The sequence below is a fragment of the Streptomyces scabiei 87.22 genome, assembly GCF_000091305.1.
Taxonomy (GTDB): Bacteria; Actinomycetota; Actinomycetes; order Streptomycetales; family Streptomycetaceae; genus Streptomyces; species Streptomyces scabiei.
In genome coordinates this window covers 3,339,684-3,395,912 of sequence record NC_013929.1, presented here as the reverse complement: position 1 = coordinate 3,395,912, position 56,229 = coordinate 3,339,684, and the positions used below count along the sequence as shown (strand labels likewise).

The window sequence follows — 56,229 nt, the reverse complement described above, 5'->3', positions numbered from 1 at the left end:
CTCTGCCGGGCGGATCCCGACTCCGTCGCCCCCGTCGCCCAACTGCTCCGCGAGCGCATGCTGCTGACCCCGGCCGGATCCGAGTGGACCGCGCTCGTGCCGGAGGGAAAGCCCTGGCTGCAGGGCGGCGAACCCGTCGATCGCGTCCTCGGCGGCTGGGCGAGTGCCCTGGCCGTCGGCGTCCCCTGGCCCGTGCTGGCGCTGTGGTGGGACGCGGACCGCAGCGGCTACACCCTCGCCGCGGGCTTCCGCCGCACCGTCGGCTACGAGTGGCTCGCGAACGGGACCCCGGTCGGCGAGGACGAGGCGATGCGTACGTTCGCCGCCCGCCTGGGCCTGGACCCGGTCCTCGACGCGCAGTCCCTGGAGGACCTCACACGCGGTGACCCGGCGGCCGACGCCCGTTCCCGGCTGCGCGGACTGCTCGCCGTCCTCGCCCGCGCGGGCGTGACGCTCCCCGCCGGTCTCGGGCCGGGCGAGCCCGCCGACCGGCTCCGTGAGGTCGCCCGTGTCCAGCCCGGCGTCCAGCGCATCGAGTGGACGGGTTGGCGTGGGGCGGTCCGTTCGGAGCTGGACGCCCTCGAAAGGGGCCGCCTCGGCCCCTGGCTCCCCTGGGCCGGCACCCCCAGGGCCCGTGCCCTGGCCGCCGCCCAGCTCCTCGCGGGGCTCCCGCTCACGGCCTGGGGCCTGCACCGCCGGAGCCCCGGCTGGCTGACCGCGGGCGGTCTCCTTCTCGCCCACGGCACGGTGGGCCTGCTCTACGACCTGGCCCACCCGCGCGACTGATCGTTCCCCCCGCCGCCGAGGGGACGGCTACTCGTCCTCGTCCTCGTCGTCCAGCCGCGCCAGCCACGTGGCCAGCCGCTCCACCGGAACCTCGAAGTCCGGGTTCAGATCGACGAACGTCCGCAGCTGCTCGGCCAGCCACTCGAAGGTGACCTCCTCCTCGCCGCGCCGCTTCTCCAGTTCCTCGATGCCACGGTCCGTGAAGTACATGGGTCAAGGATAAGTGCGGGAAAACGGCCGGGCCGCACCCCCTGGAGAGGGGGTGCGGCCCGGCCGCGTGCCTTCGTCGAGCGCGGTTACGCGTCGAACACCTCACGCACCAGCTGCTCCTGCTCGGCCTGGTGCCGCTTCGCCGAACCCACCGCCGGCGACGAGCCGTGCGGGCGCGAGATGCGCCGCAGCCGCTCGCCGTGGGGGACGTCCGCGCCGACCGCGAGGTCGAGGTGGTCGATCAGGTTGAGGGCGATGAACGGCCAGGCGCCCTGGTTCGCGGGCTCCTCCTGGGTCCAGAGGTACTTCTCGGCGTTCGGGTACTTGTTGACCTCCGCCTGGACCTCGGCACCCGGCAGCGGGTAGAGGCGCTCGATGCGGATGATCGCCGTGTCCGTGATGCCGCGCTTCTGACGCTCGGCCTCCAGGTCGTAGTAGACCTTGCCGGCGCAGAAGACGACCTTCTTGACCGCGTTCGGGTCGACCGAGCTGTCGCCGATGACCGGGCGGAACTCGCCGCTCGTGAACTCCTCCGCCTTCGACGCGGCGGCCTTGAGGCGCAGCATCGACTTCGGGGTGAAGACGACCAGCGGCTTGTGGTGCGGGTTGTGCACCTGCCACCGCAGGAGGTGGAAGTAGTTCGACGGGGAGGTCGGCATGGCGACCGTCATGTTGTTCTGCGCGCACATCTGGAGGAACCGCTCCGGGCGGGCGGACGAGTGGTCCGGGCCCTGGCCCTCGTAGCCGTGCGGGAGGAGCAGGGTGACGCCGGAGGTCTGGCTCCACTTCTGCTCCGCCGACGAGATGAACTCGTCCACGACCGTCTGGGCGCCGTTGACGAAGTCGCCGAACTGGGCCTCCCACAGCACCAGGGACTCGGGACGGGCCAGCGAGTAGCCGTACTCGAAGCCCATCGCCGCGTACTCGGAGAGCAGGGAGTTGTAGACGTTCAGCCGCGCCTGGTCCTCGGAGAGGTACATCAGCGGCGTGAACTCCTCGCCCGTCTCACGGTCGATGATCACCGCGTGACGCTGGCCGAAGGTGCCGCGCTGCGAGTCCTGACCGGCGAGGCGGACCGGGGTGCCCTCCAGCAGCAGGGAGCCGATGGCGAGGGTCTCGCCCATGCCCCAGTCGATCGTGCCGTCCTCGACCATGCCCGCACGGCGCTGCAGCTGCGGCAGCAGACGCGGGTGGGCGGTGATGTGGTCCGGGACGTTGACCTGGGACTCGGCGATGCGCTTGACGGTCTCCGCGGTGATCGCGGTGTTCACCGAGACCGGGAAGCCGTCCTGCGGGGCGTCGGCGGCGGCGGACGCCGCCGGCTGCGCGATGGCCTCGCGGACCTCCGTGAAGACCTTCTCCAGCTGGCCCTGGAAGTCCTGCAGCGCCTGCTCGGCCTCTTCCAGGGTGATGTCGCCGCGACCGATGAGGGACTCGGTGTAGAGCTTGCGCACCGAGCGCTTCTTGTCGATCAGGTCGTACATCAGCGGCTGGGTGAAGGCCGGGTTGTCCGACTCGTTGTGACCGCGGCGGCGGTAGCAGATGAGGTCGATCACCACGTCCTTGTTGAACGCCTGACGGAACTCGAAGGCCAGCCGCGCGACGCGGACCACGGCCTCCGGGTCGTCGCCGTTCACGTGGAAGATCGGGGCCTCGATCATGCGGGCCACGTCGGTGGCGTACATCGAGGAACGCGACGACTCGGGAGCCGCGGTGAAGCCGACCTGGTTGTTGATGACGATGTGGACCGTGCCGCCGGTGCGGTAACCCCGCAGCTGCGACATGTTCAGGGTCTCGGCCACCACGCCCTGGCCCGCGAAGGCCGCGTCGCCGTGCAGGGCCACCGGCAGGACGGTGAAGTCCGTGCCGCCCTTGTTGATGATGTCCTGCTTGGCGCGCGCGACGCCCTCCAGGACCGGGTCCACGGCCTCCAGGTGCGAGGGGTTCGCGACCAGGCTGACCTTGATCTGCTCGCCGTCGAGGCCCGTGAAGGTGCCCTCGGCGCCCAGGTGGTACTTCACGTCGCCGGAGCCGTGCATCGACTTCGGGTCGAGGTTGCCCTCGAACTCGCGGAAGATCTGCGCGTACGACTTGCCGACGATGTTCGCCAGGACGTTCAGCCGGCCGCGGTGGGCCATGCCGATGACGACCTCGTCGAGACGGGACTCCGCCGCCGAGTCGATGACCGCGTCCAGCAGCGGGATGACGGACTCGCCGCCCTCCAGGCTGAAGCGCTTCTGGCCGACGTACTTCGTCTGCAGGAAGGTCTCGAAGGCCTCCGCCGCGTTCAGCCGGCGCAGGATGCGCAGCTGCTCCTCGCGCTCCGGCTTGGAGTGCGGGCGCTCGATGCGGTCCTGGATCCAGCGGCGCTGCTTCGGGTCCTGGATGTGCATGAACTCGACGCCGGTGGTGCGGCAGTACGAGTCGCGCAGCACGCCGAGGATGTCGCGCAGCTTCATCAGGGACTTGCCCGAGAAGCCGCCGACCGCGAACTCGCGCTCCAGGTCCCACAGGGTGAGCCCGTGCTCGGTGATGTCCAGGTCGGGGTGCTTGCGCTGGCGGTACTCCAGCGGGTCGGTGTCGGCCATGACGTGGCCGCGGACCCGGTAGGAGTGGATCAGCTCGAAGACCCGGGCGGCCTTGGTGACGTCGTCGTCGTGGCTGGCGTCGATGTCCTTGAGCCAGCGGACCGGCTCGTAGGGGATGCGCAGGGCCTCGAAGATGTCGTCGTAGAACCCGCCCTCGCCGAGCAGGTAGTTGGCGACGATGCGCAGGAACTCGCCGGAGGCGGCGCCCTGGATGACCCGGTGGTCGTACGTCGAGGTCAGGGTCATGACCTTCGAGATGCCCAGCTTGTTCAGGGTGTCCTGCGAGGTGCCCTGGAACTCGGCCGGGTAGTCCATGGATCCGACGCCCATGATGACCGACTGACCGGGCATCAGACGCGGGACCGAGTGGACGGTGCCGAGGCCGCCGGGGTTGGTCAGGGAGACCGTGACACCGGTGAAGTCGTCCATCGTCAGCTTGCCGTCACGGGCGCGGCGGACGATGTCCTCGTAGGCCTGCCAGAACTCGAAGAAGTTCAGCGTCTCGGCCTTCTTGATGCCCGCGACGACCAGCTGGCGGTCGCCGTTGGGCTTCACCAGGTCGATGGCGAGGCCGAAGTTGACGTGCGGCGGCTTGACGAGGGTGGGCTTCCCGTCCTTCTCCGCGTAGTGCCAGTTCATCGACGGCATCGTCTTGATGGCCTGCACCATCGCGTAGCCGATCAGGTGCGTGAAGGAGATCTTCCCGCCCCGGGCGCGCTTGAGGTGGTTGTTGATGACGATGCGGTTGTCGAACAGCAGCTTCACCGAGACCGCGCGCACGGACGTGGCCGTGGGCAGCTCCAGGGAGGCGTTCATGTTCTTCGCGACCGCGGCGGCGGGGCCGCGCAGCGTGATCAGCTCCGGGCCCTCGGCGGGCGCGGCCTGCTTCGCGGGGGCCGCGGCGGCCGGCTTGGCCGGTGCGGGCGCGGCGGCCGCGGGCTTCGCGACGGCGGGTGCCGGAACGGCGGCGGGCTTCGGGGCCGCCGGTGCGGGCGCGGCCGGAGCCGCGGGAGCGGCCTGGGCCGGCGCGGCGGGTGCCGCGGCCGCGGTGCTCACCGGAGCCGAGGCGGCAGGTGCGCCCGGCTTGTAGTCGGCGAAGAAGTCCCACCAGGCTCGGTCCACCGAGTTCGGGTCCTGGAGGTACTGCTGATAGATCTCGTCGACGAGCCACTCGTTCGGACCGAAGGCCGCAGCGGGGTTCTTACCCGCTTGGTCTGCGTCGGTCGAGATGCTCGAGTTACTGGGGGACTGTGGCGACACGGCGGCAACCGCCCTCTTCCGCTTCACAAGGTGATGGACAGCGGGAATCAAGGCTACGCCCCCGTGGCCGTGAAGGTCAGGCCGAGTCCGCTCTTCGTCGCGTAAGTCACATCGGAAAGCGTGTTTCGGGGGTGGAAATGGCGGGAAACAAGCGTGGTTCCGGTCCGGAATCGGGCTGGAGGGTGCACGCCGGGCATGCGTCGGGCGGGGCCTGCGGATATGTGCACGCGGCCCTCGGTCTGAACGCACCTGATCACACGTGTCCGGCTGCGCGGAACCGCCGTGGATCTTGTCGCTCCGCTTCGAACTTTACGTCAACTTGGGGGAGATGTAAGCACCGGGAGGATGAGCGATATTCGGCAATGGTGAGGGGATTCAGCCATGCGTGATGTGGGTATCAGCGGATTTTTCGCCCTCCGCCACCCCTGCCCCGCTCATCCGTTTCCTCCCGGCAGGAGCACCCGGATACGGCAGCCCTTCGGGGACTCGGCCACGCCGATACGGCCGCCGTGCAGGTCCACGGCCCAGCGGGCGATGGCGAGACCCAGTCCGGTGCCGCCGTCGCTGCCGGGGCCGTGCGGGGAGCTGACGGCGCCGCGGTTGAAACGCTCGAAGACGCGGTGCCACTCGGATTCGGGGATGCCGGGGCCCTCGTCGAGGACTTCGAGGTCCAGGGAGTCGGTGGTGGGACCGCGGCGGGCCTTCACTGTGACGCGGCCGTGCGCCGGGCTGTGCTTCACCGCGTTGTCGATGAGGTTGGCGACGACCTGGTGGATCCGCTCCGGGTCGGCGTTCGCGGTCAGCTCCGGCGGATGGACGTCCAGGTGCAGATGGACGTCCGTGCGGGTGTGGTTGCCGGAGCCGGAGGTGATCCCCCCGCGGGCCGAGGAGACCATCTGGGCCTCCTTGAGGACGCCCGAGAGGTACGGCCAGACCTCGAAGCGGCGGCGGCGCAGCGGGACCACGCCGTTGTCCAGGCGCGAGAGGTCGAGCAGCGTCTCCACCAGCCGCCCCAGGCGTTCGGTCTGCTTCAGGGCCGTCCGCATCGTCTCGGGGTCGGCCTGGGTGACCCCGTCCACGATGTTCTCCAGGACCGCCCGGAGGCCCGCGATGGGGGTGCGCAGCTCGTGGGAGACGTTCGCCACCAGCTCCTTGCGCTGACGGTCCTGCGCCTCCAGCTCGTCGGCCATGAGATTGATCGTGTGGGCGAGGTCGCCCAGCTCGTCCCGGCGGTTCTCGCTGACCCGGCGGGTGTAGTCGCCGCGGGAGATGGACCGGGCGACCGCGTTCATCTCGTCCAGGGGGGCGGTGAGCGAATGCGCGACGAACTGCGTGATCAGAAGTGTGGCGATCATCGAGAACACCGTGATGAAGCGCAGCTCCGTCTTGGTGTGCACGGCGATCATCGACAGACCGGTCGTGATCAGGACCGAGATGACGACGAGCGCGCCGAGCTTCGTCTTGATCGAGAAGGGACGCAGACCGCTCAGCGGTCCCGCGCCCTTGCGCGACCCCGGGTCACCGACTCCGCTCATGACGCCACCAGCCCTCTGTCCCTGTGTGCCTGGGTATGCCCGCGCACGCGGTGCGCCGGCACGGGATCAGGGAGTCGGGGTCTCCAGGGCGTACCCCACGCCGTGCACCGTGCGGATCCGCTCCGCGCCGATCTTCCGTCGCAGCGCCTTGATGTGGCTGTCCACGGTCCGCGTCCCGGACGCGTCCGCCCAGTCCCACACCTCGGCGAGCAACTGTTCGCGCGAGAGTACGGCACGCGGGGTGTTCGCGAGACACACGAGGAGGTCGAACTCGGTGGGCGTGAGGTGCACGTCCTCGCTGCGCACCCGGACTCGGCGCTGCGCGTGGTCGATCTCCAGCTCGCCGAGGCGCAGGATGCCCGAGCGCGGCGTGGTGGCGGCCAGCGCGGCCCGCTCCACCCGGCGCAGCAGGACGTGCACGCGGGCGGCCAGTTCCCGCATGGAGAACGGCTTGGTCATGTAGTCGTCGGCGCCGACGCCGAGCCCGACCAGCATGTCCGTCTCGTCGTCCCGGGCGGTGAGCATCAGCACGGGGACGGGCCGCTGGGCCTGGACGCGCCTGCACACCTCCAGGCCGTCGAAGCCGGGCAGCATGATGTCGAGGATCAGCAGGTCGGGCTGCCACGCCTCCGCGGTGTCGACCGCGGCGGGCCCGTCGGTCGCGGTCTGCACGACGAAACCCTCGGCGCGCAGGCGGGCCGCGATGGCGTCGACGATCGTCGGGTCGTCCTCGACCACGAGCACCCGGCGCTGTGCGCCCGGGGTCGCCGTGGTGCCGCTGTGGGTGGTGTGTGTCTGCTCCATCGCCCGCCCCTGTGTTGCTTTCCGGAATCCGTGGGGTGATCCCTTGACTACGCATGGCTGCGCATGACTGCGATTGACGCTTGAATGATCGGCGTCAGGCAAGCAGGGTACGGGCAGTCACCGCACCGCGGCTATCCAGGTCGGACCGCGAGGTGCACCACGTCCGGAACTCCCCGGGCAACCTCGATCTCTTCGGTACGCACCTGCTGGAACCCGGCATTCCGCAAGGTTTCCTCGAATTCCGGAGAAGGCTGCGCCGACCACACGGCCAGTACCCCGCCCGGCCTCAACACCCTTGCGCAGCTTGCCAATCCAGCAGGTGAATACAGGTTTTCGTTGCTCTCCGAGACGGTCCAGTCGGGCCCGTTGTCGATGTCCAGACAGAGCGCGTCGAACGTGTCGGATGTCTCATTGACGTACGCCACGAGATCGGCTTCCACGATGGTCGTGCGCGCGTCCCGCAGCGCCCGCGCGGACACCTCGGACAATGGGCCCGCCCGGTGCCACTCGATCACGGAGGGTTCGCGTTCGACGACCGTGATCGTCCCCCAGCGGGGGTCCGCGGCCGCGTGTGCGAGCGAGAAGCCGACGCCCAGGCCGCCGATCAGCACACTCGGCCGGGAGCGGCCGTCCAGCGCGTCGAGGGCGGCGTCGACCAGCAGCCGCTCCGAGCGGCCGTCCGAGGTGTCCATCAGGAAACAGCCGTTGGCGATGATCTGCAGCAGCTCCCCGTGCCTGCGGAGCACGACCTCCCCGTAGGGGCCCTCGCGCCGGTCGATGACTTCGGGTTCGTCGGTGATGGGCATGCGTCCATCCTTACCCGTGGGCCGCGCGGGGGCCGACGGTTTTCGGCGGCGGCAGCGGGCACTTGGGGGCTGCCGCAGGGCGTCGCCGCTGTCGAGTCCCTGTGAATCCGGGCGAGGGTGGCGGAGGTCACAGACAGGGGCGTATCGGAGCGTCGAGGGTGGGGTGAAACGGAAGGAGCGCCTCACGTTGGATGCGGAGAACCTGGAGACCGGGGCGCGGGCGGCGGCCGGGGCCGGGGTGCGGCCGTCGGTGGGCGGGCCCGTCCTCGACGGCATTCCGCGGCAGCCGGGCGCGGTGTCGGCGCGGGTGCCGGACGGGGAACGGGAGCGCGCGGGCCGCGCGGGACCCGTGATCGCCCCGGGCGCGCGCTCGCGGCTCCCACGGCCCTGGCGCCTGCTCCCCACCCCCGTCGGCACGCCCTTCACCTTCTTCTACGCGTGCGTCCTGGTGGCCACCTCGGCCGTGGCCGAGTACGCCGATCCCGCCGTGGTGCACGCACTCCACCAGGGTTCCAGTACGGACGTGGCCCACCTGGTCCTGACCCCGGCGCTCGTGCTGCCCGCGAGCGCGCTGTGGGTCGCGGGCGGGGTCGCGTCCTCGTACGCCCTCGCCTTCCTGCTCGTACTGACCGCGCTGGAGCGCCGGATCGGCGGCCGGCGCACGGCCGTGGTCTTCCTGCTGGGCCACGTCCTCGCCACCCTGGCCACGGAGGTCCCGGTGGGGTTCGCCGTCGTGGCGGGCCACCTTCCCGGCAGCTCCCTCCACCGCCTCGACTACGGCATCAGCTTCGGGGTGGCGGCGTGTGTGGGCGCGTTGGCGGGGCTGCTGGCGCCGTGGCTGCGCTGGCCCGTCCTGCTGCTGTTCGCCGGCATGCTGCTGGACGACCTGATCGCCTACACGGACCCGATGACGAACTGGGGTCACCTGCTGTCCCTGGCGATCGGCGTGGCGACCTGGCCGCTCGTACGCCACTGGCGACGGACGGACCGGGACCGCCGGGGCAGTGCGGAGACGGGCACGAGGCGGGCGCGGACCGCCGGGACGGCCACCGGCCCGGGCGCGTGACGTCCCACGGCCTCGGGCTGACGTGGGTTTCGGGCCGGCCGTCGCCCGGGCCCGGACTGACGCCCATGACTCCTGGTTCGCGCTGACGCCCTGGGCTCCGGGTTCGCCTGACGCACCGTCGCTCCGGGGCCGTACGAGGGCCTGCCGCCCCGGGGCGCGTGGGCATCCGTCAAGTCCGGCCCGTGCCTGGCTGTCGGCCGACTCCGGCTCGTGGGAAGGCCCCAGGCCGGCGACGGCCCCGTCGACCCGGCCGGTACGCCCGCCCGACGACCGGGGACGGCCGGGGTCCCGGATGCCGGGTCCGCGTGGCGAACGGATGCCGGGCCTGCGGGGCGAACGGCTGCCGGGCCTGCGGGGCGAACGGTCGCGAGGGCGGCCGCACGACAGTCCGTCGCTCCGGCGCCGACGCCACCTGCCGCGGGCCCGCCCGGACGCCCGTCCACCGGGCCCCTCCGTGCTCCGGTCCCGACCCGGACTCCGCCCGCCGTTCCACTTCTTCCCCGCCCGCTGATCGCCCACAGCGAACGTCGCCTCCCTCGGGGAACATTCCTCGGCTCATGTGCATTGAGTCGGCATAGCTCAACTTGACTGCCGAGGGAGAGATCATGGCTTCGACGTCCGCACCGCTCACCCTGCCCGTGTTGCCGCTCGACGGGGAGGTCGTGCTGCCGGGAATGGTGGTGCCGCTGGACCTCAATGACACGGATGTACGGGCCGCGGTGGAGGCCGCGCAGGCGGCGGCGCGGGCCGAGCCCGGGAAGCCGAAGGTGCTGCTGGTGCCGCGGATCGACGGCGCCTACGCGGGCACCGGTGTGCTCGGGACCGTCGAGCAGGTCGGACGGCTGGCCGACGGCGACCCCGGCGCGCTCATCCGCGCGGTGCGCCGGGTGCGGATCGGCGCCGGGACCACCGGGCCCGGTGCCGCCCTGTGGGTCGAGGGGACGAGCGTCGACGAGAGCGTGCCGGAGCCGCTGCCCGGCCACGTCGCCGAACTCGCCAAGGAGTACAAGGCACTTGCCACCAGCTGGCTGCGCAAGCGCGGCGCCTGGCAGGTCGTGGACCGGGTGCAGGCGATCGACGACGTGTCCGCCCTCGCCGACAACTCCGGATACTCGCCGTTCCTCACCACCGAGCAGAAGATCCAGCTCCTGGAGACCGGCGACCCCGTCGCCCGGCTGAAGCTCGCCACCCAGCAGCTGCGGGACCACCTCGCCGAGCAGGACGTCGCCGAGACCATCGCCAAGGACGTCCAGGAGGGGGTCGAGAAGCAGCAGCGCGAGTTCCTGCTGCGGCGCCAGCTCGAAGCCGTACGCAAGGAACTGCGGGAACTCAACGGCGAACAGGACGGCGAGGAGTCCGACGACTACCGCGCCCGCGTGGAGGCCGCCGACCTGCCGGAGACCGTTCGGGAGGCCGCGCTCAAGGAGGTCGACAAGCTGGAGCGCTCCAGCGACCAGTCCCCCGAGGGCGGCTGGATCCGGACCTGGCTCGACACCGTGCTCGAACTCCCCTGGAACGAGCGGACCGAGGACGCGTACGACATCCGGGGCGCCCAGCGGGTGCTCGACGCCGAGCACGCCGGGCTGCAGGACGTGAAGGAGCGCATCACCGAGTACCTCGCGGTGCGCAAGCGCCGCGCGGACCGGGGGCTGGGTGTCGTCGGCGGGCGGCGCGGCGGTGCCGTGCTCGCGCTCGTCGGGCCGCCCGGCGTCGGCAAGACCAGCCTCGGCGAGTCCGTGGCCCACGCGATGGGGCGCAAGTTCGTCCGCGTCGCGCTCGGCGGCGTACGGGACGAGGCGGAGATCCGAGGGCACCGGCGTACGTACGTCGGCGCGCTGCCCGGCCGTATCGTCCGGGCGATCAAGGAGGCGGGCTCCATGAACCCCGTCGTCCTGCTCGACGAGATCGACAAGGTCGGCTCCGACTTCCGGGGCGACCCGGCCGCCGCGCTGCTCGAAGTCCTCGACCCCGCGCAGAACCACACCTTCCGGGACCACTACCTGGAGGTCGAGCTCGACCTGAGCGACGTCGTCTTCCTGGCCACGGCCAACGTCCTGGAGGCGATCCCGGAGGCACTGCTCGACCGCATGGAGCTGGTCCGGCTGGACGGGTACACGGAGGACGAGAAGGTCGTCATCGCCCGGGACCATCTGCTGCCCCGTCAGCTGGACCGGGCCGGGCTCGGCGCCGACGAGGTCGTCCTCGACGAGAGCGCGCTGCGCAGGCTCGCCGGCGAATACACGCGCGAGGCGGGCGTGCGCAACCTGGAGCGGTCCGTGGCGCGGCTGCTGCGCAAGGTCGCGGCCCAGCACGAACTGGGGCGGCGCGAGCTGCCGTTCACCGTCACCGACGAGGATCTGCGCGGACTCATCGGGCGTCCGCACCACGTGCCCGAGTCGGCCCAGGACCCGGCGGAGCGGCGGACGGCGGTGCCGGGTGTCGCGACCGGGCTCGCGGTCACCGGAGCGGGCGGTGACGTGCTCTACGTCGAGGCGTCCCTCGCCGACCCGGAGACGGGCGCGGCGGGACTGACGCTCACCGGCCAGCTGGGCGACGTGATGAAGGAGTCGGCGCAGATCGCGCTCTCCTTCCTGCGCTCGCACGGCGCGGAACTGGAGCTGCCGGTCGCCGACCTCAAGGACCGGGGCGTGCACATCCACTTCCCGGCGGGCGCGGTCCCCAAGGACGGCCCGAGCGCCGGCATCACCATGACGACGGCCCTCGCCTCGCTGCTGTCCGGGCGGCTGGTCCGCACGGACGTGGCGATGACGGGGGAGGTGTCGCTGACCGGACGGGTGCTGCCCATCGGCGGGGTGAAGCAGAAGCTGCTCGCCGCGCACCGGGCCGGAGTCACCACCGTCATCATCCCGAAGCGCAACGAGGCCGACCTCGACGACGTGCCCGCCGAGGTCCTCGACAAGCTCGACGTCCACGCCGTCACCGATGTCCGGCAGGTGCTGGAGCTGGCTCTCGCCCCGGCGGGGGTGGAGGTGCCGGTGGCGGCGTGACGGGTGGGGTGCGTGGTCGGGTGCGGGTCCGGTGGGGCGACCAGCCCCCACCGGACCCGCAGGCGACCTGGACCGTGTCCACTCCCTACCTGCGAAATACTGACCGGTGCTGCCCAGAGGCGGCCCTCGCAGGTACCCGGAATCGGAATCAGGAGCACCCACGTGCACGACGAAGGCGGAAACGGTGACGGCGGCGACGGCAGTGTCGGGGCCGGTGTGCCGGCGGGCGCCATGGACCAGGCGTTCCTGGCGCTGGAGCGGGAGTTGACGGTCCTGCTGCGGCGCGCCCGTGCCAAGTCCGGGGAGATGGCCCGTGCCGTCCACCCCGACCTGGAGTCCGCCGCCTACGGCCTCCTCGCCCGCCTGGACGAGGCCGGCCGGCTGCGCGCCACCGAACTCGCCGCCTACATCGGCGTCGGCAAGGCGACCATGTCCCGTCAACTGCGCGCCCTGGAACACCTCGGCCTGATCGCCCGCGAACCCGACCCCGCCGACGGCCGCGCCTGGCTCGTCCACCTCACGGAGGAGGGCCGGGCCCGGTTCCGTGCCGTCCGGGACGCCCGCCGGGTCGCCTATGTACGGCAGCTCGCGGGCTGGGACCGGGACGAGGTGGCCCAGCTGGCCCGGCTGCTGCACCAGTTGAACCGCGGCGTGGAGGGCTGAGCGGCGCGGGCGGCCCCCGCTCCCGCACGAGCACCTCGCTCCCGTACGAACCCCGCAACCCCGCGCTCCCGGCCGCACCGCGTCACTCCCGCACGTACACCACGCTCGCGTCGTCGTGCCGCTTGGCGCGGCCCAGGAACTCGCGTTCCACATCGATGGATTCCAGCTCCCGCACCCGCCGCACCAGACCGTGCGCCCCCACCTTGCGGACCAGGGTGAGGCAGGCCGTCCAGTCGCCCTCGCGGAACGTCTCCACCCAGCGGCTCGCGCCGTCCGTCAGGGCGAGGAGCGACCGTACCTCCGCGCGGGGGACGGTCCCCGTCACCGCCCGGGCCGCCACCGCCGGATCGGCGGCGGCCGTCCAGAAGCCGCCCTCGCGGTTGCGCACGGTCGAGTCGACGATCGCGGCCGTGGCCCGGGCGGCCGGGGGCAGCAGGGACAGCCGGTCGTCCAGGACTGCCGTCACCGTGCCGTCCGTGCGTTCGAGCAGCAGGGCCGAGTCCGACAGCACCAGGTACTCCACGGCCGCCGGCGACCAGCGGGCAAGGGCCACTGTGGCCTGTGGTGTTCGTGGGTGAGAAAGGTCACAGGTTTGGACATGGGCCCGGGCGGTACGGGAGATGGCCTGTGAGAGCACGTCGGACAAGGGCGAATCCCGCTCCGAAACGGACAGTTCGGTCAGGGTGCCGCCGAGGCGGGAAGTGAACCATGCGACCGAATGTCGACAGCCGTAGTCGTCGGGCGGTGGCGTCACGCCGTCCAGGACGACGAGGGCGCCGCCCTGTCCCCCCGCGGGCAGGGCCACCGACGCGAAGTCCTCGTTGGGGCGGAGGGGGTCGCCGGGCTCCGAGACCAGTTCGGTGCGCATTCGGCCAGTCTGCACGAGCCCGTCACGGGATTCGTGGGAGGCCGGCCACGGTCGGCGCACGCCCCGGACCCTCCCGGGAGACCGCCGGGTTTGGCATGGAATGATCGTGAGCGGTGAAGCGCGGCGGCGAATACTGTCAAAGCGCGTCGCCGACGTCCAACCGGCCCGACGTGCGGGACATCGCCACGAGCCGGGGGAACTTGCCCGCCAACTCCCCGGGGATGTTCACTCCTTCGGGTGGCGGGACGGATGATGCGGGACCGCTGCCCACCGGCACTGGGAGGGTCGGGAGCCGTACCGGGGGGACGGCCGTATTTGACGAGTTGACGGATCGTCACCCGGGCCAATGGGTACACGAGTCAGGAATGCGAGCACCGGTGCAGAAGACGCGGCCTCGGCGCGCAGACAAGCAGGCAGCCTCGAAGGCCTCCGCGGCCTCCCCGAACCAGCAGGGGACGGCGCAGGCCCCGGCCGTCGGCACCGGGCGGAAGGCTCACGTACGCAACCGGCTCATCGTCGCCGTGGCCGTCGTGGCCGCCGCCATAGCGGGCGCCGGGGCGCCCTCCGTCCTCGCCGCCTCGGAGCAACTGCACGACACCCAGAGCCTGGTCACCCTCGCCGGGCAGACCCAGGAGACGCTCACCCTCGCGCACGCGCTGGCCGACGAACGCGACGAGGTCACCGCGTACATCGCCGCCGGACGGCCCGCGTCGGCCGAGCCCAGCAAGCAGCGCGGCGACCGCGTCGACAACCAGGTCGCCGAACTCCGCGCCGACACCGGCGGCTCCGCCGAGCTGCGGGAGACGGTCAAGAAGGCCGAGTCCATCGCCGCCGTACGGCAGGCCGCGCTCACCGGCAGGAGCAGCGCGCTCGAAGCGCACACGGCGTACACCGCCGTCGTCAACGAACTCCACGCCCTCGCCGAGGAACTGGCCGAGCGGCTGCCGCCCCGCGCCGGCGGCGGCGCCCACGCGCTCGCCGAACTCGACACCGCCGTCCAGCAGGCCGCCGCCGCCCGCGGACTGCTCGTCGCCGCGCTCAGCGTCCCGACGACCACCGAGACGGTCATCGACCCCACCACCGGGCTGCCCACCACCAGGACCGGTGTCTCCGCAGCCGACGAGAAGCAGCGCGACGCCCTCACCGCCGCCGCCCAGCAGGCCCGCGTCCGCTCCGACGCGGCCCTCGCCCACTTCCGCGAGACCGCGCCCGCCGCCGGCCGCTCCTCGTACGACGCCACGGTCACCGGCCCCGAGGCCGCCGCCGCCGACACGTACCTGGCCGACCTCACCGACCAGCCCACGCTCTCCTCCCGCGAGGCGGGCGCCGGCGCCAAGAAGGTCGACGCGGCGCTCTCCGCCCGCGTGGACCTGATGCGCGGTGCCGAGTCCTCCCTGTACGACCGGCGCACCAAGGACCTCGCCCGACTGCGCGACGAGGACGTCACCGCCCTGGAGATCCGGGTCGCCGTGCTCGGCGCCCTGATGCTCCTCGCCGTCGGGGTCGCCACCGGGATGGCCCGTTCCCTCACCCGCCCCCTCGCGGTGCTGCGCATCGGCTCCGCCCGGGTCGCCGGAGACCCGGCGAACGAGGAACCGGTCAAGTTCACGGGCCGCAACGACGAGTTCGCCCAGGTCGTGCGCTCCGTCAACGCGCTCCACGCGCACGCCCTCGCCCTGCACGAGCGGCTCGCGCCCCTGGAGGGCGACCGCAAGCACCTCATCGGCCAGCGCCAGACGATGGCCGACGACCGTGACCGGCTGCGCGCCGAACTCGCCGACGCCACCGCGCACCTGACGAAGGTCCGGCACAGCGTCCACGCGACCTTCGTCAACCTCGCGCTGCGCTCCCTCGGCCTCGTCGAACGGCAGCTCGGCGTCATCGAGTCGCTGGAGGAGCGCGAACAGGACCCCGACCGGCTCGCCACGCTCTTCAAGCTCGACCACTTCGCGACCGTCATGCGCCGCCACAGCGAGAACCTCCTCGTCCTCGCCGGTCACGAGCACGTCCAGCACCACGCCGGAGCCGTCCCGCTCGTCGACGTCGTCCGCGCCGCGGTCAGCGAGATCGAGCGCTACGACCGCGTCCGCATCGGCGCGCTGCCGCCGGGCGCGCACGTCGCCGGGTTCGCCGCCGACGACCTCAGCCACCTCCTCGCCGAACTCCTGGAGAACGGCACGTCGTTCTCGCCGCCGGAGATGACCGTCGAGGTCTCGGGCCGGACCACGGGGGACGGCGAGGTCACGCTCTCCGTCCAGGACGGCGGCATCGGTGTCGCCCCCGACCGGCTCGCCCGGCTCAACTCCCGCCTCGGCGACTTCGACCCCGAGGCGCCCTACGAGCAGGAGGACGGCCAGGGCCTCGGACTGGGCCTGTACGTCGTCGCCCGCCTCGCCCACCGGCTCGGCACCCCCGTGCGGCTCCAGCCGCACGGCTCGGGCGGCACCCTCGCGCTCGTCGTCCTGCCCAAGGCACTGCTGGCCCCCACGCCCGCCGTGCCCGCGGGAACCCCGGCCTCGCTCACGCCCTCGCTCTCCCTGCCGGGTGCCGAGGCGGAGGTCAACGCGAACGTCCTGCCCGGCCGTTCCGTCGCCGTACGCCAGCCCGAGGGCGACGGCGACCCGCTGATCGAGGCGGCCGAGCGGGCGCTGCTGGCGAGGGAGGCCGTGGGGACGGCCGCCGAAGCCGCCGAGACCACCGGGAACGTCGTACCGGAAGACGACGAACCCGGGGCCGGCCCCCTGACCGGGGCCGAGTCCGTGTCCGAGACGACGATGGAGCTCTTCGCTCCGGTGGCCCCGGGGAAGGGCACCGACGAGGAGAGCGACGACCACATCGCCGCCGACGGCACCGACGCCGACGATCCGTACACGATCGAACCCGACACCCACGAGCGGGCCGCCGACGAAGGGAACGCGGCGCGCGCGACGGAGGTGTCACGGGCCGGGACGGCGGGGCCGGGGAACGAGGAGACCCCGCGCCTCACCGACAAGGGTCTGCCCAAGCGCACACCCAGGATCACCGCGCCCACGCCCACGGCACCCGCGCCTCGCGCCGGGGGTGTGAACGCCGACGAGCTGCGCCGCCGGCTCGGCGGGTTCCACCAGGGTGCCAAGGAGGGGCGCCGCGACGTCGAGGCGGAGATCGCCGAACAGTCGGGCGAGACGCGGATGCCCGCGGCCGTCGAGTACCGGACAGAGGCAGTTGACACCACGGGGGGCACTTCCGAGGAGGAAAGCAGTTGACCGCGCCCATGACCTTCGGACTGAGCAGTGAAGCCCGCAACCTGCACTGGCTCCTGACCAACCTCGTCGAGGAGGTGCCGGGACTGCTGTCGGTCGCGGTGGTCTCCTCCGACGGCCTGCTGCTGCTCTCCTCCGACCCCGGCAGAATCGCCGAGGCCCGCCAGGCGCCGCAGGAGCGGACGCAGGGCCCCCGCGGCTCCGCCGCCGACCTGGCCACCATCGTCTCCGGCATCGGCAGCCTCACCATCGGCGCCGCCAAGCTGATGGATTCCGGCGGGGTCAAACAGACGATGGTCGCGATGGACGCCGGCAGCCTCTTCGTGATGTCGATCAGCGACGGCTCGCTGCTCGGCGTGCACGGCGCCCCCGACTGCGACATGAGCGTGGTGGCGTACCACATGGCGCTCTTCGTGGGCCGCGCCGGCCACGTCCTCACCCCGGAACTCCGCAGCGAACTCCGCAAGTCCCTGGAGGCCGAGGGGGCCGGGAGTCCGCGATGACCGGCGGCCAGAGCCAGGGACCGGCGCACGGGCCGGGCCACAGAGGGAACAGGACCCGCGCCCACGAACCCGGCAAGCCCAAGCGGCCGGGCCCGCCGAAGGGCGCGAGGAAGCAGTCCGTGAAGCTCCCCGTGCGGGGCGGCGACCGCAAACCCGCCCGCGTGCGCCCCTACTCGCTCACCGGCGGCCGTACCCGCTTCGGGCACGTCCTGCTCGTGGAGACGTTCGTCGCCGTCCTCGAAGCCCCGGCCGGTGGAGCCGCCCCTCTGCCGGGCGGCGGGGCGGGTTCACCCCAGGCCAAGGTGATGCCCGAGATGCGGGCCATCGTCGAACTCTGCCGCCGTATGCGGACGGTGGCGGAGATCTCCGCGCTGCTGAAGATGCCGCTCGGTGTGGTCCGCGTCCTCCTCAGCGATCTCGCGGACCAGGGAAAGATCCGTGTGTACGGAACAGGTCACGGCCCGGGACAGCCGGACCGCGCTCTGCTGGAAAGGGTGCTGAGTGGACTCCGCCGTCTCTGACGCCGCCTCGGCCGGCGTCACCCCCGACGCCCCGGCCGGCGTCACCCCGGGCGCCGACGACGACGCCCCCCGCGTCGAGGTCGACGCCGACGCCTTCCGTGTCGACGCCGACGCCGTGCGCGCCGGGCTCGGCGCACCCGGCGTCGACGTCGACACGCCCCCGCCCGGGGGCTACGCCCGCGCCGCGTCCCGCGGTCTCGACCGGCTCGCCGACACCGCGGCGAGCGAAGCCGGGCCGGAGACCGAGGAAGAGCTGAAACCCTGGCAGTCCGACCTCAGCCGGGCCCCCATCGCCACGAAGATCGTGGTGGCGGGCGGCTTCGGCGTCGGGAAGACCACCTTCGTCGGCGCGGTCTCCGAGATCACCCCGCTGCGCACCGAGGCGCTGATGACCGAGGCCAGCGCCGGCACGGACGACCTCTCCGCGACACCGGACAAGCTCACCACCACCGTGGCCATGGACTACGGCCGCATCACCCTCGACGACGACCTCGTCCTCTACCTGTTCGGCACGCCCGGCCAGGAGCGGTTCTGGTTCATGTGGGACGACATGGTGCGCGGCGCGATCGGCGCCGTCGTCCTCGCCGACACCCGCCGCCTCGACGACTGCTTTCCCGCGCTCGACTACTTCGAGAGCAGCGGACTGCCCTACGTCGTCGCGGTCAACGTCTTCGACGGCAGTGTGCGGTACGAACCCGAGGACGTCCGGGACGCGTTGACCGTGCCCGCGCACGTACCTGTCATGATCATGGACGCACGCAAGCGGGCCTCCGCGATGGAGACCCTGCTGGCGCTGTGCGGGCACGCGATATCCCTCAGCCCCGAGTAGTCCCTCCCGCGGGGGAGGCACACGGGACGCCACGGACGAACCAGGAGACCTGTCCGGATGCGGAAGATTCTCGTCGTCGGAGCCGGCCAGTCCGGGCTGCACCTGGCCCTCGGCCTCCAGTCGCACGGGTATGAGGTCACCCTGATGTCCAACCGGACCCCCGACGAGATACGCGCTGGCCGGATCATGTCCACCCAGTGCATGTTCGACTCGGCACTGCGCCACGAGCGCGACCTCGGCCTGAACTTCTGGGAGGCCCAGGCCCCGAGGATCGAGGGCATCGGCGTCTCCGTCGCCGGGCCGGACGGTGAGCGCGCCGTCGACTGGGTCGGCCGGCTGCGCGGGTACGCGCAGGCCGTCGACCAGCGGGTCAAGATGGCCGGCTGGCTGGAGACCTTCGCCCGGCGCGGCGGTCAGCTGGTCGTCCACGGCGCCGCGCTCTCCGACCTCGACTGGTTCTCCCGCGTCTACGACCTCGTGCTCGTCACCGCAGGCAAGGGCGAGCTGGTGCGGATGTTCGCCCGCGACGCCGCCCGCTCGCCCCACACCGAGCCGCAGCGCTCGCTCGCCGCCGTGTACGTGCACGGCCTGCGCCCCCGCCCCGAGCACCCGGAGTTCGACGCGGCCCGCTGCAACCTGGTGCCCGGCCTCGGCGAACTCGTCGTCCAGCCGGTCCTCACCACCTCCGGCCGGGCCGACGCCCTGTTCTGGCTGGGCCGGCCCGGCGGTCCGCTCGACGTCTTCGACGGCGTCCGCGGCGCCGAGGAGCAGCTAGCCCTGACCCTCGACCTCATGAAGCGGTACGTCCCCTGGGAGTACGCGCGGGCCACCGGGGCCGAGGTGACCGACGCGGGAGCGGCGCTGACCGGCCGCTACACCCCCGTCGTCCGGAATCCGGTCGCACGGCTGCCCGGCGGCGTCCCGGTGCTGGGCGCCGGGGACGTCGTCGTGGCCAACGACCCGCTGACCGGCCAGGGCGCCAACTCGGCGACCAAGTGCGCGGCCGTGTATCTCGCCGCGATCCTCGACCACGGGGACCGGGAGTTCGACGAGACGTGGATGCGGCGGACGTTCGAGCGCTTCTGGCAGGTCGCGGGGCCGGCCACCAAGTGGACCAACACCATGCTGGCGCCGCCGGCCGGGCACGTGCTGGAGCTGGTGGGCGCGGCCGAGGGGCTGCCGGTGGTGGCGGATCGTTTCGCCAATGGGTTCGACGATCCGGCGGATTTCGAGGGGTACTTCTACGAGGCGGAGAAGACCCGGGCGTATCTCTCCGAGGTCTCCGGCGGGTAGCGGATTCCCCGCGCGCCAGTCCTAGAGGGACGGGAGCTTCGGCGCGTCGGCGCCGGCCGTCCGCTCCGACTTCCCGAGAGCGGCCAGCTGGGCCGGGGTGAGGGAGGCGAGGAGTTCCTCGATCTCGTCCAGGCGGTCGGATGCGGTGCCGTGTTCCCTGCTGCGCCGCTCGGCGAGGGTGAGCTGACGGTCGAGGGCCACGCGCGCCCTGCGGGCGAGGGCGGCGGTGTCCTGTTCGCCGCGGGTCAGCCGCTCGACGGTCCCGGCGCGCTCCCGGGCCACCTGCCCGATCACATGCTCCTGCTCCAGGGCCCGCTGCGGGTCGCCGGTCATCAGCAGCCGTACGTACGGGGAGAGCGCGGTGCTGCTGTTCTGGTACTGCTGCCGGGCCAGCCGGCCGGCCGCGCCCCGGCTGTCGTGCAGGGCCAGGCGGGCCCTCGCGAGCCGCCGGTCGAGGCCCGCCACCACGGCCCGCTGCCTCGTCAGCTCGCGGTCGGTCGCGGTGTACGCCTCGGCGGCCCTCTCCGTCTCGCGGTACAGGCGCCGCAGATCGGTGAGGAGATCGGCGACCGGGCGCTCGCCGGGCGGTTCCGGCGCCGCCGCGACCGGAGCGGGGACGGCGGCGAGGAGGGCGCCGGCCGTGAACACCGTCACCGTCGCCGTACCGACCAGGCGCAGCAGCCTTGCTGACATGTCGTCACCTCCCGTGCGCGGGTGGACCGTCCACCTCGCACCGGCAGGATGGGAGGAGCCGGGGGAGGGCGCGCGCCGGGTGGACCGTTCGCCGCCCGGGTGTCACTCGTCGGTGGGGCGCGGACGTGCGGGCGGCGTGGCGGACGGCCGCGCCGGGGAGCCCGGCCTCGACCACGGCCACCGGAGGCGGCGGCTCGGGTCGGCGCCGGGGGCGTACTCGTACTTCCACAGCTGGTGCATGAAGCCGCCCCGGCCGGCGTCGACCCGGCGGTAGACCAGCACGGCCGGGGGGCCGCCCGCCGCGTCCGGGACCGGGACCCGGTACGTCTTCGGGGGGTGCCCGGTGATGCCGAGCAGCACGGGCAGGACGCGCCCGTCCAGGGGGCCGCCCACGAAGGGGGTGTCTTGGCTCTTCACCGGACCAGTGTCACAGCAGGTGGCCCGCGTCGCCGACGACGGGCAGGACACGGCGGGCCAGCGCGCCGACCGCGCCCGCGGAGGTCTCGACGGACAGGGCCCGCCGGACGGCGGCGGCGGTCTGGGGGTCACGGCCGGCGGTCGCGGTGAGGCAGGCGACGAACTGCTCCACGAGCCAGTCGCGCAGTTCACCGACGTCCGGCTGCTTGCCCTCGTCGAGCCAGATGAGGGAGGCGGCCTCCACGGACGTGATCCACATCCGGACGGTCATCCGCAGCCGCAGGCCCGGCTCGGCCACCTCCAGGTGCCGCAGGATGTGCTCGGCGGCGGCGCGCCGGACCCCGTCCACGATGGCCGTGGCCCGGGAGGTCTCCACGACGCTGCCGCCCTGGAGGAGGGCGCTGAACCCGGTGGCGTGCTCGTCCACGAAGGCCAGATAGCGGTCGAGGGCGCGGGTCAGACGGCTGGTGAGGGGGCCCTCGGCGGGCTCGTCGAAGCAGTGCTCCAGCTCCTCGGCCGCCGACCGCAGGGCCGCCTCGTAGAGCTGCTGCTTGCCGCCGGGGAAGTAGCGGTAGACGAGGGGGCGGGAGACACCGGCCGCCTCCGCCACGTCGTCGAGGGAGACGTCCTCCGGGGCGTGGTGCGCGAACAGCTCCAGTGCGGCGTCCAGCAGCTGGCTGCGCCGCTCTTCCACGCTGAGCCGACGGTACGCGCGGGTGGGGGCCTCGGACGTCATACCTCGCAGGGTAGTCGGGGGTGCGGGGTGGGCCGTGCGGTTCGCGTCAGGGGGTGGGGGGTCTGGGTGCGTGTTCGCTGCCGCTCCGGTGGGGCTTCTCGCGCAGTTCCCCGCGCCCCTGAAAAGCAGGGGCTGCGCCCACTGCACTTCAGGCCCGCAGCGCCGGTGGCTCTCAGGCCCGCAGGGCCTGGGCTTTCAGGGGCGCGGGGAACTGCGCGAGCAACCCCCACCGGACCCGCACCCGCCCACGCACCCGGCACCACCCACCCCCCACCGCGCCCGTCCGGAAACGGTCACGCCAGCAGCCCCGACGAGCGCCACATCCGCCGCCCCACCCCCTGGAGCACCCCGATGTCGTCCAGGAAGTCGGTCAGCTTCCTCGCCCCGGTCTGCATGATGTCCCGCCGATGCGCACTCGCCCGCACCTGCGCGAGCGCCACCCGCCGGTCGAGGCCGACGTTCGTGTAGACCTCGGGGTTGATGAACGCCACCGCGAAGACGCGGGCGAACTCCCCGGAGGTGACCCGCGTGAAGCTCCGGGACAGCCGCGGAGCGGTCACCATCTGGCGCCGCAGCTCTTCGCGGGCGTAGCGCACGTGCCGGGCCTCCTCGACGACATGGATCCGGGTGACGCCCCGGACGAGCGGCTGGACACGCTCGTCCGGGAAGGTCAGCCGCTGCATCCAGTCGAGGATCTCCTCACCGAGGAGCGTGGAGGTGAAGGACCCGGGGGTCGTCGAGATCGTCTTGAACAGGCGCCCCAGATTGTGGTGCAGCCGGCTTACCGGGTAGTACGGGGTGCCCCCCTTGCTGATCAGCCGGGCGAACATCTTCGAGTGCCGGCACTCGTCCTCGATCTCCGTCAGCGCGTACCGCACATGCGCGCTGGTCGCCGCCTTGTCGTAGATGTGCCGGACGAGCAGCTGCATGAGGATGATCTCGAACCAGATGCCGAGGGAGGCCAGCGCCGCCGCCTCGTGCTGGGACAGCGCGATCCGCTGCTCCTCGGACATCCGCCGCCACATCGGCGTGTCGTACAGGGACACCAGCTCCGGCGGCCAGAACCACTTCCCCTCCTCGAAGGGGGCGTCCCAGTCCAGCTCCTTGTCCGGGTCGAAGGAGTGCTTCGCGGAGGACACCAGCAGCCGCTCGGCCACCTGTTCCCGGTCCTTGAGGAGCCCGAGCGCGTCGCGCAGCACCTCCGCCTCCGACACCGGGTTCGTCGTGTTCACCGAGGGCACCGTGGTCATGGCTGTCGCAGCTCCTCGCAGGGAAGTCCGTGCCGTTACCGGCGGTCATCGCTTATGAGACTACTTGTCAGCAAGGCCGTCAATCCTTTGCGCGCCACTTGTCGACGGCCGACGGACCGAACGGCCGGTTCCCCGCCGGGACGGCAGGTGCAGTAGCGTGCTGGCGTGTCCATGCCTCCACCGCACCCCCAGCAGCAGCCCCAGCCGTACGGCCATCAGCCCCAGCACCCCGGCCCGTACGGCCAGGCGTACCCGCCGCAGCAGCAGCCGCAGCCGTACGGTCAGCAGCCGTACGGCCAGCCGTATCCGCCACAGCAGCAGCCCGGTCAGCCGCAGCCCCAGGGATGGCAGCCCCCGCCGCCGCCGAAGAGCCGGGTGGGTCTGGTCCTCGGGATCGTCGGCGGGGTCGTGGCGCTCATGGTGGTCGTCGCGGTGGGGTTGTGGGTCGTCGGTACGCAGAGCACGAGCGGGTTCCCCGAGGCCGAGTACAAGCTGGCGCTGCCCAAGACCGTGCTGGACGACGAGTACAAGCTCGCCCGGGACCTGTCCGACTCCTCGGGGAAGCAGGTGGCCGACGAGGCGGAGGGTGCCTGGGACGCCCGGGACGTCAAGGCCGCCGTCGGGCAGTACACCGCGGCGGACGGGTCCCAGGGCGCCCTGATCGTCTCGGGCATGTACGGCCGGTTCAAGAACACCGACGCCGCCCGCGACAACATGCTGAAGGGTGCGGCCGAGGTCGACTCGATCACGGTCGCCGTGCAGCCCCAGGACTTCACCCCCGGCGACTCGGGCCTCACCGTCAGCTGCCAGGTGGTCACCCAGAAGCAGTCCGGCAGCGAGATCACGTACCCCATGTGCGCCTGGGCAGACGGCAACACCGGCGCCTCCGTCGCGGAACTCGGCGCGGCGAGCGTCGGCCAGGACCCCGCGAAGGTGGACGTCGAGGCCTTCGCGGAGCGGACCCTCGACGTCCGCTCCGAGATCCGGCAGCGGATCAGCTGACGGCAGCGGATCAGCTGACGGCAGCGGATCAGCTGACGGCCGCGTCCGGCAGGAGCGGCGCCGCCGGTCCGGCCGGGAACGGCGTGCGCAGGGTGAACGCGTACGGCGTGGGGCCGTGGGCACGGAGGTGGAGGAGCCGTTCCTCCGCCTCGGCCACGGTGGGGCGGTGACCGGCCGGCACCCACCACAGGGTGGCCATCGCCTCGGCCACGTGCTCGAACCACTCCCGCCTGCGGGCCAGCAGCTCCCGGTGCTGCCCCTGGTACATGAAGGCGGTCAGGGCGTCGGCGTCCCGCCACACCGACATGTTGACGATCAGCCACTCGTCGCCGAGGACGGGGACGTCCGTGGCGTTGCCGGAGTCGCTCTGCAGGCGCCACACGAAGCCGGCGGAGGAGTCGGCGACCGCGTTCACGGGATCGAGCCCGTCCACGAAGTCCTTCAACAGCGGTGAGTCCAGAGGGGCCTTGAGGCGGGCGATGTTGACCTGGGCGAGTTCGTACGGGGCGGTCGTCATGGGCGCACGATAGGCGGGGCGGCTTCCACCGTCCCACCCGTTTTCACCGTCGCCTGCCGTCGCCTGCCGTCGTCAACCGACGGTCGGTCGTCGTCGGTCGTCGTCAGCCGGAGCCCCCGAGCACCGCCCGCATCACCTCCCGCGCGATCGGCGCCGCGTCCCCGCCCCCGCTGATCTCCCCCCGTACCGCCTCCGCGTCCTCCACCACCACCGCCACCGCCACCTCGGGTTCGGGCGCGCCGTCGGACTGGGCCCAGCCGATGAACCAGGCGAAGGGGGTGCCGGAGTTGCCGATGCCGTGCTGGGCGGTGCCGGTCTTGCCGCCGACGGTGGCCCGGCGCAGGGCGGCGTTGGCGCCGGTGCCGTCCTCGACGACGCCCCGCATGAGGTCGCGCAACTGCCGCGCGGTGCCCGGATCCATCGCGCGCCGGAGGGTGCGCGGGCCCGCGCCGGCGACCGTGCGCCCGTCCGCCGTGGTGGTGCGCTCCACGAGATACGGCGACGGCACCGAACCCCCGTTGGCGACGGCCGCCGTGACGAGTGCCATCTGCAGAGGGGTGGCCCGGGTGTCGTACTGCCCGATGGAGGAGAGTGCGAGCTGGGCCCGGTCCATCTCGGTGTCGAAGGTGCTGGGCGCGACCCGGAACGGGATGCGCAGGCCCGCGTCGTCGAAGCCGAAGGCACGGGCCGTGTCCGTCATGGAGCCGAGGCCGACGTCCACGCCCAGCTTCGCGAAGACCGTGTTGCAGGACCACTCGAAGGCGTAGCGCAGGGAGGCGTTCTCGCAGCCCTCGACCTCGTTGGAGAGGGACGTCGTGGTGCCCGGCAGGGTGTACGGGGCGGGGGAGCGGGTGGGCGCGTCGACGTCCGTGACCACCCCGGCGTCCAGCGTGGCGGCGGCCGTCACCACCTTGAACGTCGAACCGGGCGGATAGGTCTGCCGCACCGCCCGGTTGAGCATCGGTCTGCTCGCGTCCCCGTTCAGCCGGGTCCATGCCTCGGTCACCTCGGGGCCGTTGCCGGAGAGCACCCCGGGGTCGTACGAGGGGCGTGAGACCAGGGCCAGGACGCGCCCGGTGGCCGGTTCGAGCGCGGCGACCGCGCCCCGGCGTGCGCCGAGCCCGAGGTAGGCCGCGCGCTGGGCCGCGTCCCGCAGGGTGGTGACGACCTCGCCGGCGGCGTTCTGGTCGCGGGTGATGTCGTTCCACAGGGGGAGGAAGGAGAGCAGCGGGTCGCTCCCGTCCAGGAGGGAGTCCTCCGCGTCCTCCAGGAAGGTCGTGCCGTACACCTGCGAGGCGAAGCCCGTGACCGGCGCGTACAACGGGCCGTCCCTGTACGTCCGTTCGAAGCGGAGCTGCTCGCCCGTGTCCTTCGAGCCGGTGACCGGGCGCCCCTCGACCAGGATGTTCCCGCGCGGCTGGCTCCACCGGGCGATCACCGGGCGGCGGTTGGCGGGGCTGTCGTCGTAGGCCCGGGACTGGAGGACCTGGACGCGGGTGGCGTTGACGAGGAGCGCGACCAGCAGCAGGGCGCAGAGTGCGGCGGCGCGGCGGATGCAGGTGGTCATGCGCCGAGGACCTCCGGGCCGGTGTTCGGGCCCGCGGGGACGGGCCCGGCGCCGGCCTGCCGCCCGGCCGAGTCGCTCATCCGGATCAGCAGGGCCACGATGATCCAGTTGGTGACGACGGAGGAGCCGCCCTGGGCGAGGAAGGGCATCGGCATGCCGGTGAGGGGGATGAGGCCGGTGACACCGCCCGCGATCACGAAGACCTGCAACGCGATGATCGAGGCGAGACCGCTGGCCAGGAGACGGCCGAAGGGGTCGCGCAGGGCGAGGCCGGTGCGGAAGCCGCGCTCCACCAGCAGCGCGTAGAGCAGGAAGATCGCGGCGAGGCCGGCCAGCCCCAGTTCCTCGCCCGCGGTGGCCAGGATGAAGTCGGACTTGGCGGCGAAGCCGATCAGGACGGAGTGGCCGAGGCCGAGGCCGGTGCCGAGCACCCCGCCCGCCGCGAACGAGAAGAGGGACTGGGCGAGCTGGCCCGGACCCTGACCCGCCTCGATCGACGCGAAGGGGTGCAGCCAGTCCTCGACCCGGCTGTGCACATGCGGTTCGAGCCAGCCGACGGCCACCGCACCCACGCAGGCCAGCAGCAGCCCCACCGCGATCCAGCCGGTGCGGCCCGTGGCCACGTACAGCATGATCACGAACAGCCCGAAGAACAGCAGTGAGGTGCCGAGGTCCCGCTCCAGGACCAGCACACCGACGCTCAGCAGCCAGATGGTGACGATCGGGCCGAGGACCCGCCCGGTGGGCAGCTGGAGGCGCTTGAACCGCCAGATCCGGCGCCCGGCGTACGCCAGCGCGTTGCGGTTCGCCGCGAGATAGCCGGCGAAGAACAGGGCGAGCAGCACCTTCGCGAACTCGCCCGGCTGGAGGGAGAACCCGGCCAGCCGCACCCAGATCCGGGCCCCGTTGACCGGCGGGAAGAGGATCGGCAGCGCCAGCAGGGCGAGCGCGGCCACCACCGAGACGTACGCGTACCGCGCCAGCACGCGGTGGTCGCGCAGCAGGGCCACGACCGTGATGAACAGCGCCATCCCGAGCGTCGACCAGTTCAGCTGCGCGGGCGCCGCCTGGTCGGCCGGGGTCTCCAGATCGAGCCGGTGGATCAGCACCAGGCCCAGGCCGTTGAGGAGCACCGCGATCGGCAGCAGCAGCGGATCGGCGTACGGCGCCCGCAGCCGCACCACCAGATGGGTCAGCAGCGCGAGCACGCCGAGCCCGGCGCCGTAGTCGCCGGCGCCGGGCGGGACGGTGCCGTTCTTCGCCAGACCGACGGCGCAGTAGCCGGACACGGAGAGCAGGACGGCCACGACGGTGAGGGTGAACTCGACGCCTCGGCGCCGGAGCGGGCGTACGGCGGGCGGGGACGGGTCCGAGGGACCCGCCGCCAGGGTCGTTCCGGCCTTGGTGGTCATGTCCGGAACTTACCCAAAGAGGATGCTTTGAGGGTCTTGTCGCTCAAGCGCACGTGCGTGGTGTCTTGAACGCGTCGATGTAGTGGGCCGATCCCCAGGCCCAGGTGCCGTCGACGAGCAGGTACCACTGCCGGGTGCCGCCGACGCTCTGACCGTCGGTCCGGCAGTAGATCTTGACGATCTCGCCGTAGCGGGCGACCCGGACGACCGCGCCGCCACGCGTCGGCGCGCTGCGCAGGATCAGGCCGGTACGGGCGACGACCTCGCCCTGGACGATCTGCTTGCTCTCGCGGGGGTCCTCCTGTCCGGCACCGGCGGCGGGAGTCGTGGCCGCGAACGCCACGAGAGCGCCACCGGCAGCCGCTATACCGAACCGCATGAGCAGAATCCGCAGGGACATCTGATGCTCCTCCAGGAAAACGGGGCGAATCTGACTATGCGCCACGCTAGGAGGAGCTCGGGCGGGGCGCCTTTCGCGATGGGCCATCAGGGAAACGACGCTCTCGGGGCAGAGGGGCAGAGGGGCAGAGGGGCAGAGGGGCAGAGGGGCAGAGGGCCGGCGCGCACAGCGGCTCCGCGCACCCTGCCGGGGCAGGGGTGCGGCCCCGTCCTTCATGGGCGCGGGGACCCCGTCCTTGAGGGGCGGCGGGGACCTCGCGGTCAGTCCCCGCCGGCCGGCAGTCGCAGAACCGCCGAGGCGCCGCCGTCCGCCGCGTTCTCGAACCGCAGCCGCGCCCCGAGCACCTCCGCCTGCCCCACCGCGATCGTCAGCCCCAGCCCATGTCCCTTGCGGGAACCCTCCGTTCGGAACCGCTGCGGCCCCTCGGCCACCAGATACTCGGGAAACCCGTCCCCGTGGTCCCGCACGGTCACCACGGCCTCCTCGGCCGTCGCGGCCACCGTCACCACCACCGGAGGCCGTCCGTGCTTGTGCGCGTTGGCCACGAGGTTGCCCAGCACCCGCTCCAGCCGCCGCCGGTCCGTCTCCACGCACGCGTCCTCGACGACCCGGACCTCGGTGTCGCCGCTGGCGTGCGCGGCCACCCGCCCGGCCAGCACCCCGAGCCGGATCGCGTCCACGTCCAGCCGCTCGCCGCCCGCGTCCAGCCGCGAGATCTCCAGCAGGTCCTCGGTCAACGTCCGCAGCGCGGCGACGCGGTCGCGCACCAGCTCCGTCGGCCGCCCCGGCGGCAGCAGTTCGGCCGCCGCGTGCAGCCCGGTCAGCGGCGTCCGCAGCTCGTGCGCGACATCCGCGGTGAACCGCTGCTCGCCGACCAGCTTGCGCTGCAGCGTGGACGCCATGGTGTCCAGCGCGGCGGCCACGGCGGCCACCTCGTCCCGGTACCGCGACGGGTCCGCCGTACGGGGGTCACCGACCCGGGCGTCGAGGTCGCCCGCGCTGATCCGCCGGGCCACCTGCGAGGTCGTGCGCAGGCGCCGGGTCACCCCGGTGACGCCGAGCGCGCCGACGGCCAGCGTGACCCCGATGGCCAGCGCCGAGGAGCCCAGGATGGCCCGGTCGAGGTTCTCGATCGTGGCCGCGCTCTGCGCGTAGTCGATCCGCACGGCCAGGGCGCCGCCGTCGGCGGGCGCGGCCGCCCACATCGCGGGGAGCCCGCCGGCGTCCCCGACCATCGTGCCGCGCCGCCCGCTCACCGCCAGCTCGCGCAACGGCCCCGGCAGCTCCCGCGCGTCGAGGGCGGCGTCGGGCGGCAGCCGGTTCCCCGCCTCGTACGCCCGCACCGCCCCGTCGAGCCGGGCGAGCGCGCGTGAGCGGGCGTCGCTGACGGTCCGGTCGGTGACGGACACATGCACGAGCGCGCCGAGCAGCGCCGCGAGCCCGCAGCACATCACCGTGATGAAGGCCAGCGCCTTCCAGGTGAGCGAGGAGACCCAGCGGCGCAGGACGAACCGTTTCCGCGCGGTCCGCTCCGCGCTCATCGCGGGCCGCCGGACGACGAGGGGCGGGCAGTGGCGGCCGGTGCCGTCGTCGCGCCGGTGGGGGACGGGCGGGCCGGTCCGCCCACGCGCAGGATCTCGTCGCGGGTGAGCAGCATCGCCTGCTGCTCCTCGTCCCAGCTCCACTGGGTGCGGTACTCGTAGCCGACGATCGCCGCGGGGGAACGGATGATCACGGTACGTCCGGCCAGCTCCACCGCGAGCACCGCGTCGTCGCTCGCCAGCACCTGCACCAGCCGGTGGGCCCGGAGCGTGTACATCCGCACCGCCGTCTGGTTGCCGGGCAGCAGCCGGAAGCCGAGCACCAGGTCGTCGTGGCCGTCGCCGGTGAGGTCCCGGTAGTAGGCCCGCAGGACGGGGCACTCGGCGCGGTCCCCGTCACCCTCGCAGTCCGCCATGCGCCTGGTGGTGCCGCCGTAGGCCGCGTCGGACCCCGAGTACATCTCGGGATGCGCGGCGATCTCGGCGCGCACGACGGCCACCGGGTCCACCTCGCGGACGTCCCCGCCGGGGACCTCGACGCCCTTGACGACCTCCGTCTCGGCCTCGCCGTAGTCGTAGGCGGGGGAGGAGGCGGGCGGCTCCCCGGGCCACAGCCGGGTCGGCCCGCTCGCGGTGGACGTCGCGCCCGCGCTCACCAGGCCGCCGGAGTCACCACAGGCCCCCAGCAGCAGGGCGGCGGCCACGGCGACCGACGCGAAGACGGCCACACGCGCGGCACGGCTGGGCACGCTGGGCACCACGGGACTCCTGGGGGCGTCGATACGGTCCAGTACACCCTATTCGTGCGGAAGTACCGCGTCCGCGTCCGGGCCGGGAGTGCCGCGCCCTGCGTCCGGGCCGCGCCCTGCGTCCGGGCCGCGCCCTGCGTCCGGGCCGCGCCCTGCGTTCGGGCCGCGCCCTGCGTTCGGGCCGCGCCCCGCGTTCGGGCCGCGCCCTGCGTCCGGGCCGTGGCCGCCCGCTACTCGGCCAGCTCCTCCAGCAGCCGTACCGTCGCCAGTCCCGTGTGCAGGTACTCCACGAACAGCTCGTTGTGCAGCGCCCACGGTGAACGGCGGGTGCGGATCAGCCGGATCGCCTCCTCGGCGGAGTGCCCGTCGCGGATCAGCGCGTGCGCCACCACCAGACCGGACCGGTTGTACCCGCTGTAGCAGCGTACGAGCACCCGCTTGCCGTCCTCCAGCGCGTCGCACGCCGCCTGCGCCAGCCGGATCACACCCGCCAGCTGCGTACCGTCCAAGGGCCCGTCCGGGATCGGCCACACATGGTGCTCGACGCCGTCGTCCGGCCCGTACCCCGGCAGCCGCAGCAGGGTCAGCACCAGATCGAACTCGTCGCGTACGACCGCGAACTCGATGTCCCCGGTGCCGGTCCGCCCCGCGAACTCGTGCCCGCCCATCCACAGCCCCGGCACGATCTCGCTCCACGGTTCGCCCGGAGCGGGCACACCCGGTTGCTTCCTGCGCGTCCGCAACGGCGCCTCCCCAAGCCCCTGACGACAGGTCGTCACCCCAAAGGTAACCGGGTTCTTGCCGATGGAGCACCCCGCCTGTTCCCATGGTCGTGGGGTGATGGTGCATGAACCGACTGCGCGTCATACCGACCTGGCGGCACGGACAGGAACGCCTGTACGTGTGCCGGACCGACGGGAGGAACGTCGCCTGGTACGACCGTGAGGCGGGCCGGGTGAACCTCCTCAGCGAGGAGCTGAGGGAGGACGTGCTGGCCGTGCTCGGCCCCTTCGTCACCGGCCCCGTGGCCGTGGGCCCGCCCCCGGTGCCCACCCCCGCCGAACTGGCCCGGCTGAGCCTGCACCCGGACGACGACCTGGCCCCCAACCGCCCCGGCGAGGCGCTGCTGATCGCCCTCGACCGCGCCCCCGGGCCCCCGCGCCGGCTGCGCCCCGACCCGCGCCGCCGCGCCCTGGCCGCCGAGCAGGCGGTCGGTGACGCGCTGGACCGGCTGGAGGGAGCCGGCTGGCACACCCTGCACTCCGTGCCGCTGCCCGGCGGCGACCGCATCCACCACCTGCTGATCGGTCCCGGGGGACTGTTCTGCGTACGGTCCCTGCACGCGCGCCGGCAACGCGTCGTCGTCACCGACCCGATGGTCGCCGTCGGCCGGCACGAACCCCGCGCGTTGCTGCGCGCGCTCCGCGCCGAAGCCGACCGCGCCTCCTACGCCCTCACCGCCGAGGTCCGTCCCGTGCTCGCCGTCACCGAGCCGGCCGGCCTCGACATCACCACGCCCCCGCGCGAGGTCCGCGTCCTGCGCGACACGGACCTCGCCCGACTCGCCCGCGCGGGCGGGCAGTTGAAGCCCGCGGACGTGGAGGGGCTGCACGCGACGGCACGGGACCGGCGGACCTGGACCCGCGTGTAGACCGGTGGACCGTCACGGCAGCGCGTGCGCGGCCTCCGCGTCGAGGAGCGGCGCCAGCAGATCGCCGTGATCCCGGAGGCGGGGGGCGATGTCCGGGGCGCGGAACACCAGGTGCGCGGGGGAGCCGCACTCCTCCACCTCGGCCCACGTCACCGGCGCGGAGACGGTCGGCTCGGGGCGGGCGCGCAGCGTGTAGGGCGCCGCCGTGGTCTTGCGGGCGGCGTTCTGACTCCAGTCCACGAACACCTTGCCGGGGCGCAGACTGCGGTTCATCCGGTGCACGACCAGGCGGGGCAGCGCCTTCTCGGCCTCGACGGCGAGTTCCCTGGCGTACTCCGACACCCGCTCCGAGGTCGCCCCGCGCACCGCCGCCAGCAGATGCAGCCCCTTCGACCCGGACGTCTTCGCGTACGCCTCGATCCCGTCCTCCGCGAGCCGCTCCCGCAGCCAGCGGGCGACCTCGCAGCACTCGACGATCGTCGCGGGTTCCCCCGGGTCCAGGTCGAGGACGAGCCGGTCGGCCTCCTCGCCGGAGCCGACGGTCCACTGCGGGGTGTGGAACTCGGCGACCTGGTTCGAGGCCCACATCAGGCTCGCCAGGTCCTGCACCAGCACCATCCGGGCCGGTCCCTCCATCCGCCGCACCTCGGCGGTGGTGACCCAGTCCGGAGTGCCCGGCGGCACGTTCTTGGTGAAGAAGACCTGTCCGCCCGGACCGTCCGGGTAACGGAGGAAGGAGACCGGGCGGTCGCGCAGATGCGGCAGCAGGGCGTCCGCGGTCGTGGCGTAGTAGTGCAGCAGCTCACCCTTGGTGAAACCCGTCGCCGGGTGGAGGACCTTCTCCAGATGGGAGAGGACGATCCGGCGGCCCTCCACCTCGGTGATCGGTGTCATGGCGACAGAATTTCACGGTTCGGGGTGAAGCGGGACGAAGGGGATGGCGAATGCGGGGAAGCGGCTGGGGGTGAGGGCAGGCGGAGGTGGGGTGGGGCCCGGTGCCCGGTGCCCGGTGCCCGGTGCCCGGTGGCCCCGCGCCGGCGAGCGTGGCGACACGCGGGGCACGAGGCGTACGGGGTGCCGGACCCCGCCGGGGCCCTGCGCGGTGTGGTCGGCCCCGGGCTGCTTGGTGGCCGTCCTCCGCGGGCGGTCACGCCCCCACGTACGCCGCCAGGTGTTCGCCGGTGACGGTCGAGCGGGCCGCGACGAGGTCGGCCGGAGTGCCCTCGAAGACGACGCGGCCGCCGTCGTGGCCGGCGCCGGGGCCGAGGTCCACGATCCAGTCGGCGTGGGCCATGACCGCCTGGTGGTGCTCGATGACGATCACCGACTTGCCCGCGTCGACGAGCCGGTCGAGCAGCCCCAGCAGCTGCTCCACGTCGGCGAGGTGGAGACCCGTGGTCGGCTCGTCGAGAACGTAGACCCCGCCCTTGTCACCCATGTGCGTGGCCAGCTTCAGCCGTTGCCGTTCGCCGCCGGAGAGCGTGGTGAGCGGCTGGCCGAGGGTGAGGTAGCCGAGACCCACGTCCGCCATCCGCTCGATGATCCGGTGGGCCGCCGGGGTGCGCGCCTCACCGGCGCCGAAGAACTCCTCCGCCTCGGCCACCGACATCGCCAGCACCTCGCTGATGTCCCGCCCGCCGAAGCGGTACTCCAGCACCGACGCCTCGAACCGCTTCCCCTCGCACTCCTCGCACGGGGTGGCGACGCTCTGCATGATCGCCAGATCGGTGTAGATGACGCCGGCCCCGTTGCAGGTGGGACAGGCCCCCTCGGAGTTGGCGCTGAACAGCGCCGGCTTCACCCCGTTGGCCTTGGCGAACGCCTTGCGGATCGGGTCCGCCAGCCCGGTGTACGTCGCCGGATTGCTGCGCCGGGACCCGCGGATCGCCGTCTGGTCGATCGCCACCACGCCCTCGGCCCCCGCCTGCCGGGCCATCGCCCCGTGCACGAGCGAGCTCTTGCCGGAGCCGGCCACCCCGGTGACGACGGTGAGCACGCCGAGCGGGATGTCCACGTCCACGTCCCGGAGGTTGTTCGCGTTCGCCCCCCGGATCTCCAGCGCACCGGTGGGCCTGCGCACCGACTCCTTCAGGGCGGCCCGGTCCCCGAGATGGCGGCCGGTGACGGTGTCGCTCGCCCGCAGCCCCTCCAGCGTCCCCTCGAAACAGACGGTGCCGCCCGCCGTGCCGGCGCCGGGGCCGAGGTCCACGACGTGGTCGGCGATCGCGATCGTCTCCGGCTTGTGCTCCACGACGAGCACGGTGTTGCCCTTGTCGCGCAGCCGCAGCAGCAGGTTGTTCATCCGTTCGATGTCGTGCGGGTGCAGCCCGATCGTCGGCTCGTCGAAGACGTACGTGACATCGGTGAGCGAGGAGCCGAGGTGGCGGATCATCTTGGTCCGCTGCGCCTCGCCACCGGAGAGCGTGCCCGAGGCCCGGTCCAGGGAGAGATAGCCGAGGCCGATCTCCACGAACGAGTCGAGGGTGTAGTGGAGCTTCGCGAGCAGCGGCGCCACCGACGCGTCCTCGATCCCGCGCGCCCATTCCGCCAGGTCACGGATCTCCATCGCACAGGCGTCGGCGATGTTGACCTTGCCGATCCGCGAGGAGCGCGCCAGCTCGCTGAGCCGGGTTCCGTCGCAGTCGGGGCACTCGGTGAAGGTGACCGCCCGGTCCACGAAGGCGCGGATGTGCGGCTGCATCGACTCGCGGTCCTTGGCGAGGAAGCTCTTCTGCAGCTTCGGGATCAGCCCCTCGTAGGTGAGGTTGACGCCGTTGATCTTCACCTTGGTCGGCTCGCGGTACAGGAAGTCGTGCCGCTCCTTCTTGGTGTACTCGCGGATCGGCTTCTCCTTGTCGAAGAAGCCCGACTCGGCGATGACCCGCACCACCCAGCCGTCGCCGGTGTAGGTGGGAATGGTGAACGGGTCCTCGGAGAGCGACTTGGAGTCGTCGAACAACTGGGCGAGGTCAATGTCGGAGACCTTGCCCCGGCCCTCGCAGTGCGTGCACATGCCGCCGGTGCGGCTGAAGCTGACCTTCTCGGTCTTGGTCTTGTCGGCACCCCGGTCGACCGTGAACCCGCCGCTCGCCGAGACCGAGGCGACGTTGAAGGAGAACGCTCCGGGTGGACCGATGTGCGGCTCGCCCAGTCGGCTGAAGAGGATGCGCAGCATCGCGTTGGCGTCGGTGGCGGTGCCGACGGTGGAGCGCGGGTCGGACCCCATCCGCTGCTGGTCGACCGTGATCGCGGTGGTCAGCCCGTCGAGCACGTCCACCTCGGGCCGCGCCAGGTTCGCCATGAAACCCTGGAGGAAGGCGCTGTACGTCTCGTTGATCAGCCGTTGCGACTCCGCGGCGATCGTGTCGAACACCAGCGAACTCTTCCCCGAACCCGAGACACCCGTGAACACCGTCAGGCGGCGCTTGGGGATCTCGATACTGACGTTCTTGAGATTGTTCTCCCGGGCCCCGTGCACACGGATCAGATCATGGCTGTCGGCGGCGTGCGGCCCGGGCGACCGCTCCTGCGTCCCCGCCCTCGTGGCCTTGGTCATCGTTCCTCCATCTGTCGTGCGGAGCCGCGTCCCGCGGTCCCGCCGGCGTCGCCCGACCGGGTCCGATCCGCTGGGAAGAGTACGTGCGGTGGTGCGTATTCCGGATGCATTTCCGCCGGGCCGGGACGAAACGGGCGTTCGACCCCCGCCGAGCCGGCCAGGAGCGGCACGGGGTCGTGCGACGCCGCAAGACGCCGCAAGACGCCGTGAGACGTCGCACGGTTCACGCTAGGCGCGCCCCGCCCCTGCGCGCTTCTCGAATCCTGACCGGCCCGCCGGGCACCCCTGATCGGTCCGCGTTACGGTGTGGACAAACCGGAAGCAGGGAACCGAAAGGTGCGTGCTGCCCGTGCGATCCATCTGGAACGGTGCGATCTCCTTCGGCCTGGTCAGCATCCCGATCAAGCTGGTGAACGCGACCGAGAGCCATTCCGTCTCCTTCCGCCAGGTCCACCTGGAGGACGGCGGCCGCATCCGTTACCGCAAGGTCTGCGAGCTGGAGGACCGCGAGGTGACGCAGGGGGAGATCGGCAAGGCGTACGAGGACGCGGACGGCACGATGATCCCGATCACGGACGAGGACCTCGCTTCCCTGCCCATCCCGACGGCCAAGACCATCGAGATCGAGGGCTTCGTACCGGCCGAGAGCGTCGACCCGCTGCAGGTGGACGCCGCGTACTACCTCGCGGCGAACGGCGTCCCCGCCGCCAAGCCGTACACCCTCCTCCGCGAGGCGCTCAAGCGCAGCGGAAAGGTCGCCATCTGCAAGTTCGCACTGCGCGGGCGCGAGCGGCTGGGCATGCTGCGGGTCGTGGACGACGTCCTCGCCATGCACGGGCTGCTCTGGCCCGACGAGATCCGCGCGACGGACGGGGTCGCCCCCGACACGAGCGTCACCGTCCGCGACAAGGAGCTCGACCTCGCGGACGCCCTCATGGACACCCTCGGCGAGGTCGACTTCGCGTCGCTGCACGACGACTACCGCGAGGCCGTCGAGGAGCTCGTCGCGGCGAAGGCGGCCGGGGAGGAAGCGCCCAGCGCACCCGCCCCGGCCCCGGGCGGCAAGGTCCTCGACCTCATGGCCGCCCTGGAGAAGAGCGTCCGCGAGGCCAAGGAGTCGCGCGGAGAGGACGTCGCCGACATCACCCACCTCTCGTCCCGGCCCACCCCGAAGCAACCGCCGGGCAAGAAATCCACCACGACGGCCCGAGGGACGTCCGCCGCCCCGAAGAAGTCCACGACCAGGTCCGCCGAGCCGGCGAAGAAGACGGCCGCGAAGAAGACGACGGCCAAGAAGACGACGGCGTCCAGGACGACGGCCGCGGCCAGGACGACGGCGGCGAAGTCCTCGGCGTCCGGAACGTCGGCGTCGAAGTCCGCCGCCTCGGCCAAGTCCACGGCGGCGAAGACCCCCGCGAAGAAGACCCCCGCGAAGAAGACGACCGCCCGCAAACGCTCGGCCTGACCTGCCCGCCCCCGGTGGCAGAGCGCGCCCCACGGGGAACGTGCACCAAGCGGAAGCCCTACGCGGAACGTGCACCAAGCGGAAGCCCTACGCGGAACGTGCACCAAGCGGAAGCCCTACGCGGAACGTGCACCAAGCGGAAGCCCTACGCGGAACGTGCACCAAGCGGAAGCCCTACGCGGAACGTGCACCACTCCCGAGCCGGCCCCTTCCTCCCGCCGTCCCCCGGCTCAGAGCACCTTCGCCCGTACCAGCGCGGAGAGCACGAGCGTGCCCGGCAGGAGGGGGAGCCAGACCGTGAGCACGCGGTAGCCGATGACCGTGGTGGTGGCGAGGCTCGCCGGCGCGCCGAAGGCGACGAGGGCGAAGACGAGCGCCGCGTCCATGGGACCGAGGCCCCCCGGCGCGGGCACCGCACCGGCGGCGGTGCTGGCGACGAGGTACGCGAAGACCATCTGCGTCCAGGACACGGACAGCCCCAGCGAGGTGCCGACCGAGGCCACCACCGCCCCCTGGCACAGGGGGAAGGCCGCGGCCCCGCCCCACAGGGAGACGGCGCGGACGGGACGGCTGTGCACGAGCCGCGTGTCGGTGAGCGCGGAACGCAGCCCTCCGATGAGGGGGCGCCGCAACGGCCGTACGGTCGTGATCAGTGTGACCACGGCGGCCAGACTGACCCCGGTGATCGCGCCGACCAGGGCGAGGGTCTCGCCCTTGGGCAGGAGTTCGGTCAGGCGGAGCGTGCCCGGGAACGCCACGACGAAGGCGATGATCACCAGCGTCTTGGCCACCGGCTTGACCGCCGAGTACAGCGCGAGCGAGGAGGTCGCACGCGCGAGCGGGATGCCCCGGCGCCGCAGGAAACGCAGGACGACCGCGTGGGCGCCGATGTTCCCCGGCAGGGCCTGCCCGGCGGCACCGGCGGCGAACTGGGTCGCCAGCAGCTGCCCGGGCGGAAGCCGCTCCGGCACGGCCCCCTGCCGTACACAGGCGGAGGCCACCGAGCACAGGGCCGTGAAGAACGCGCCGGCCAGCAGCCACCAGGGGTCGGCCGAGGCCAGCCGTACGGCCCCTTCATGGACCGTCCGCCAGTCGACCGCCGCCCAGACCGCCAGCAGCACGAGCGGCAGCAGCGTCAGCGCGAACCGCAGCCGCCGGGCGTTGACGGCAGTACGGGCGGGCAGCAGGGCCCGCAGCCTGGCGGGCGCCAGCGTCTCCGCCCGGTCGGCACAGTCGGGTTCCGGGAGCGCCGCGGGGCACGCGGCGCGGTCGGACTCAGCGAGCGCCTCGGGTACGGCGTCGGGGGCCGGGGCCGGGGTCCGGCCGGGGACCCGGGTGGGGTCCGAGCGCCGGGCCGGGCCGGGTATCAGGGGGAGGGGGTCGGTGACAGGGGACGGGGTGGGCCGCGAGGGGGGCGGCGCGTCGAGCGGGAGCGGGAACAAAGGGCACGTCGTCCTTCCGCGTCGCGTCGGTACGGCGGGGGACCGCTCCGACGGAGGCAGGGCAAGTCAAGAACGAAGGGAACCCCAGGACCGTTCCCACCCCAAATGACTCCCCGGTATGCACCACCCGAACTCCTGCCACCGCCGGAACGACGACACCGCTTCCCAGCAGCGACTCTGCCGCCGGAGCCCGCCCGGCCCCGTCCGCCCCAGGTGAGACACATGTCACTTCCCTACGCCCCCCGCGCCCGGCTTCCACCAAGATCACACCTCGCCCGCACCGCACGCCCTCATCGGCCCGCACTCTCCGCCGCAACCCGGCATCGTGCCGGCCCCCGATTCGTTCCCTCGGGGCGAAGCCGCTGGTGACGGCGAGGTCGAGAGGGCTGCCACACGTAAACTCCCCACGGACAGGACCAGTTCACCGACTTCAGAGGCCGGCGCATGAATCCCCTCACACGTACCGCCCCGACACCGTGGTGACCTGGAAGCCGACCGACACCGTGGTGACCTGGAAGGGGACCGAATCCGTGGTGACCTCGGTGGGGCCGCCCCCGGACCCGACAGCCATCCCCACCCCCGCCCCCACTCCCGCCCTCGTCCCCCGCCGCGCCACCGCCCTCCCGCCCGTACGCCCCTCCGCACCCTCCCGAGTGACGGTCTGCCGGGACTGCTGCTGCGGCACCCCCAAACTCCCCGGTGTGGACCACGAGGGCCAGACCGCCCGCCTCCGGGCCTCGGTCCCCACCCGCGTCTCCACCTGCCTGGACGCCTGCGACCAGGCCAATGTCGTCGTGGTCCAGCCCTCCGCGGCAGGCCGCGCCGCCGGCGCCCGCCCCGTCTGGCTCGGCCTGGTCAACGACACCGACGCCACCGAGGACATCGTCAGCTGGGTCCGCTCCGGTGGTCCGGGCGTCGCCCCCATGCCCCCCATCCTCGATCTCTACCTCTTCACCCCACCCCACCGCCGCCCCACCCCCTGAACGCCCCCACCGCCCAAGTCCCGCTTCGGCCGCGCCAGTTGCTCCGCTCGGCGAGGGAGCGGCCGGCGTAGTCTGCGGAGATGCACTACAAGGTATGGGACGCGCATGCCGTGGAAGCCTTCGGTGCAGCGCCGCTCACGCGTCAGCAAAGAGCCTTCCTCGAAGGTCTCCTGCGGATGCTGGATCCGCGTGCCTACGCGACCGAGCATGTGTCCGCGGTCAACAGCGCCCTGCTGACCCTCATTCGGGTGCACCACGCTCTCGAAGGCAACGTCTCGGCCGAGAGACAGCCGGTCACTCGCCTGCTGAAACGGCTGACAGCCCCCGCGCGGGTCAACATGGACACCGCCAGCCTGGTCTTCGCCGCCGTCCCCGACAACGCACAACACCTGCGCGCCGCCCGCCGCCTGGTGCACACCCTGGAGGCGACGCTCACCGACTCCACCCCGGACCACGTGAAACGGAACTACGCGGCCCGGCTGGGGCGGCTCATCGCGCCGGCGTCGAGATCCGTCCGGGACTGGTTGGTCCCCCTGTGGGAGTCCCGGACGACCCCGGGAGCGGCAGTCACCCTCCGCAACGAGATAGCCGTCGCGGTCGCCCTGCACGGACGGGACGGACTCGACCTGCGGACCGACCTGATCGCCCTGCTGAAAAGAACCTCGCCCCACGCGCCGACCGCGGAGCAGCTCGCGGCGGTCCTCTGGCCGGCCGAGCGACCCTTCAGGGTGGGCCTGGTGGTCACCGGCACCCGGGAACTCAAGAATCTGGATCTCCTGCTTCCCGGCGCGAGACAGCAGCCGGTGCCCCGTGACGCCGAACCACCGCACGAGGCGCAGAGGCAGGACACACGGCGCCGTTTCCTCAGCCGTATCGCGGCGGGCCTGGACGGCCCCGCGGCGCTGGTGACACTCCCCGTCCACGCGGCCGACACGCACACCGCCCTGCGCCGAGGACGGCGGAAGCTGAGCGAGGTGCTGGACCAGTACGCGGCGGGCCAGCGCCTGAGCCGCCTGTCACTCCACCCGCTGCTGTTCGCCACCGACACCAGCGCACACGTGGTCCACGACGACGCGAGGTCGAAGACCACCAAGGCGGCGCTCCCGCTGACCACCCACTGGCCGGCCTCGCTGGGCCCCGCCCTGCGCGCGGCCCATCTGGCGCAGCAGGTCGACGCTCCGATGACGACCGCGGGCCTGGTGTGGAGCGCGGTCGAGTCGGTGGGGATGAAGTCCGCGGGACTCGACATCCTGGCGAAGGCCTGCGCACTGCACGCGGCGCGGCAACAACTCCTCGGACTGTGGCAGGTGGTGCTGCTCTCCGCACAGGCGACGGTGAGGCACGCCGCCTGGCACCACCGAGAGTACGAGCGCAGGTTGGCCCGCCTCGCGCGCAGCATGGAAAAGGTGAAGGACAAACCGGCCCCCTCGGCCCGCCGGGCCCACGAGGAGATGTCCGCACGCCACTCCGCCCTGCTCGCGCAAGCGGACGAGGCCCGGACGACGCACGACCACCTGACCCGGGAGACCGACACCCTGCTGCAGGCGCTGATGAAGGTGATCCTCAAGGACGGAGGCGACAGCCCGGACCACGGGCCGAACGGCGCGATCCACCTCAACCGATGGTTCGCCGTGCTCGCACCGCCCGAAGGCGCCCCCGCGGACATCCGGTCCGCGAACAGCTCCCTCGCGACCCTCGTCGCCCTGACGGACGGCCTGGCCGCGGAGCAGGTGGCCACCTGGCAGCGGCGTCTCGCGCACCCCGCGGAGTTCGCGACGTGGCTGCACGATCAGCAGAACACCATCCACACCCAGCTGACCTGGCTCTACGCGATGCGCAACGCGGCATTCCATCAGGGTGTCTTCGCCAAGCCGGCGGACGAACTCACGGCCCAGTCCGCCCTGGGCCTGATCGACACGGTCCTGGAGTTCCTGGGCCACTGGAGCAAGAAGGAGGTCGAGGCAGGACTCCCCCTCACCCGCCCCTACCGGGTCCTCGAACAGCTGGCGGCAAGACAGACCGACCTCCAGGCCAGACTGAACACGGACAGCACGAGCCACCCCCTGGACCTCGACCACATCACCGCCCCACCGACCACCAGGCCCTGAGCGCGAAATCGCGCCGCAGCCCGGGCCCGTTCGACCCTCAGGAACCGAACACTCCGCCGCATCTCAGCCGCGCACCCGTCGTCCGTCGGATGCTGCCTGCACCTGCCGCATCGCATCCCGCCTCACCGGCACACTCCCACCCCGGACGTCCCGTCCGGTTCGCGCTCTACACCGTGACCGACGGCCTGGAGACCCTCACGTCATGGGGGTTCTGGATGAGAAGCCGCGCCGCATCGGCAGAGGACGGAACAGGTGCCCGCACTGCGGCCTCCCGCAGGATCGGGTGGCGACACTCGGCCAGGACTGGGTGCTGCTGGAGCCCGACATGCGCCCGCCGGCCCACACAGTGCCGGCGGAGTACCGCTGGATCGAGCTGTCCGACGGACGGGTGACGGTCTACGGAGTGTGCCCGCCGGACCAGTTCCAGCGCTGCCGCATAGAACACCGCCTGGCCTGCCCGAAGCAAGCCCTCCCGGACCTATGGCCATGGCTGACCAGCCTGCGAGGCGAAAACGCAAGGCAAGCACACCGCCGGAGCGACCCGGAGCCACCACGTGTACCCCCACAGGACTGGCCGGACGCCGGCTGACGACGACAAGGGCGAGCCCCCGGCCAAGACCCGAAGGAGCCCTGACGAAACCCTTCCCCGTGCCTTTGAGCAACCCGCAATACCGCTGCCGGCTGCTCTCCTTCCAGCGAGAAGGACTCTCAGCCGATGCCGCGCAATCCGGTCCCGGGGCCGCCAGGGCTGCACGCCGTTGGCCCGCGTGCGCGGGCGGAGCTCGGGCCGGGTGTCGAGGGCTGGCATGACCTCTAAAAATTGCTGGTCAGATACGGTGACGCGATGAACGAGAGCCTGCCTGCCGACGTAGCCGACGTGCTTGCGGCAGTCCTGAACGGGGACACCCTGGCCCACATCGCGCTCCAAAGACAGGTTCCGCACCTCAGCGTGCGAGCGCGCTGTACCTGCGGGTGTGGCACCGCCTACTTCCAGCTTGACACCGGCAAGGTGGAAGCTGCGCCCACCGGCCCCGGCACGGTAGTAGCGGGCGAAGCGCAGCTCGTCACCGAAGCCGGCGAGTGCCCCGGCGAGGTGCTGGTCTTCACCCAGGACGGCTACCTGTCCTGGGTGGAAGTCTGTTCATGGAGCGACGACCTCGAAGTGACACTGGCCGCCGCGCGTCACTGGTTGCGGACAGGCTCTTGATCCCCACAACGGCGCCCGGCGGCTCCGAGACACAGCCGGCCTCACGCGTTCAAGTGCCGTGGCAAGGGTCCCATCAGCTCCCTTGCCCGACGACCGCTTCCGCGACGCTGAAGACGACATCACACTCGGCACATTGCGCATCGCCGAAGACGTAGGTCAACCTGCGGGCGATGTCGGACTGCCCGTCCGCGAGTGCGCGGGAGTGGAGTCTCCGGCCGAGCCCGTCCAAGGCTGCGGGGCTGTGGGGCCGTAGGGGCACCTGTCCCGCGGACGTGGAGGCTTTCATGTACATGCTGTCTGTGGTCGAGAAGAAGCCGCACTCGCCGAAGACGATGAAGTTCTCCGTGCCGCACGAGGGGCAGGGCACCTCGTACTCCTCGTCGTTCAACCCGTCGAGCTGCTCACCCCACACCTCTACGCCCTGGAAACTCAGCAGCGTGCCCAGCAAGTTGACGTAGTTCGCAGGATTGCCGGTGAGTCCCGGATCTTGAAGGGCTTCCTCGGTGAGGCGCGCCAGGACGGATATCTGGGAGGCGTAGGCCACTTGGGGATCGTCGCCGCCGTAGGGCCGATCTGTGCTTGCCACGATGGAGCCGGCCAGACACAGGGGCATCTGCCGGTCCGCGGCCGACCACCGCCGCGCCATCTCGGTCAGCGCAGGCAAGGCCGCGTAACTCGCCGAGTAGACGGTGCCCTGATGACACAGCCGGGACCAGAGCTCGTTCCAGAGGGGATCCAGCGCGTCAGGACCGACTGCGTCAAGCAGGCCGGGAACGTCTTCCGCCGTGCCGTAGGCGTGGTGCAGCCGAGACCAGTCCGTCATACCGATGATCCAAGCACGGCACCGCCGGACAGCGCTGCGGTGGCCCACTTCTGGTGCGCCCGGCCGACTCGTGGTTGCCGGGGTAGCCCTCGGCCCAGGAGGCGAGGCGTTCGGCGGAGGCGAACCGGCTCATGTCACCGCCTTCTCCGCGATGATCACTTCGGCGCCGGGCAGACAGAAGCACCTCCAGCGCGCTACGGGATGTATACGCCTCCCCGGCGCGCACCGAAGGTGCACTGAGTCACTGACCGGCACTTATGCGCAGTACTTCGCAAGAGTGCAGGTCAGCGTCTGCGATCGTGGTGCAGGCAGCTCGGCGTTGTGGGGACGGTGGGGTCAGGAAGGCTTGACCTTCGAGACCGGGGTGGCCGTCACCTTGTTGTCGCACAGGGCCCACCACCCGTCGTTCAGGGCGACCTGGTGCTTCCCGGAGCGCGGCAGCCCGATGACCATCGTCGGATACGCCTTCGGGGTCTTGCCCGACACGCAGTAGCCGTCGCCCTCCCCCTGGACCTGGACGAAGGTCAGCTTCACCCACGCCTTGCCGTGCGGCCGGAGCTTCACGGTGGCCGCCTTGCCCTTGCGGGTGACCTTGAGCGGGGTGTTGTGGGAGGGGGAGCCGTTGCCGGCGCCCGCGACCGTCGGGTGCCCCTTCACGACGCACGTCTTCCCGGAGATGTTGGTGAACTTCACGACCGCCGCCCCGGTCCCGGTCCCGACGGGAGGGTGGGCGGCCTGCCGGGCGCTGACCTGCAGGGCGGAGGCCGGGCAGGCGGGCGGCGGGGTGGAGGCGGTGGTGCTCGCCGCCATGGCGGAGCCGGGCAGGATGCCGGTCACCGCCGCCGCGAAGGCCGTGACCGCCGTCGTCGCCAGAGCCGCCCTGCGAAAGCCGTTGTTGTGCCGCATGCTGTCGTCCCCCTGAGTCGTCTCGTCCGCGGGTCTAGGTCGTCGGTTGTTGCCCCGCGGTACGTCGTGTTCCCGATACGTGAGTGCAGACAGGGCGGGAGAGCGGTGGCGTTCCGCGCGGCGACCACTTGTGACGGAACGGTGACGACAGGCTGCACCCGTACAGATGGCCGTCCTCGGGACACGGGGGAGGCGTGGCGGCCAGCTCGGCCTCCACGCCGTACCCGGCCTTCTCCGTGACAACGGCACGAGACACGAGCGCCTCCAGCGCGCCACGGGACTTTCCGCGCCCCCAGCGCACAACCGAAGATGCGCTGAGCCGCTGACCTGTGGCGCGAGTGTCGTTGTTCGACCATCAGGGGCAGCCTCCAGACGACCTGACGCAGGCCGCGATGGGTCACTACTGGCTTCGGCTCGTCAGGGTGAATCAACGCGAAGTCCCTGAAGGTCCTCGGGTGGTGGCTGTATTCCGTGGTGTGTGAGGTCTGCGGATGGGGGCGGGCGGGCCGACCGCTGCGGGACGTCGGCACCGGGAGTCGGTACGGTTGTAGGCGGCCGAGTTGAGCGAGCAGAGAATCAAGCCGTCGGAGAGGGTACGGCGCCTGCCGGTGAGCTTGAAGTCGGCCTATCTGAGGCAGCAGTTGCGACGGGACGGCCCCTGCAGCTTCTCCGGACAACGCGAGGACAGACGACATGCGGGGCTCACCTGACGTCCTACTCCAAGATCCCGCCCACGACTCGTCCGCGCACACCGGCACACGGCTGCACATACGCGAAGACCCCGTTCTCAGCGAAAGCGCTGATGGCGGGGTCTTTGGGCACCTCATGCAAGGTGCCCCCGGCAGGATTCGAACCTGCGCACACGGCTCCGGAGGCCCCGTGGCTAGCAGACAACGCAGCAGGTCACGGGCCTGCACACAGCAGATCAGGCGGAACGAGTCCACGGATAGTCCACGGCTGCCCGCTCCGTCTTAAGGTGTCGGTTCACCGGACGGCACGGCCTACGGCTGCGAGGTAAGCCGAAGTACTTCCAGGGCCTGGTCGCCGTGCACGTTCGCAGCCGAGCATGCGGACACTCCGGGCATGATGCTCGAACAGTCCGTTGGCCCTTCTCGGCTACGGCAACGGTAGCCAGCGGGGACCCGTGGTCAGAAGTCCGGGATGGCCACAGGCACTTCCTCGCTCTGGCCGTCCCAAGTCAGGTACAACGTGCCCGGAATGGGCTGTCCCGCAGTGCCCAACATCATGAACGCCTTGGCGTCGCCCGGTTGCAAGGTCAGATCGACAATCCTGTCCATCGTGTACGACCGCCCTCGATCGCTCACCGTGATGCCCGTGGCGGGCCCGGTGCCAGCATTGCGCAGCCTGAACCCCTGTCGCCCAGAGCGCTCGATCCGGAATTCTGGCCGGGGGCGGCTAGCTTCCTCTTCCACCGTTCGCCGCGCTGCTGCCTCACGCCGTTGATCAGCCAGCGTCTCCTCGGCAACCGTCGCCGACCGCTCCGATGCCATGCGCGACAGCCGCGCCTCTTCGACAGAGGCTTCGGCAGCGGTCCCAGACTTTTCGGCCGCGTCGGCTGAGCGCCGCCCGTCTCGCTGCGCCCTGATGCTGATCCAAAGTGCTAGCGCTGCCAGCACGAACGCAGCCCAGGCGGGCGCGTCGCCCCAGTCCCATGATTCGGTCCAGGACCGAGAGTCTCGCCAGTTCATGGGCGGACCGTACTCCTGCGAGTCGGGCTTCCGGAAACTCGATTGGCGCCACTTAACTTCTTCGACCCTTCGATACAGATATCAGGTTTTCCCGTTGGTCTTAGGGCGGAGTTTGCTCCCCTTCTTATTAATCATCTTTGCGCGCCTTTCGAGTTCATTCGCGGTTGGGTCATACACAAGCTCAACAGCCCTGGCGAAATGTTCCATTCCGTCAAGTACCCAGCCAAGAGGAAGTGGATTTCGCTCGTGGCTTCCTACGTTGCCTATCCACTTCATGGCCATCAGGTGGTCAGCTGCCTGCTGATTCTTTGCCCGAAATATTTCGATCCGCGCGTGGGTGGTTAGTCGACGTGTTTTATCTCGGGGGGACGTTTTGCGAATTCGTTGATGATCTAGTAGGGCTTCGATGGCTGATCGAATGCGGTTTGCTGCGGCGCTAGGATCCACCAATAGGATGGCTCCGGCCGATTTGGCCATTTCTCTTACTATCTCAGGTGCTGCGTCCGGGAAATCCATCAGAGGGAGCCCGGGGAGCATGTACTGGACGCTGTAAAATCTGGCGATTCCCTCTGTGGGGGGTTGGGTGGTGTCATCTGTGCTATCTAAGGTCCACATCCCGGCTACAATGTACCTATTGTCACAGCCGATCCGTGGGCATTCGATCCTTCCGTGAAAATACCCACTTACCCAATCCGGCTCCCACTCGTCGAAGTCGCGGGCGTCGAGACTTATTGCACTCTCAAACTCATCCACACTTGCTTCTAGGGAGGTTCGGCGGCAACTCGGACAAATGATGATGGGCCATTCTTCGAAAGGGCCAGCGAGTTGCTCAAATATCTGTCTATCAAAACGTGATTGCATCTTCCGCCCTTCAGTCGAAGAGAGTTTCCTGAGGATTTCCCTCTTCTCGCCGCTTCGCCTGGAAGTACGGAAGCATCGGGGTCACTGGGAGCCTGGGGCGCTTTCCCTCCAAAAGTTCTTCGACCGTGATCAATTGAATGCGCGGAAACTTCTCACCGTTGGGCGGGAAGGTGTAGAGGCCCGAGTGGTTAGCAGCATCTTGCATCGCCTTAGTGGGCTTCTTCATGGAGATGAAAACACCCATAGCGGCCTTTTGTGATTCAACAGTTCCCAGCAAATCGCGAACGTGGCCAGGATTCGTAGCTCCACCCTTCACCGACACAAGTACTCGATGAGACGCACCCTTCTGATCGATTGGAATGCGGACAACCCCGTCGACCCCCTTGTCAGCGACTTGCTTGTCATTCGGCTGGCCGGATACAAGCATCACGCACCACCGCTCGAACTCGAAGGGCGATCGCTTGAATAGGGCTTGTGCACCATCAACGTCCCGAGGAATGCCTAGAATTTCATAGTTCTTCTGGATCGACTCGGTGAAGGTGTGACGCAGTCGGGCGTCAATCAGGTCGATTGCAAGTGTCGTGATGTCAATTCCGATCCATCGACGACCGAGCCTTTGTGCCGCATCAATGGTCGTGCCGCATCCGCAAAATGGATCTAGCACAACATCGCCTTCATTAGATGAAGTGGCGATGATTCGCTCAAGCAGAGCCAGAGGCTTCTGTGTAGGATATCCGAGCTTTTCGGCTGCTCGATTGTTGATCGGGGCAATGTCTGTCCATACGTCTTGGACGAGCTGACCCGGCATTTCATCAAGGTATCGCTTGACCTGAGGGTATCCTCGCGTCGAATAAACGATCTTCCCTTCGGCCTCCAGGCGTTCCATGCTTTCCAGTGAATACGCCCAAAAGCGATTCCCTGGGGGCGGCATCCCTTTCCATTCATGGCGACTCCCCGGGCGATTTGCGGTCATGTCTGAAATTCGATACCTGCGGCCCGTGGTTTCTTCGATCCGGCGATAATCTCGATCAATATAGTCTTGATCGTATGGGACGTACTGTGGATTCCAGGTTGGGCTGCTCCCCTTCGCGTAGTGGAGAATTACGTCGTGTACCGGGCCGAAGCGGCGGACCCGATTGTGTGCACTTGTGCGCTTCCAGATGATTTCCGAAAGGAATGCTTCAGGTCCGAAAATTGCATCGAGTACTATCTTCAGGTAGTGACTGGCAGTGGGATCGCAATGCAGGTAGAGCGATCCTGTGGATTTAAGAACCCGATGCAGTTCGATCAGTCGAGCCGTCATCATGGTGAGATATGCCAAGACGTCATTCTCGCCTAGGAGACGACGCATTGCCTCAAGTGCATCTTTAATCGCGAGAGGATGGTCACCTTCGAGCAATTCCAAATATAGAGCTTCTGTCTCGTGGCTCCAGTTCCATGTGTCATCGAATGCTTCAATTTGCGCAGGGGACTCTTCGCCGCTTTTATCTTTGAAAAGAATATTGTAGGACCTATTTGAATTGAATGGGGGGTCCAGGTAGACGAGGTCCACACTCTGGGAGGGAATTAGATTTCCGCGTAGGATCTCAAGGTTATCGCCATAGATGAGCTTGTTTGTGTCTGGCTTGCCACCAAAGTTGATCGCCATGCGCGAAGTTTGCCATAGGTGAAGCTTGTGCGCAGGGGGCTGTGGATGACCGTTGGGCAGGAGGTCGACGGAACGGGTTTGGCCGGTGGCCTGCCCTGTCTGGGGTCGAGCATGATCAGGGGGCCGTACGCTGGTTGGCAACTCGGGCAGGCTTTGGGCCTGACCGCAATGTGTACGAGTGGCCCCCTGGTCTTGCTCGACGCGGGGCCCGGACCGGGGAGGTGGCTAAAGCCGTGGAGCCGACCGGCCTCAACCACGACGTACCCCCTTCTCTGGCATCGGGCGGCTGATTGCTGTGAGCGCGGCACGGGCGCCGGCCGGGCTGGAGCGGGGCGGAGACTGGAGCGCAGGCCCGGCCGGGGGCCGGGCCGCGCGCGGGGAGCGGAGCGAGCCGCCTTGAACCAGTAGAGAAAGTTTGAATCACGGAGGGGCTGGGCCAGTGTGTGTCCGATCCCGGGTGATGCTTGACAGTTCGATCCCAGCTGATGGTTGACGGTGGCCGTGATCGGCCTTTCTCTGCCGGGCTGCCCTGTGGTGTAGAACCCTGAGCATGGGGAGTGAGCGGCGGGATCGGATGCGGGCGCTTGGTGCGCGTCTTCGTGTACTTCGGGCAGAGGCCGGGCTGACGGGTGCTGTGCTGGCGCAGCGTGCCGGGGTGGGGCAGCCGACCGTGTCCAAAGTCGAGACGGGGCGCATGGTTCCGAGCGCTGATGTGCTCGACCGGCTCACGCGTGCCCTCGACCTCGACGAGCCGACCGTTCGCGGGGTGCGTGAGTTGCTGGATGCCGTGATGGCTGCTCCCGATGCTGACCCGCCCGCAGACGAGGTAACTCCGTCCGCTGGCATAACCGTTGACGACGAGGTTCGGTCGGCGCGGCTGGTGCGGTCGTTCCAGTGCGTCGTGCTGCCCGCTCTACTTCAGACCGCGGAGTACGCCCGGCAGGTCTTTGTGAGTGCGCCGAACTCGACGCCTGATGCTGTCGGTCGGGCGGTGGGTGCCCGCATCGAGCGACAGAGTGTGTTGTACGAGCCGGGGCGGGAGTCGGTGTTCGTGCTGACGGAAGCCGTGTTGCGTACCTGGCCGGGGTCTCCGGCGCTCATGCTGGCCCAGCTCGACCGGCTGCTGGCTGTCGAGAGCCTGAGCACGGTGCGGCTCGGGGTCATCCCCTGGCGCTGGCCGGTGCCGGTGCTGCCTCGCCACGGGTTCACCCTGTGCGACCAGCGGGCAGTCGTCGTCGAGACTTTCGACAGCGAGCGCGTGTCGGCCGACTCCGCCGAACTGGCCGCCTACGCGGAGACGTTCGTTCGCTTCGAGGAAGCGGCGATCTTCGGCGACGAGGTGCGGGATCTGCTGTTGCGGGTGATGGCGGACTTCCGCAACTTGGGAGACCTCCTCACTCGATAGAGGAATAATTCCTCAAGATGCCTAGCTCGGTGACGGACTGTGGGAATACTCTGCCGTTGCGCTGTCTAGCCCCCTAGACGTAGAGTGAGGGACCTTCCATGCGAACCAAGTGGTGCCGTGCCTTTCCCGGCTTGGCCGAGGAGGTGGGCCATGCTCGGCACTTCGTTGCTGCTCTGCTGGATGAGCGAGGACCGGTCGACGAAGCGGTCTTGGTCGTCAGTGAGCTTGCGACCAACGCTGTGCGGCACTCGTTGAGCGGCGCGGCCGGCGGCTGGTTCGTCGTGATCGTCGGCCTCGGCGGCGACAGCGACCTCGTGCGCATCGAGGTAGTCGACCTGGGTGGTGAACGCGAACCGCGGCTGTGTGACGTGACGGACCAGGCGGAGGGCGGTCGCGGCCTGGCGCTGATCGCCGCGTGCGCCAAGGACTGGGGCGTGAAGACCTGGCCCGACGGGCGGACCGTGTGGGCGGACCTGGTGCGGGAGAGCGCGTGACCGCATCTGTCTCGACAGTCGTCTCTGGTCGCATTGCGGGCGGTGGCGGGTGAGCCCGCGGGGTGTACCCGGTAGGCGGTCGAGCTTCTACGTGATCGGCGTAAGTACGGGACGCCGTCTCCCGCCCATTCCGTCTAGGGCCCTAGACTCCTGGTTAGTGCTAGGAGGTGAGGTCATGTCGGACGAGTTGCAGCGGATCATGGCGATTGATGATCCGTACCGGCTGTTGCGCGAGGTCACGACCAGGTTGGCCGATGCACAGCAGGAGGTGACCGAACTGGCTCGCCTCCGGCGGCGGGTGGTTCAGGACATGCACGCGCAAGGGCTGTCGTATGCGCAGATCGCCGAGAAGGCGGGCCTGAGCCGCGGGCGCATTCACCAGATCCGGCACACCGGTCCGGCGCCGGAAGGGGCCTTCCTCGGGCGGGGCTCCGTCGTCGTCGCCACTCCCCTTCGGCGTGATGACGAGCGTGGGCGGACGGTCGTCGCCATGGACGACGTCAGCTCCGGCAAGCGGCTGGAAGATCTCGCGCGGACGTACGGACTCGACGTCACCTCGGAGCATGTGTCGGTCGGTGGTGAGATCGACCTCAACCGAGACGGCCTGGTCGTCGTCTGCGGACCACGTATGTCCCAGGAGATGTGGGACACCTACGCGCAAGATCCCGTTCTGAGCTGGGAGCGCGCGGAAGACGGGCCCTGGACGGTGGTGGACCGACGTACCGGCACCGTGTACCGGTCGGGACAGGACGGCGACCCGGCTCGGCCGTACGACGTCGGATACCTCGGCCGGCTGCCGCGCCCGGACGGTAACGGGTCGCTCCTCGCCATCGCCGGTATCCATACGCAAGGTTCCCTCGGCGTCGTGCAGCTGCTTGCCAACGACCTGAACACCCTGTGGGGGCAGATCGGTGACCGCCGGTTCTCCACCCTGGTCGGGGTCGAGTACGACCCGGAGACCAGCGAACCGCAGTCCGCCGAACTGCTCTGCCCGCTCTACCGGCACGACGAAGAGGTGACGGAGGCAACGGGGTGAGGTTCACCCTCGCCACGCTGCCCGCCGAGAACGACCGCGAGAACGAGGACTTCGCCGCTGCCGCCCCCGGTGCGGCCGTTGTCCTCGACGGCGCCGGCGTGGGCGGGGCCGAGACGGGCTGTACGCATGGCGTCGCCTGGTTCTCCGGAACCTTGGGCAGCCTGCTCCTGCGCAGCATCACCGCACATCCCGCTCAGCCGCTCGTTGACTGCCTGGCCGACTCGATCGGCCTCGTCCGGTCCCTGCACGAGGACAGTTGCGACCTCGCGTACCGGGCCAGCCCGACCAGTACGGTCATTGCGGCGCGGATCGGCGGGGGAGTGCTGGAATACCTCGTCCTAGGTGACTCCTCCCTGCTGCTGGCCGACCAGGACGGCCGTACGACCGTGGTCACCGACCGGCGCCTGGACGAGGTCGGCAAGCGGCTGCGCGGGCCCGTCGACCAACTGCCCACCGGCTCACCGGAACACACCGCCGCCCTCGCCGAGTACCGGGATGCCCTGACCGGGCTCCGTAACCGGCCGGGCGGCTTCTGGATCGCCGGCCCCGACCCGCGGGCGGCCGAACACTCCCTGACGGGGGCGGTACCGCTGGAGGCGCTGACGTCCGTGACGCTGCTGAGCGACGGCGCGACGCGACTCGTCGACCGGTTCGAACTCACCGACTGGCAAGAAGCGTTGTCCGTCCTCGACTCCTCGGGGCCGGATGAGCTGATCCGCCGTGTACGTGAAGCTGAGGCCGGCGACCCTGAGGGCCGACGCTGGCCGCGCGGGAAGGCTCGCGACGACGCGACCGCCCTTCACTGGGCGCTGGGCTGACGTAATCCGCTCACGCGAGCGGTGAGGTCGCGACTTCTCGTATACCCCCCTAGACAGTTGGCGGGTTGGCGGTTACCTTAGCTGTACACCCCCCTAGACAGTTGGGAGGTGACTCCCCTTCATGCTGTCTAGGGGGGTATCCAGTTCAGATCGCGACGCTCAGCATGAGCGGCGCACACAACCAAGTGAGGTTCAGGCAATGCGTGTTATCCCCGTGGACACCTCGGCCGCGACTCTGCTCGTCACCAAGCTGCCGGAGGTCAAGGTGAGGGACCGGCAGACCGGTGAGGTCGCCGTTGACCCGGTGACCAACCAGCGGCTCATGACGGTGGAGCTGGTGTTCATCGCGTCCGGCGGCTCGGACATGATCAAGGTGACCGTTCCCGAGCAGGGCATCGGTGACGGCCTGATCATGGGCGCTCCGGTCATTCTGTCCGGCCTGATCGCCCGGCCCTGGGAGAGTGAGTTCGGCGGGCGCGCCCGGCACGGCATCGCCTACCGGGCCGACGCTGTCATGGTCAACGCCCCGGCTCCGGTTCAGGGCTGAGCGCCGTGACCGACGACTTCCGGGTTCCGTTGTCGATTCTGCTGCCGGCCCTGCTCGTCCTGGGCGTGCTGCTGGTCGTGCGCCGTCGTATGCCGGTCCTGTTCTGGTGGGGCATCGGATATCCGGTCGCTGCCCTTCGGGTGCTGGTCTCGTACCGGGACACGATGGACGCTTGCGGCCTGACGGTCCCGGCCTCGGCCGTCCGTCGGGCCACCGCCCGGATGGTCGGGCGGCAGGCTGCGCCGGTACCGCCTCGGCGGTCGTTCCCGCTGCCGACCGGGTCCGGTCTCGTGATGCGGCTGCGTATGGCGGCGGGGCAGGCTCCCGAGGACTTCATGGCCTCCGCCGACCGGCTGCGGCACGCCTGGGGCGTCCATGCCGTCTACGTCCGCACCACAAAGCCGGGGCGGCTCGAACTGCGGCTGGTCGGCTGGGACGTGCTCGCCGAAGTCAGGCCCGCCCGGCGTCGGCCGGCCTCCGATCCGCTCTGCCTGCCGCTGGCACTGCGGGAAGACGGCGAGTGGCACGTACGGGACTTCCGTACCGTGCCGCACGAACTGATCCTCGGCGCCACGCAGTCCGGCAAGTCCGTCTACCTGCGCAACCTGCTGTGCGGCCTGGCCCGGCAGTCCGTCGTCCTCGTCGGCATCGACTGCAAATGGGGTGTCGAACTGGCGCCGTTCGCGCCCCGGTTGTCAGCGCTCGCCGACACGTCCGACCGGGCTGACGAACTCCTCGACGTGCTGCTGGACGAGATGGAGGCACGGTTCCGGCTCATCGGACTCCGAAGCGGTGCCGGGAGCGGGGTTGGTCCGGACGCCGTGCTCACCTCTGACGTGTGGGGGTTGCCGGAATCCGTGCGGCCGGTACCGATCGTGGTCGTCGTCGACGAGGTGGCGGAACTGTTCCTCGCCGCGAGCCGCGACGACGAGAAACGGCGAGACGCCATGGTCACCAAGCTCATCCGCCTCGCCCAGCTCGGGCGCGCGGCCGGCATCTACCTGGAGGTGTGCGGGCAGCGCTTCGGCTCCGAACTCGGCAAGGGCGCCACCATGCTCCGCGCCCAGCTGACTGGCCGCGTCTGCCACCGCGTCAACGACGAAGCCTCGGCGAACATGGCACTCGCCGACATCTCCCCGGAGGCGGCGATCGCCGCCACCTCCATCCCGGCCCAGCGGCCCGGCATCGCCATCGTCGGCGACTCCTCCGGCGGCTGGTCCCGCGTCCGCGCACCGCACCTCACCCTCGCCGACGCTGCGGCCGTCTGCCGTGACACCGCCTCCCTGGTCCCGGACCTGTCCCGGTTCGACTCCTTCCGGCCCGCGCTCGCCGTCGAGTCAAGCGGACCGTCCTCCTCGGCCGCTGCCGTGCCCACCGCTCGCCCGGTGACCGAGTAGCCCCCTTCCTCCCACCCGGTCGGCGTGACCGCCTCGCGCCACCTCCCTACCCCTCCCATGCCAAAAACCGGAAGGAATCCGATGTTCTGCGAGCACTGCGGTGACGTCGACGGCGATGAAACCGGCGTCGACCACGACGAACGAGACTGCCCCTGGTACGGCACCGACGACAACCCCGTGACCGTCGATGCCACCGAGCTGGCCGACACCCTGACGACCGCCGCTGACGGCTCCCCCGCCCTGCGGGCCGCGATCGGCCTCCTGGTCGGTCACGGCATGTGGATCAAGCGACTGGCCGAGCGGCCCGGCCTGCTCCTCATCGACTACTCGGGCCCGTTTCCGCGGCCGTACGGGATCGACTGGCCGAAGGTCGCCTTGGCCCTGGCGTCCAGGGAACTGCCCGCTTCCGGCGGTGAGTTGCGCATCCTGGCCCTGGCCGCCTCGCTCGCCGACTCCGCTGCCCCCGTCCCGCTCGGTGACGCCGTCACCGGCCTGGACGCGACCAACCTCGACCTCGTCCTTCGGGCCGTCGCCACCGCCAACGGCCGTCCCCCGACCCGGTGACGGCCATGGTCAAGCGCCTGCGGGTGGACGCAGTGATCGTCCAGGCGGTCATCGCGGGTGCCCTGTCCTTCTCCCACCTGCACGACCTCGCCGCTGCGGCCGGACAGGGCGGCTGGAAGGCATGGGCCTACCCCGTCAGTGTCGACCTGCTGCTGGTCGCCGCCTGGCGCCGGATGCGGCAGGCCCAGGAAGCGGGGGAGGGGACTGGAGGACCACGTCTGTGGTTCCTGGTGGCCCTGGCCGCCTCCCTCGGCGCCAACGTCGCCACCGCCGGGCTCCTCGACCTCGACCACGTCCCCGCCTGGCTCCGCGTCGTGGTCGCGGGCTGGCCGGCCGTTGCTTTCTTCGGCGGCACGCTCCTCGCCCACGCTCCCCACCACCCCCGGCAAAGGCCAGTTGCCTCGGTTCCGTCGACCACCGGCCCGCATGACGAACCGCCCGCCGTCCCGCCGGCCGTCGAGGTGCCAGACCGGGACACGCTCCCGGCATCGCCCACAGTCCCCGTCTCCGACCCCACTCCTGAGCCCACCACCAGCGAACCGGCCACCACCAGCGCCGAACCGGTGGCCGACCACACCCCCGCTCGGGCCCCGGCGCCCGTCCCCGCCATCGCGCTCCCGCCCGCCCTCGTCGACCGTGTCCGCGCTCTGGCCGACGAACACCACTCCGCCACCGGCCATCCGGCCGACCCCGACGCCGTACGCGCCCGGCTCGGCCTGCCCCCGTCCATGACCGCGTCCGTCGCCGCCCACCTCTGAAAAGGAGTGCCGCCATGCATCGCCGCTTCCGCAACGTCCGCCGTATCGGCCCCGTGAACGTCGCCTCCTACATCGAACGCGGCAAGCACCGCCACCTGGCCGCCTGCACCGCGCCCCGCTGCGACTTCTCCGCCGAGTACGACTCCCGCGCCGCCGCCGAACTCGCCGCACGCACCCACCGCTGCTCGCCCTGACCTGACAGGAGACCAACCCCATGGACGTTCCGCTCTGGCTCGCCCTGCTCTGCGTCGGGGTCCTGGGCGTCAAGCTCATCCGCCCGCCCTGGTGGCTCATCACCGTGCTCCTCCTCAGCGGCTACCTCATCGCCGACAGCCTGCTGGCCCCCGTCATCAACTCCCTCGTCAAGTAACCGAGAAAGGAGATCCGTCCATGCTCCGGCCGAAGATCCCGACCATGCCTCAGCCGACCGGCCTGGTCACCCCGCCCACCCTCGTCGAGCCGACCGGCGCAGTCACCCCGGCTGCCCCGACCCCGCAACCGGTCCCCGCCACTCCGGCCCCGTCCCGCCCCGCAGTCCAGCTCACCCCCGGGACCGCGCTCGCCCTCGTCGGCGGCGGAACCGCC

52 protein-coding genes and 2 pseudogenes (2 of these 54 running past the window's edge) are annotated in these 56,229 nt (G+C 70.9%); 28 read left to right on the top strand and 26 right to left on the bottom strand.

Annotation, left to right across the window (positions count from 1 at the left end; genetic code table 11):
- Positions 1-786 carry the 3' portion of a hypothetical protein gene (locus SCAB_RS14140; protein ID WP_041669197.1) on the top strand. Its footprint begins 48 nt before the window's first position, so 786 of the gene's 834 nt are visible here — the last part of the coding sequence; its start codon lies beyond the left edge, outside the window; the stop codon is at positions 784-786.
- 27 nt (positions 787-813) lie between these two features.
- Here the strand turns inward: SCAB_RS14140 and SCAB_RS14135 are convergent, their stop codons facing one another.
- From SCAB_RS14135 to SCAB_RS14115, 5 genes are all read right to left on the bottom strand, one after another.
- Positions 814-996 carry a DUF6104 family protein gene (locus SCAB_RS14135; RefSeq protein WP_003961784.1) on the bottom strand — a complete coding sequence of 61 codons (183 nt, stop codon included), beginning with the start codon at positions 994-996 and terminating at the stop codon, positions 814-816.
- Between the two features lie 86 nt (positions 997-1,082).
- Positions 1,083-4,844 (bottom strand): multifunctional oxoglutarate decarboxylase/oxoglutarate dehydrogenase thiamine pyrophosphate-binding subunit/dihydrolipoyllysine-residue succinyltransferase subunit, encoded by a 3,762-nt coding sequence (locus SCAB_RS14130; protein ID WP_013000761.1) that lies wholly within the window; start codon positions 4,842-4,844, stop codon positions 1,083-1,085.
- 434 nt (positions 4,845-5,278) lie between these two features.
- Positions 5,279-6,379: a sensor histidine kinase gene (locus SCAB_RS14125; protein ID WP_013000760.1), complete on the bottom strand. Its 1,101-nt coding sequence runs from the start codon at positions 6,377-6,379 to the stop codon at positions 5,279-5,281.
- Positions 6,380-6,445: 66 nt separating this feature from the next.
- On the bottom strand, positions 6,446-7,183 hold the full coding sequence (locus SCAB_RS14120; protein WP_013000759.1) for a response regulator transcription factor: 738 nt from the start codon (positions 7,181-7,183) through the stop codon (positions 6,446-6,448).
- 131 nt (positions 7,184-7,314) lie between these two features.
- Positions 7,315-7,989, bottom strand: coding sequence for a spermine/spermidine synthase domain-containing protein (locus SCAB_RS14115; RefSeq protein WP_013000758.1), 675 nt, complete (start codon positions 7,987-7,989; stop codon positions 7,315-7,317).
- Positions 7,990-8,176: 187 nt separating this feature from the next.
- On the opposite strand from SCAB_RS14115, the gene SCAB_RS14110 reads away from it, so the two are divergent.
- From SCAB_RS14110 to SCAB_RS14100, 3 genes are all read left to right on the top strand, one after another.
- Positions 8,177-9,055, top strand: coding sequence for a rhomboid-like protein (locus SCAB_RS14110; RefSeq protein WP_046773553.1), 879 nt, complete (start codon positions 8,177-8,179; stop codon positions 9,053-9,055).
- 605 nt (positions 9,056-9,660) lie between these two features.
- Positions 9,661-12,063 carry an endopeptidase La gene (lon, locus tag SCAB_RS14105; RefSeq protein WP_013000756.1) on the top strand — a complete coding sequence of 801 codons (2,403 nt, stop codon included), beginning with the start codon at positions 9,661-9,663 and terminating at the stop codon, positions 12,061-12,063.
- A gap of 162 nt (positions 12,064-12,225) precedes the next feature.
- Positions 12,226-12,726 carry a MarR family winged helix-turn-helix transcriptional regulator gene (locus SCAB_RS14100; protein ID WP_013000755.1) on the top strand — a complete coding sequence of 167 codons (501 nt, stop codon included), beginning with the start codon at positions 12,226-12,228 and terminating at the stop codon, positions 12,724-12,726.
- Between the two features lie 82 nt (positions 12,727-12,808).
- On the opposite strand, the gene SCAB_RS14095 is transcribed toward SCAB_RS14100, so the two are convergent.
- Positions 12,809-13,594, bottom strand: coding sequence for a protein phosphatase 2C domain-containing protein (locus tag SCAB_RS14095; protein ID WP_013000754.1), 786 nt, complete (start codon positions 13,592-13,594; stop codon positions 12,809-12,811).
- A 377-nt stretch (positions 13,595-13,971) separates the two neighbouring features.
- On the opposite strand from SCAB_RS14095, the gene SCAB_RS14090 reads away from it, so the two are divergent.
- The 5 genes from SCAB_RS14090 (at position 13,972) to SCAB_RS14070 (ending at position 19,982) form a co-directional block, all read left to right on the top strand.
- Positions 13,972-16,839: a sensor histidine kinase gene (locus SCAB_RS14090; RefSeq protein ID WP_041669195.1), complete on the top strand. Its 2,868-nt coding sequence runs from the start codon at positions 13,972-13,974 to the stop codon at positions 16,837-16,839.
- Positions 16,836-17,339, top strand: coding sequence for a roadblock/LC7 domain-containing protein (locus tag SCAB_RS14085; RefSeq protein WP_013000751.1), 504 nt, complete (start codon positions 16,836-16,838; stop codon positions 17,337-17,339). Before SCAB_RS14090 ends, SCAB_RS14085 begins: the two co-directional genes overlap by 4 nt.
- Positions 17,340-17,458: 119 nt before the next feature.
- Positions 17,459-17,860 (top strand): DUF742 domain-containing protein, encoded by a 402-nt coding sequence (locus SCAB_RS14080; protein WP_374194896.1) that lies wholly within the window; start codon positions 17,459-17,461, stop codon positions 17,858-17,860.
- Between the two features lie 253 nt (positions 17,861-18,113).
- A complete protein-coding gene (locus SCAB_RS14075) occupies positions 18,114-18,689 on the top strand; it encodes a GTP-binding protein (RefSeq protein ID WP_060889647.1) in 576 nt (191 codons plus the stop codon).
- A 57-nt stretch (positions 18,690-18,746) separates the two neighbouring features.
- Positions 18,747-19,982 carry a styrene monooxygenase/indole monooxygenase family protein gene (locus SCAB_RS14070; protein ID WP_013000748.1) on the top strand — a complete coding sequence of 412 codons (1,236 nt, stop codon included), beginning with the start codon at positions 18,747-18,749 and terminating at the stop codon, positions 19,980-19,982.
- A gap of 21 nt (positions 19,983-20,003) precedes the next feature.
- On the opposite strand, the gene SCAB_RS14065 is transcribed toward SCAB_RS14070, so the two are convergent.
- The 4 genes from SCAB_RS14065 to SCAB_RS14050 form a co-directional block, all read right to left on the bottom strand.
- Complete coding sequence (locus SCAB_RS14065; RefSeq protein ID WP_013000747.1) at positions 20,004-20,675, bottom strand: hypothetical protein; 672 nt, start codon at positions 20,673-20,675, stop codon at positions 20,004-20,006.
- A 102-nt stretch (positions 20,676-20,777) separates the two neighbouring features.
- Complete coding sequence (locus SCAB_RS14060) at positions 20,778-21,092, bottom strand: hypothetical protein (RefSeq protein WP_013000746.1); 315 nt, start codon at positions 21,090-21,092, stop codon at positions 20,778-20,780.
- A gap of 10 nt (positions 21,093-21,102) precedes the next feature.
- Complete coding sequence (locus SCAB_RS14055; RefSeq protein WP_013000745.1) at positions 21,103-21,828, bottom strand: TetR/AcrR family transcriptional regulator; 726 nt, start codon at positions 21,826-21,828, stop codon at positions 21,103-21,105.
- A 293-nt stretch (positions 21,829-22,121) separates the two neighbouring features.
- A complete protein-coding gene (locus tag SCAB_RS14050; protein WP_013000744.1) occupies positions 22,122-23,078 on the bottom strand; it encodes an AurF N-oxygenase family protein in 957 nt (318 codons plus the stop codon).
- 171 nt (positions 23,079-23,249) lie between these two features.
- On the opposite strand from SCAB_RS14050, the gene SCAB_RS14045 reads away from it, so the two are divergent.
- Entirely contained in the window at positions 23,250-24,080 is an 831-nt protein-coding gene (locus SCAB_RS14045) for a hypothetical protein (RefSeq protein ID WP_231885243.1), read from the top strand.
- A 28-nt stretch (positions 24,081-24,108) separates the two neighbouring features.
- On the opposite strand, the gene SCAB_RS14040 is transcribed toward SCAB_RS14045, so the two are convergent.
- The 7 genes from SCAB_RS14040 to SCAB_RS14010 all read right to left on the bottom strand — a co-directional run bounded on the left by SCAB_RS14040 (position 24,109) and on the right by SCAB_RS14010 (position 31,009).
- Positions 24,109-24,597 carry a DUF3291 domain-containing protein gene (locus tag SCAB_RS14040; protein WP_041669192.1) on the bottom strand — a complete coding sequence of 163 codons (489 nt, stop codon included), beginning with the start codon at positions 24,595-24,597 and terminating at the stop codon, positions 24,109-24,111.
- 103 nt (positions 24,598-24,700) lie between these two features.
- The gene (locus tag SCAB_RS14035; RefSeq protein ID WP_013000741.1) at positions 24,701-26,164 is read right to left on the bottom strand and encodes a penicillin-binding transpeptidase domain-containing protein; all 1,464 of its coding nucleotides are present in this window, start codon (positions 26,162-26,164) and stop codon (positions 24,701-24,703) included.
- Entirely contained in the window at positions 26,161-27,576 is a 1,416-nt protein-coding gene (locus SCAB_RS14030) for an FtsW/RodA/SpoVE family cell cycle protein (protein ID WP_013000740.1), read from the bottom strand. The genes SCAB_RS14035 and SCAB_RS14030 overlap by 4 nt, the downstream gene beginning before the upstream one ends.
- A gap of 43 nt (positions 27,577-27,619) precedes the next feature.
- Positions 27,620-27,976: an SH3 domain-containing protein gene (locus tag SCAB_RS14025; protein WP_013000739.1), complete on the bottom strand. Its 357-nt coding sequence runs from the start codon at positions 27,974-27,976 to the stop codon at positions 27,620-27,622.
- A 260-nt stretch (positions 27,977-28,236) separates the two neighbouring features.
- Complete coding sequence (locus tag SCAB_RS14020; protein ID WP_013000738.1) at positions 28,237-29,517, bottom strand: sensor histidine kinase; 1,281 nt, start codon at positions 29,515-29,517, stop codon at positions 28,237-28,239.
- Complete coding sequence (locus SCAB_RS14015; protein ID WP_231885001.1) at positions 29,514-30,275, bottom strand: hypothetical protein; 762 nt, start codon at positions 30,273-30,275, stop codon at positions 29,514-29,516. Before SCAB_RS14015 ends, SCAB_RS14020 begins: the two co-directional genes overlap by 4 nt.
- Before the next feature lie 221 nt (positions 30,276-30,496).
- Positions 30,497-31,009 carry a protein-tyrosine phosphatase family protein gene (locus SCAB_RS14010; protein WP_231884999.1) on the bottom strand — a complete coding sequence of 171 codons (513 nt, stop codon included), beginning with the start codon at positions 31,007-31,009 and terminating at the stop codon, positions 30,497-30,499.
- Positions 31,010-31,113: 104 nt separating this feature from the next.
- Here SCAB_RS14010 and SCAB_RS14005 point away from each other — a divergent pair, with 104 nt between their 5' ends.
- Positions 31,114-31,917, top strand: a complete 804-nt coding sequence (locus SCAB_RS14005; protein WP_013000735.1) for a nuclease-related domain-containing protein — start codon at positions 31,114-31,116, stop codon at positions 31,915-31,917.
- A gap of 12 nt (positions 31,918-31,929) precedes the next feature.
- Here the strand turns inward: SCAB_RS14005 and ligD are convergent, their stop codons facing one another.
- Both ligD and SCAB_RS13995 read right to left on the bottom strand, forming a co-directional pair.
- Positions 31,930-32,811 carry a non-homologous end-joining DNA ligase gene (ligD, locus tag SCAB_RS14000; RefSeq protein WP_013000734.1) on the bottom strand — a complete coding sequence of 294 codons (882 nt, stop codon included), beginning with the start codon at positions 32,809-32,811 and terminating at the stop codon, positions 31,930-31,932.
- A 253-nt stretch (positions 32,812-33,064) separates the two neighbouring features.
- Positions 33,065-35,473 (bottom strand): ATP-binding cassette domain-containing protein, encoded by a 2,409-nt coding sequence (locus SCAB_RS13995; protein WP_013000733.1) that lies wholly within the window; start codon positions 35,471-35,473, stop codon positions 33,065-33,067.
- A gap of 349 nt (positions 35,474-35,822) precedes the next feature.
- Here SCAB_RS13995 and ku point away from each other — a divergent pair, with 349 nt between their 5' ends.
- Positions 35,823-36,938, top strand: coding sequence for a non-homologous end joining protein Ku (gene ku, locus SCAB_RS13990; RefSeq protein ID WP_443057416.1), 1,116 nt, complete (start codon positions 35,823-35,825; stop codon positions 36,936-36,938).
- Positions 36,939-37,168: 230 nt separating this feature from the next.
- Here ku and SCAB_RS13985 read toward each other — a convergent pair whose 3' ends face one another.
- Complete coding sequence (locus SCAB_RS13985) at positions 37,169-38,380, bottom strand: lysylphosphatidylglycerol synthase transmembrane domain-containing protein (RefSeq protein ID WP_013000730.1); 1,212 nt, start codon at positions 38,378-38,380, stop codon at positions 37,169-37,171.
- A gap of 653 nt (positions 38,381-39,033) precedes the next feature.
- Here SCAB_RS13985 and SCAB_RS13975 point away from each other — a divergent pair.
- The 4 genes from SCAB_RS13975 to SCAB_RS13965 all read left to right on the top strand — a co-directional run bounded on the left by SCAB_RS13975 (position 39,034) and on the right by SCAB_RS13965 (position 42,678).
- Positions 39,034-39,363, top strand: a complete 330-nt coding sequence (locus SCAB_RS13975; RefSeq protein WP_037728562.1) for a hypothetical protein — start codon at positions 39,034-39,036, stop codon at positions 39,361-39,363.
- 80 nt (positions 39,364-39,443) lie between these two features.
- Positions 39,444-41,471: a hypothetical protein gene (locus tag SCAB_RS13970; RefSeq protein ID WP_037728563.1), complete on the top strand. Its 2,028-nt coding sequence runs from the start codon at positions 39,444-39,446 to the stop codon at positions 41,469-41,471.
- A gap of 202 nt (positions 41,472-41,673) precedes the next feature.
- Positions 41,674-42,060, top strand: coding sequence for a DUF6083 domain-containing protein (locus SCAB_RS48425; RefSeq protein WP_013000726.1), 387 nt, complete (start codon positions 41,674-41,676; stop codon positions 42,058-42,060).
- A 255-nt stretch (positions 42,061-42,315) separates the two neighbouring features.
- Positions 42,316-42,678, top strand: coding sequence for a hypothetical protein (locus tag SCAB_RS13965; protein ID WP_013000725.1), 363 nt, complete (start codon positions 42,316-42,318; stop codon positions 42,676-42,678).
- Positions 42,679-42,751: 73 nt separating this feature from the next.
- Here SCAB_RS13965 and SCAB_RS13960 read toward each other — a convergent pair whose 3' ends face one another.
- The 3 genes and pseudogenes from SCAB_RS13960 to SCAB_RS13955 all read right to left on the bottom strand — a co-directional run bounded on the left by SCAB_RS13960 (position 42,752) and on the right by SCAB_RS13955 (position 44,407).
- The gene (locus SCAB_RS13960; protein WP_013000724.1) at positions 42,752-43,501 is read right to left on the bottom strand and encodes a hypothetical protein; all 750 of its coding nucleotides are present in this window, start codon (positions 43,499-43,501) and stop codon (positions 42,752-42,754) included.
- A gap of 46 nt (positions 43,502-43,547) precedes the next feature.
- A pseudogene (locus tag SCAB_RS49395) lies at positions 43,548-43,666 on the bottom strand (transposase); the annotation flags it as partial.
- A gap of 171 nt (positions 43,667-43,837) precedes the next feature.
- Positions 43,838-44,407 carry a DUF4232 domain-containing protein gene (locus SCAB_RS13955; protein WP_013000723.1) on the bottom strand — a complete coding sequence of 190 codons (570 nt, stop codon included), beginning with the start codon at positions 44,405-44,407 and terminating at the stop codon, positions 43,838-43,840.
- 491 nt (positions 44,408-44,898) lie between these two features.
- Between SCAB_RS13955 and SCAB_RS49540 the strand changes: the two are divergent.
- Positions 44,899-45,063, top strand: a pseudogene (locus SCAB_RS49540) (IS630 family transposase); the annotation flags it as partial.
- A gap of 492 nt (positions 45,064-45,555) precedes the next feature.
- Here the strand turns inward: SCAB_RS49540 and SCAB_RS13950 are convergent.
- From SCAB_RS13950 to SCAB_RS49040, 3 genes are all read right to left on the bottom strand, one after another.
- Positions 45,556-46,116, bottom strand: coding sequence for a hypothetical protein (locus tag SCAB_RS13950; RefSeq protein WP_013000721.1), 561 nt, complete (start codon positions 46,114-46,116; stop codon positions 45,556-45,558).
- A gap of 81 nt (positions 46,117-46,197) precedes the next feature.
- Positions 46,198-46,869: a DUF4145 domain-containing protein gene (locus SCAB_RS44800; protein WP_158512233.1), complete on the bottom strand. Its 672-nt coding sequence runs from the start codon at positions 46,867-46,869 to the stop codon at positions 46,198-46,200.
- Positions 46,870-46,987: 118 nt separating this feature from the next.
- Entirely contained in the window at positions 46,988-48,625 is a 1,638-nt protein-coding gene (locus SCAB_RS49040) for a DNA methyltransferase (RefSeq protein WP_106437260.1), read from the bottom strand.
- Between the two features lie 550 nt (positions 48,626-49,175).
- Between SCAB_RS49040 and SCAB_RS13940 the strand changes: the two genes are divergently transcribed.
- The 11 genes from SCAB_RS13940 to SCAB_RS13895 form a co-directional block, all read left to right on the top strand.
- The gene (locus SCAB_RS13940; protein ID WP_106437259.1) at positions 49,176-50,030 is read left to right on the top strand and encodes a helix-turn-helix domain-containing protein; all 855 of its coding nucleotides are present in this window, start codon (positions 49,176-49,178) and stop codon (positions 50,028-50,030) included.
- Positions 50,031-50,128: 98 nt separating this feature from the next.
- Positions 50,129-50,524 (top strand): ATP-binding protein, encoded by a 396-nt coding sequence (locus tag SCAB_RS13935; protein WP_013000717.1) that lies wholly within the window; start codon positions 50,129-50,131, stop codon positions 50,522-50,524.
- A gap of 175 nt (positions 50,525-50,699) precedes the next feature.
- On the top strand, positions 50,700-51,560 hold the full coding sequence (locus tag SCAB_RS13930) for a sigma factor-like helix-turn-helix DNA-binding protein (protein ID WP_013000716.1): 861 nt from the start codon (positions 50,700-50,702) through the stop codon (positions 51,558-51,560).
- Complete coding sequence (locus tag SCAB_RS13925; RefSeq protein WP_013000715.1) at positions 51,557-52,378, top strand: protein phosphatase 2C domain-containing protein; 822 nt, start codon at positions 51,557-51,559, stop codon at positions 52,376-52,378. Before SCAB_RS13930 ends, SCAB_RS13925 begins: the two co-directional genes overlap by 4 nt.
- A 199-nt stretch (positions 52,379-52,577) precedes the next feature.
- Positions 52,578-52,925, top strand: coding sequence for an SCO3933 family regulatory protein (locus SCAB_RS13920; RefSeq protein ID WP_013000714.1), 348 nt, complete (start codon positions 52,578-52,580; stop codon positions 52,923-52,925).
- An 89-nt stretch (positions 52,926-53,014) separates the two neighbouring features.
- Positions 53,015-54,322 carry an FtsK/SpoIIIE domain-containing protein gene (locus SCAB_RS13915; protein WP_078580315.1) on the top strand — a complete coding sequence of 436 codons (1,308 nt, stop codon included), beginning with the start codon at positions 53,015-53,017 and terminating at the stop codon, positions 54,320-54,322.
- A gap of 81 nt (positions 54,323-54,403) precedes the next feature.
- On the top strand, positions 54,404-54,886 hold the full coding sequence (locus tag SCAB_RS13910) for a hypothetical protein (protein WP_013000712.1): 483 nt from the start codon (positions 54,404-54,406) through the stop codon (positions 54,884-54,886).
- Positions 54,887-54,891: 5 nt separating this feature from the next.
- Positions 54,892-55,644: a DUF2637 domain-containing protein gene (locus tag SCAB_RS13905; RefSeq protein WP_013000711.1), complete on the top strand. Its 753-nt coding sequence runs from the start codon at positions 54,892-54,894 to the stop codon at positions 55,642-55,644.
- A gap of 14 nt (positions 55,645-55,658) precedes the next feature.
- On the top strand, positions 55,659-55,838 hold the full coding sequence (locus SCAB_RS13900; protein ID WP_013000710.1) for a mobile element transfer protein: 180 nt from the start codon (positions 55,659-55,661) through the stop codon (positions 55,836-55,838).
- Positions 55,839-55,858: 20 nt separating this feature from the next.
- Entirely contained in the window at positions 55,859-56,014 is a 156-nt protein-coding gene (locus SCAB_RS47720) for a hypothetical protein (RefSeq protein WP_013000709.1), read from the top strand.
- Between the two features lie 20 nt (positions 56,015-56,034).
- Positions 56,035-56,229: the 5' portion of a hypothetical protein gene (locus SCAB_RS13895; RefSeq protein WP_013000708.1), read on the top strand. 114 nt of this gene lie beyond the right edge of the window; 195 of the gene's 309 nt are visible here — the first part of the coding sequence; the start codon lies at positions 56,035-56,037; the stop codon falls past the right edge of the window.

Bases quoted from the DNA above. Each gene is read 5' to 3' on its own strand.
- SCAB_RS14135 (WP_003961784.1), bottom strand. From the start codon at position 996: ATGTACTTCACGGACCGTGGCATCGAGGAACTGGAGAAGCGGCGCGGC.
- SCAB_RS14125 (WP_013000760.1), bottom strand. From the start codon at position 6,379: ATGAGCGGAGTCGGTGACCCGGGGTCGCGCAAGGGCGCGGGACCGCTG.
- SCAB_RS14120 (WP_013000759.1), bottom strand. From the start codon at position 7,183: ATGGAGCAGACACACACCACCCACAGCGGCACCACGGCGACCCCGGGC.
- SCAB_RS14115 (WP_013000758.1), bottom strand. From the start codon at position 7,989: ATGCCCATCACCGACGAACCCGAAGTCATCGACCGGCGCGAGGGCCCC.
- lon (WP_013000756.1), top strand. From the start codon at position 9,661: ATGGCTTCGACGTCCGCACCGCTCACCCTGCCCGTGTTGCCGCTCGAC.
- SCAB_RS14095 (WP_013000754.1), bottom strand. From the start codon at position 13,594: ATGCGCACCGAACTGGTCTCGGAGCCCGGCGACCCCCTCCGCCCCAAC.
- SCAB_RS14070 (WP_013000748.1), top strand. From the start codon at position 18,747: ATGCGGAAGATTCTCGTCGTCGGAGCCGGCCAGTCCGGGCTGCACCTG.
- SCAB_RS14065 (WP_013000747.1), bottom strand. From the start codon at position 20,675: ATGTCAGCAAGGCTGCTGCGCCTGGTCGGTACGGCGACGGTGACGGTG.
- SCAB_RS14055 (WP_013000745.1), bottom strand. From the start codon at position 21,828: ATGACGTCCGAGGCCCCCACCCGCGCGTACCGTCGGCTCAGCGTGGAA.
- SCAB_RS14050 (WP_013000744.1), bottom strand. From the start codon at position 23,078: ATGACCACGGTGCCCTCGGTGAACACGACGAACCCGGTGTCGGAGGCG.
- SCAB_RS14045 (WP_231885243.1), top strand. From the start codon at position 23,250: ATGCCTCCACCGCACCCCCAGCAGCAGCCCCAGCCGTACGGCCATCAG.
- SCAB_RS14040 (WP_041669192.1), bottom strand. From the start codon at position 24,597: ATGACGACCGCCCCGTACGAACTCGCCCAGGTCAACATCGCCCGCCTC.
- SCAB_RS14035 (WP_013000741.1), bottom strand. From the start codon at position 26,164: ATGACCACCTGCATCCGCCGCGCCGCCGCACTCTGCGCCCTGCTGCTG.
- SCAB_RS14030 (WP_013000740.1), bottom strand. From the start codon at position 27,576: ATGACCACCAAGGCCGGAACGACCCTGGCGGCGGGTCCCTCGGACCCG.
- SCAB_RS14025 (WP_013000739.1), bottom strand. From the start codon at position 27,976: ATGTCCCTGCGGATTCTGCTCATGCGGTTCGGTATAGCGGCTGCCGGT.
- SCAB_RS14020 (WP_013000738.1), bottom strand. From the start codon at position 29,517: ATGAGCGCGGAGCGGACCGCGCGGAAACGGTTCGTCCTGCGCCGCTGG.
- SCAB_RS14005 (WP_013000735.1), top strand. From the start codon at position 31,114: ATGAACCGACTGCGCGTCATACCGACCTGGCGGCACGGACAGGAACGC.
- ligD (WP_013000734.1), bottom strand. From the start codon at position 32,811: ATGACACCGATCACCGAGGTGGAGGGCCGCCGGATCGTCCTCTCCCAT.
- SCAB_RS13995 (WP_013000733.1), bottom strand. From the start codon at position 35,473: ATGACCAAGGCCACGAGGGCGGGGACGCAGGAGCGGTCGCCCGGGCCG.
- SCAB_RS13970 (WP_037728563.1), top strand. From the start codon at position 39,444: ATGCACTACAAGGTATGGGACGCGCATGCCGTGGAAGCCTTCGGTGCA.
- SCAB_RS48425 (WP_013000726.1), top strand. From the start codon at position 41,674: ATGGGGGTTCTGGATGAGAAGCCGCGCCGCATCGGCAGAGGACGGAAC.
- SCAB_RS13965 (WP_013000725.1), top strand. From the start codon at position 42,316: ATGAACGAGAGCCTGCCTGCCGACGTAGCCGACGTGCTTGCGGCAGTC.
- SCAB_RS13960 (WP_013000724.1), bottom strand. From the start codon at position 43,501: ATGACGGACTGGTCTCGGCTGCACCACGCCTACGGCACGGCGGAAGAC.
- SCAB_RS13955 (WP_013000723.1), bottom strand. From the start codon at position 44,407: ATGCGGCACAACAACGGCTTTCGCAGGGCGGCTCTGGCGACGACGGCG.
- SCAB_RS13950 (WP_013000721.1), bottom strand. From the start codon at position 46,116: ATGAACTGGCGAGACTCTCGGTCCTGGACCGAATCATGGGACTGGGGC.
- SCAB_RS49040 (WP_106437260.1), bottom strand. From the start codon at position 48,625: ATGGCGATCAACTTTGGTGGCAAGCCAGACACAAACAAGCTCATCTAT.
- SCAB_RS13940 (WP_106437259.1), top strand. From the start codon at position 49,176: ATGGGGAGTGAGCGGCGGGATCGGATGCGGGCGCTTGGTGCGCGTCTT.
- SCAB_RS13935 (WP_013000717.1), top strand. From the start codon at position 50,129: ATGCGAACCAAGTGGTGCCGTGCCTTTCCCGGCTTGGCCGAGGAGGTG.
- SCAB_RS13930 (WP_013000716.1), top strand. From the start codon at position 50,700: ATGTCGGACGAGTTGCAGCGGATCATGGCGATTGATGATCCGTACCGG.
- SCAB_RS13920 (WP_013000714.1), top strand. From the start codon at position 52,578: ATGCGTGTTATCCCCGTGGACACCTCGGCCGCGACTCTGCTCGTCACC.
- SCAB_RS13915 (WP_078580315.1), top strand. From the start codon at position 53,015: ATGCCGGTCCTGTTCTGGTGGGGCATCGGATATCCGGTCGCTGCCCTT.
- SCAB_RS13910 (WP_013000712.1), top strand. From the start codon at position 54,404: ATGTTCTGCGAGCACTGCGGTGACGTCGACGGCGATGAAACCGGCGTC.
- SCAB_RS13905 (WP_013000711.1), top strand. From the start codon at position 54,892: ATGGTCAAGCGCCTGCGGGTGGACGCAGTGATCGTCCAGGCGGTCATC.
- SCAB_RS13900 (WP_013000710.1), top strand. From the start codon at position 55,659: ATGCATCGCCGCTTCCGCAACGTCCGCCGTATCGGCCCCGTGAACGTC.
- SCAB_RS47720 (WP_013000709.1), top strand. From the start codon at position 55,859: ATGGACGTTCCGCTCTGGCTCGCCCTGCTCTGCGTCGGGGTCCTGGGC.